Below are 57671 nucleotides of genomic sequence, written 5' to 3'. Positions count from 1 at the left end.
CATAACCAAGGACGCCGGCTGGCACAAGAACGGTGCCACCTTTGTTATCGGTCAGTTCCAGGTTGGCGTTGTCATTAACCGCTGCACGGACCTTTTCAACGACGTCATCTTTGGACATATCGGTCTCAAATGAGATTTCGCGGCTGACGTTCTGAATGCCAATACGGATTTCCACGGTTCTAGTCCTCCTATAAAAAGAATGGGTGCTTTTGTACCGGTAATCAGCTTAGAACAGTTTGGCAGTTGGGTGGGTCACGCAAGCCGTCACTAAGCTGTTGGATTATTGGAAAGATCGAATCCGATCGCCCCGTGAGCGACGAAACGATGCGTGTGGGCGACTGCCGTATCCAACGGAATCGGCTGGTCTGTGGCATGAGTACCGGCGTGTTGTTCGGCCCAGCGGCAGGCCAGTTGAATAGCGGCAAAGGCTATTCCGCTGGTGATAAAGCGTGCACTGGCCGGGTCGAGGATGGAATGATCGAGCAGATATGGTGAGATGAAGTCGACAAGTTCGTTGAGAAAACGTTCTTTCCGAACTTCGAGTTCTGCTGGATTTTCCATCGACGAATCTAAGATGAGCCGGTAGAGGCCACGCGGTTCGGACGTGAATTCAAATAACCCATACACAGCCTGATAGGCGGTTTCTTCATCGGCTGTATCAGATTGCGGGTCGACCGATGCCATGCGCGTGGAAATGCGGTCACGCAACGTATTTAACTGGTCGTCGATCAACGTGAAGTATAAGTCACGCTTATTTTCAAAGTGCTGATACAACACCGGCTTCGAAACGAAGGCTTGACGGGCAATTTCATCCATCGTGGTTTGTGCAAAACCGTGAGCTGCGAAGACATCCTTGGCGACGTCGATGAGCTGGGCGCGACGTTGTTCGCGCGGTAACCGAGTTGATGACGTCTCAAGTTTCGACATGCAGCACTCCGTTCTGAGCAGTTTGGTCACACCATACTACGCTGGGCTTCAAGCGCTGCGGCGTGTGGCCGTGGTGCTGTTGAGCTGCTGTTGTCCGGTCGCTTCAGTCAAGTCGAAACCAAAGACTGTTTCCAGTGCTGCCTCGTACTCGTCGAGCGTGCCATTGGCTGCAGCTTGGCGGGCTCGAACGGTAGGCTCGTGCAGCATCTGCCGTACCATGCGACGCATGGCAAACCGCACTTCTTCTGCAGCAGCGGTGCAACCGTGACGATCTTGTACGCGCGCCATCTCTTCTTCAAGCACTGCCATCGTGTGGCTTCGCAACGTGACGATCGCGTCGGAGGCGCTGCGTTCTCGTGTCACGGTGAGATAATCGTCAACGGCTGTATCAACCAATTGTTGTGCCTGGGTGATGGAGGCTTGTTGTTCGGTCGGGGCCGCCATCTTCACGGACTCTAACGTGATGAGATCCACGGCGGGCAGATCGCCAATTGCTGGATCGAAGTCGTGCGTCAACGCCAAGTCTAAGACTGTCAGGCGACGGGATGTCCCTTCGCGCAGTTGCTGTAACTGCTGCGCGGTCACGCTGCGTTCCCCGCCGGAGACACCAATGAGGACATCGGCTTCTGCAAAAGCGCCTTCCACCTCTGCACCGCCTAGGGCCATGGCCCAATTACCGCGATCTGCTACGAACTGTTGGGCACGACCGGATGAGGAATGTACGGCCACGTTTTTGGCACCGAGAGCCTGCAACTGTGCCAGGGTGGTTCCCGCGTATGCCCCGGTACCAACCAATAAAATATTTGCATCTTCCCAGAATCGTTGAGCGCCAACGATCGAGGTACCAGCGCGTAACTCAGTGGCGAGTTCTAATGCAACGGAGACAATCGAGCGACCGGTTGACCCGAGAGCCGTTTGTGCGCCGATGTCTTTGGCTGTCCGCGTGGCCGTTTCGAAAAGTTTGGTTAGTGAGCCTGTGGTGTGTCCCGCGTCGCGAGCATCAGCGAGCGCCCGACGGACTTGCCCGGCAATTTCACGTTCGCCCACGACTGCGGATTTTAAACCCGAGCCGACTTCGAAAAGGTGTCGTACCGCAGCGTCATGGCGGTAGAGCCGAAATGCGGAGGCGACCTCATCATAGGAGACCTCGGCACGCTCGGCAATAGAACGCAGAATGTCTTCAGCTGCCCGTTCAATATCGTCGGTCCTAGCCTCGGCATAGAGCTCGAGACGGTTACACGTCGATAGGATTACGACACCAGAGACCGTGTCGTTTGAGAGCGTTTCAGAGACCTCTGAGGCGCCGCTTGCAAGTTGCGCCACCGTTTCGAGGTCTAACCAGGTGTGCGCTGCGACTAATGAAAACATCACCACAATGGCTCCCATCGTACGAAATTTGTTAGTCGGGTCAAAATGCATCCTGGGGGTTTCGCTCACGGGGGTGCCGTGCTCGCATTCAGGAAACGTGCAGGAATTCTCGAGCGGATGCTGGAATAATGGGCTGGCATGAACCAAGCGTTTTCTCATACTGCGGCGCTGCCGACGACTCATCCACTCATGCTCCAGGACGCGGAAAAGTCTACTGCCGCCTCCGCTGTCATCAAAGGGTATCGAGGGCAGGTGGGGGATCGTCGACCAGTGTGGTTTATGCGTCAGGCGGGTCGTTCGCTGCCGGAATATCGAAAATTGCGCGAAGGAACGACCATGCTGGAGTCGTGCTTGATTCCAGAAATGGCTTCAGAAATCACACTGCAGCCCGTGCGTCGACATGATGTCGATGCCGCAATCTTTTTCTCAGATATCGTCATTCCGCTGAAATTGGCCGGTATCGGAGTAGAAATCAAGCCGGGTGTCGGACCGGTCTTAGATACTCCTATTCGAAGTGCCGCTGACATCGCCAAACTTCCCGAACTCACTGACGATATGTTCGAGCCCATCTCCGATGCGGTGAAGCTCACAGTCGCTGAACTTGGTTCGCGCCCGTTGATTGGCTTTGCCGGTGCACCATATACGGTTGCCGCGTACATGGTCGAGGGTCGTCCATCGCGTGACCATCTCGGCCCACGCACGATGATGCATCAGGACCCCGAGTCCTGGGACCGACTCATGACCTGGACTGCAGAGGCCTCCGGGCGGTTCTTGCGGGCACAAATCCTGGCGGGGGCCTCGGCCGGACAGCTATTCGACTCGTGGGCGGGTTCGCTGTCGCGGACCAACTATCAGCACAAGGTGATGCCGTATTCTCAACAGGCGCTCGAACACGTGGCTGACTTGACCGGCGAACAGGGCATCCCGCTGGTGCATTTTGGCACCGGCACGGGGGAAATTCTGGATTTGATGCGTGACGCCGGTGCGTCCGTGGTGGGTGTGGACTATCGCATGCGACTGGATGAAGTGAACCGCCGACTGGGCAACACACCCGGGCCAGATGGCCGAACCAATGTGGTGCTGCAAGGCAACATTGACCCAGCACTGTTGGATGCCGATTGGGACGTCTTGGAAGCCCACGTTCGTGACGTCATTGCCCAAGGCGCAGACGCACCCGGCCACATGCTGAATTTGGGGCACGGCGTGCCGCCGACCACGGATCCAACCGTATTGACCAGACTCGTGGAGCTCATCCACTCCATCGACTATTAAATGTCACACGTCGTCGTTGTTGGTGCCGGGATAGGCGGGTTGACCGCGGCCTATTTCGCGATCAAAGCTGGCCACTCGGTGACCGTATTGGAAGCATCCTCCAGAGTCGGTGGTGCTGTGCAATTCCAGGTCGTCGAGACGTCTGAAGGTCCGCTGGGTGCCGACGTAGGGGCCGAGGCCTATGCGTCGCGCTCGAGACTGGTCGAGGAACTCATGAAAGACCTCGGCCTCGCCAACCGGCTCGTGTCTCCGAATCCCGCCGGTTCTTGGCTGTATCTGCCAGAAATCGGTGCGGTACCGGCACCGAAACTGGGCATGTGGGGGATACCGGGTGACCCGCACGCTGCAGAAGTCGTGGCCGCACTGGGGCCGGAGGCTGCCGCACGCGCGGCACAAGAACTCGACTTGCCCATGGATACGTGGGCGAAACGTCGTGCCGCTGGTGAATCCATCACCGTTGGAGAGCTAGTGGCAGATCGGTTCGGCCCTACCGTGCTTGAACGGCTTGTGGCTCCGGTGGTTTCTGGGGTCCATTCTGCTGACCCGTATGGCATCGATATTGATACGATCGCCCCGGGGTTAATTGAGAAATCCATCGAGTACGGCTCGGTCGCCAAGGCCATTGCCGCTCTGCGCGCTGCAGCACCACCGGGTGCCGCGGTCAAATCGCTGCGCGGTGGCATGCAGAAACTTGTGGACGCGTTAACAGCCTATGTACAAACCCACGGTCAACTGCGATTGCGCTCCAACGTCGTGGCACTCGACGCACGGGCACGCACGGTGCACGTGGAATACGGCGATCTCGTCCAGGCAGACCACATCGTTCTCGCCCTCGATGCCCCGACCGCACACGACGTGGTGTCCACCATCACGCCATTCGAACGCCCAGCGCTGCTGGAACGTCCCGACTATGGCGCTGGTGTTGGACTGGTGATGCTCGCACTCGATAGCCCCGCCTTAGACGCGCACCCGCGAGGTACCGGCATGCTGGTCTCGCCGTCCGTTACCGACGTCGTTGCCAAAGCTGCTACGCACGTCACCGCCAAATGGGGCTGGGCACGAGACGTCGTCACGAGATTGTCTCAGCATCGACACATCGTGCGACTCAGCTACGGAAGGATTACCGATCCCTCTGACGGGTCAGCGCCCGGATATGCCACACCTGAAGATGCGCTCAGCGATATAGCCTTCACCGATCTCGCGACGCTCTTTGACCTGCCCGAACAATACGTGCTGGACAACATTGTCGGTGCCGACGTTGCTCGCTGGCGCGACGCCATGCCATTGACCACACCGCAGAACGTGCAACGTATCGACGCGGTGCGTCAGGCCGTTGAACATTTTGATTGGTTGCACGTGACCGGAGCGTGGTTTGCGGGCACCGGTATTGCGGCCATCACCCAACACTCTTCAGCATTAAGTATTAATCGACTACAGTAATTTCTACAGCCTGTAGAAAACACAAGGAGCATCAGTGACTGAATCAACCAACGTGGTCCAAGGCGAAGAATCAGCGACGAGCTGGTTCACCACCTACACCGTTTTTGCCCGCAAAGAAGATGCACCGGAAAAGTCGGCAGACGACACTGCCCGCGATAGTGAGGAGTTCGGCGCACTTGTCGAGCAACTGCAGCAACAGGGCGTGACTGTGCGTGGTCTCTACGACGTCTCAGGAATGCGCGTCGAAGCCGACATCATGGTGTGGATGTGGTCTAAATCCCCAGAGGCGCTGCAGGATGCTATCCGCCAGGTACGTCGTTCGGGCCTGCTATCCGCTACGACGATGGCGTTTTCCGCCATGGGGGCCGATCGTATGGCCGAGTTCAACCCCGAGCACGTCCCCGCATTCACCGAGGGGCGAAAACCGCGCAAATGGTTGTGCTTCTACCCATTCGTGCGCTCTTACGACTGGTATACGCTCGATCCCAAGGAGCGCGCACGGCTGTTGCGCGGCCATGGTCAACTCGGCCAGGAATTCCCAGACGTATGGGCCAACACGGTCTCGGCCTTCGGTCTCAACGATTGGGAATGGCTGCTGGGGTTGGAATCGCCACGCCTGGATCTGCTGGTGGACATGATGCGTTCGCTGCGCAATAACGAGACCCGCCATTACGTTCGCGAAGAAGTGCCGTTCTACACCGGCCGGTACGTGGAAATTGACGAAGTTGCAGAGGTGTTGGCCTAATGGCCTACCGCATTGGAACTCGTGGCTCCGCATTAGCGACCACACAAACGCAGTGGGTGGTCGACGCGATGTCAACCGATCACACCGCGTTTGAACAAGTCATCATCACCACCCAAGGTGACGTGACCACCGGTTCGCTCGCGAATCTGGGGGGCACCGGCGTGTTCGCCACCGCCCTGCGCCAAGCCGTCATTGATGGCCAGGTGGACATGGCCGTGCACTCGCTCAAAGACTTACCCGCCAAGCAACCACCCGAACTGCGGATCGCTGCGATCCCAGAACGCGCCGATGTGCGCGATGCCCTGTGCGCTTCCAACGGTATGACGTTGGATACGCTGCCACCTGGCGCACGTATCGGCACCGGCTCGCCCCGACGCGTGGGCCAACTGTTGGCGCTACGTCCAGATCTTGAGCTGGTCGACATTCGCGGCAACGTGCACACCCGCCTGGCGCGTGTGGCCGGATACGAACACCACCACGACAACGCCCCGTCGGCCAAAGGCTCACCCAAAGGTGACCTCGACGCCGTCGTCTTAGCGTGTGCGGGGCTGGACCGGTTGAAGCTGCAATGGGCTATCACCGAGCGTATTGACCCGGTGCAAATGCTGCCCGCGCCGGGCCAAGGCTCTCTGGCAGTGGAGGTCTCCGCGCTGAAAGCCTTGGATGCGCCTCTGGCCACTGCCCTGGCGGATCATGAAGATCTTGGCGCACGCTTAGAAGCCAGCGCCGAGCGCGGCCTGCTAGAAACCCTGGAGGCAGGTTGTGCAGCACCGCTTGGAGGCCTTGCCAGGTATCACAATGGTCACTTGACGCTCGACGCGATTGTCACCGCCATGGATGGTTCCAGCACGATTCGTCGTGCCTCGAGTACCACCATCGATGTTGAAGCGATCACTGAGGCCACTTTGGAAGCTGCCTCGGCACTTGGTGTCGAAGTGGCCAATATGCTGATCGCTGATGGCGCCGACCTGCTACCTGCTGGACCTGCACGCGGCGCTCGATGAGAATCATTTTGACCCGTCAACCGGCTCAGGCCGGCCATATCGAGGCCGGTCTTGAGCATTCTGGGTATAGCATAGCGTTTTTGCCGCTCACCGATTTTCAGTTACCCGAAGATACCGGCGCGTTGGATGCGATGATCACCGGCCTGCATGCGGGCAGATGGGATCGCCTGCTGCTGACCAGTCCCAACACGATTCGGGCACTGGTGGCGCGTAGCTGGGATCCAGTGGCCACCGAAGCCCATACCGTCATCGGGGTGACTGGCCCCGGGACCGCACGAGTCCTCCACGATAGTGGTGCCACCATGACCCCCTGGATGCCAAACAATGATGCCTCCGCAGCAGGTATCCTCGCCCAATTTCCCACCGGCCCGGGCACAGTTGCTCTACCGCAAGGCGCCGCGGCCGGCGATGCGATGTGCACAGGACTTACTCAACGCGGTTGGGAAGTGACCCATGCGGTGGCCTATCACACCGTGGACTATCCAGCCCAACCAGATCGCGCCCTGCTCCCGGTTGAACAGGGCAGCTTGGAGACAGCGGATGTGCATAGCGACGACGTCATCGTGCTGACTGCTCCGAGCGCGGCACGGCGGTGGGCCGAAGTCGCCGTCCCGGTTCGGGCTGTCATCGCCATTGGCCACCCCACGCAACGTGCCGCCGACGAAAGCAATATTGCTCTTGCTGCGACCGCACCCTCACCGAATGCCACCGGACTTGCCGCCGTGCTCGAGGCACTCGACTAAATCCCCGAAAGGACACCATGTTCGCTCACCGCCCCCGTCGACTGCGCCAATCTGTGCCCATGCGCAAGCTGGTCGCTCAGAACCGACTAGCCCCGGCCGACCTGATTCTGCCGGTCTTTGTCAAAGAAGGTGCCACGCAACCCATCGATATTTCCTCGATGCCCGGGGTGCAACAGCACAGTATGGCCTCGCTGAAAACTGCAGCCCGCGATGCCGCAGAGGCAGGTGTGGGTGGCATCATGCTATTTGGTGTACCAGAAACACTGGATGCCCAAGGCTCTGCGGGGGTCGACCCGAATGGTATTTTGAACCTGGCCATTGCCGAAGTGGTGGCAGAAGTCGGCGACGATATGGTGGTCATGGCCGACACCTGCTTGGACGAATTTACTGACCACGGTCACTGCGGTGTGCTGGATGCGGAAGGCAATGTCGACAACGACGCCACCAATGCGATCTATGCCCAAATGGCCGTTGCCCAGGCAGCAGCCGGGGTGCATGTCGTGTCGCCATCCGGCATGATGGACGGCCAAGTTGCCGTCATCCGTGAAGCACTCGATGCTGCAGGCCACACCAACACCGCAATTCTGGCGTACTCGGCCAAGTACGCCTCGGCTTTTTATGGACCGTTCCGCGAAGCAGTGGACTCAGCACTGACTGGTGACCGCAAGACCTACCAGATGGACTCGGCCAACCGTACCGAAGCCATGTTCGAAACCGAACTCGACATCGAAGAGGGTGCCGACATGGTCATGGTCAAACCAGCCATGTCCTACCTCGATATTCTGCGCGACGTCGCCAATATGTCCACCGTGCCCGTGGCTGCTTACCAGATCTCTGGGGAATACGCGATGATCGAAGCTGCTGCGGCCAACGGGTGGATCGAACGCGAACCGGCCATGCTGGAATCGCTCACCGCCATCCGCCGTGCCGGCGCCCAGAACATTTTGACCTATTATGCTACTGAAGCTGCACGCCTACTCGCTTAGGAGACCTTTTTGACGACGAACCAACAAGCCTATGACGCCGCCCGCGCCATCATTCCCGGCGGGGTAAACTCACCGGTCCGCGGATTCGGTTCCGTTGGTGGCACCCCGGCCGCAATGGTCAAAGCCGCCGGGCCGTATCTGACCGACCTCGAAGACAACACCTACGTCGATCTGGTCGGCTCCTGGGGGCCCATGTTGCTGGGGCACAACCATCCTGCAGTCGTCGACGCTGTGCACAAAGCCGTCGACGCTGGGCTCTCGTTTGGTACCTCGACGCCGGGGGAGTCGCAGCTCGCCGAGCTGATCGCAGACATCATGCCGGTTGAGCGGGTCCGTTTTGTCTCAACCGGCACCGAAGCCACCATGACAGCCATCCGCTTGGCCCGTGGTGCCACCGGACGAAACCTCATCATCAAATTCGCCGGCTGCTACCACGGCCACTCCGATGGGCTGCTGGCCGCTGCAGGGTCTGGACTGGCAACCCACGCGCTGCCCGACTCGGCCGGAGTACCCGAAGCCATCACGAGCCAGACTCTGGTGCTGCCATACAACGATGAAGAGGCTGTCAAACAAGCCTTTGAGGCGTACCCGGACCAGATCGCTGGGATCATTACTGAATCGGCACCGGCCAATATGGGCGTCGTCCCGCCGAAACCCGGTTTCAACAGGTTTCTACGCGAAATCACCACCGCCAACGACGCCGTGTTCATCATGGACGAGGTGCTCACTGGCTTCCGCGCCACCAAGACCGGCGGCTGGGGTCTGGAACACGCCGACTGGGCGCCGGATCTGTTCACCTTCGGCAAGGTCATCGGTGGGGGACTGCCCGTCGCCTCGGTCGCAGGAACCGCTGCGGTCATGGACCAATTGGCACCGCTGGGCCCCGTGTACCAGGCCGGCACGTTGTCGGGGAACCCGATCGCGATGGCCGCAGGCTATGCGACCCTAACCAATGCCACCGATGACGCGTATGCAACCATCGCGCAGCGTTCTACTCAACTCCAGAGCATGGTCGCTGATGCACTGAAGGCAGAAGGCGTCAATCACTCGATCCAGAGTGCCGGTTCACTGTTCTCGATTGCCTTTGGAACCGCCGACCACGGTGTGACCAATTACGAGGATACGCAGGCTCAAGAAGCTTTCCGTTATGGTCTCTTCTTCCACGCAATGCTCGACGGTGGCGTCTACTTGGCTCCATCGGTCTTCGAAGCATGGTTCATTTCAGCGGCCCACGACGATGCCGCGATGAACAAGATTGCTGATGCTTTGCCTGCTGCTGCCAAGGCGGCCGCGGCGGCCACTGCATAAGTCTGATGCTTACATAACCCGCAGTAGGGGTGCACCCGGATGGCCAGGTGCACCCCACCGGCATTTTGCTATGGGCCTTGACACCCCCTTCTTTGTATCAGTACATTAAATGTATTGATACAAAGGAGAGTTCATGAGTATCGCCATCTGGATAGCAATCGCTCTGGCGTGTTTCGTGCTGCCGGCCACCTCGCTCACCAGCGGAGGCAAGCGTCATCCCGAATATCACAACCTTGCCCGACATGCGGAGCACGTCGGCCTGCCTCTGCCGGATCACATTGCTCGGGCCGTGGCGACATGCATTCGTAGAAGGCAACGCGGCATGTCGATTGGCGGTAGCGCAGGGATAGTGCTCGCGACCATCGTCTTTATCATCTTTTTCGACAATGACGACGGGGCAATAGGCGCTTTCGTACTATTCTGCGCCGGTGCCGGGACAGTCTTCGGGGGTGCCTGGGCGATCGCAGCCTACCGTCCGAGTCAAACCATCGATCGACCGGTCGTGGCGAGAATGCGGTCGGTGGGATTGGCGGACTATCTGACGAAAGGGGAGCGGTTTGGCCTGTGGGCAGTACCTGCGGTGTTGATAGTTGGTGTGATCGTAGGAGGACTGTTGCTCGGGCGGCTACCTGAACACGCTGCTGTGGGTAACTACGGCCTCATCGCAGGCAGCCTGAGCGCCGTTGCACTGCTGACTTGGGTGGCGGCGCTCGTGGCATTGCGTCGAGTGCTCATGGCACCTGCCCGAACCGAAACCCAGCTCGAACTCGCATGGGCTGACAGCGAGCGGGCACAGGGGCTCCGGCAAGTCGCCAATCTGAGCGTGATAGTCGCCAGCATGGCATTATTATTTTGGTTGGTAAGTATTGGAGTCGTGCTGACCACCGATGGTTTCTATCGAAATCATCCCGAACTCACCTGGTCGATCACAGGTATCGCCCTGATCGCTTATCTGGCACTGTGTCTCGTCGCAGCAGCCGGCCCCTTATCCTCTTGGCTCAGTGGTCGTCGAAAAGGATATGAGCAGCGTCAATTATGGTCGGACGGGGTGCCGGTATGAATACCTTCGTGATCGATCCGCACGCCGACGTCGCCCCGTATGAGCAACTGCGAAGACAACTCATAGAACAGATCACCGCTGGACAGCTGCCAGCAGAGACGCGACTACCCGCAGTACGCCGTCTGGCTGCGGAGCTCGCTCTTGCTCCGGGGACCGTCGCTCGGGCCTATAAAGAGCTCGAAGCCGAAGGCTATTTGGAAACGCGCGGACGAAACGGCACTGTGGTGGCTTCTCCTGCGGTCAACGACCCTACGGTGCAAGCGCAGCGCATCACCGCAGAATATGTCACCACGATGCTGTCGCTGGGTTATGATGCAAAAGCCATCCAGGAAAGAGTACTGAATGCGCTGACAGGCTCGTGAGCACGGCTGAGTTCATCAAGCGTTGCAGACACAAGAGACCGGGGGCTACTGAGGACTTCAGTAGCCGCCCGGTCTGCGTGTCGTTCGGCTTAGGCGTGTGGATTAGGCAGCGAGTTCAGCCCGTGCCCGAACCGGTATAACCTTCAGGCCATCATCCTCGACGGTCACATGTACGCTATCGCCGTCCTGGACCGACTCGGAGACCAAGAGATCAGCAACCTTATCGTCCAGCTCGCGCTGAATGACACGGCGCATTGGACGAGCACCGTAGGCCGGCTGGTAGCTGGCATTGGCAATCCAGTCTCGTGCGTCGTTATCGACATCGAGCGTAATGCCCTGGGCAACGAGACGCTGTTCAGAATCGCGCAACTGCATGCCGACAATCTCGCGGAGCTGCTCGGAGCTCAACGGGTTGAACAACAAGGTGTCGTCAATACGGTTGAGGAACTCTGGACGCATGAACTCACGCACCCGGCCCATTACTTTTTGCTCGGTATCGCGCTGTGTTGCCGCCGCGTCACCGGACACAAAGCCCAGCGGTGCGCCAGTTGATGACAAGAACTCGGAACCCAAGTTCGAAGTCATGATTAACACGGTATTGCGGAAATCTACGGTACGACCCTGACCATCGGTGAGGCGTCCATCGTCGAGTACCTGCAGCAGCATGTTGAACACATCGGGGTGGGCCTTCTCGATTTCATCGAGCAGAATCACCGAGTATGGACGACGACGAACCTGTTCGGTGAGTTGCCCGGCCTCGTCATAGCCGACGTAGCCCGGAGGGGCACCGACCAGACGTGAGACGGTGTGACGTTCACCGAATTCCGACATATCCAACCGGACCATCGCATCGGCATCGTCAAAGAGTGAATGCGCCAGTGATTTGGCCAGTTCGGTTTTGCCGACACCGGTGGGGCCCAGGAACAGAAAGCTGCCGACCGGGCGGGATGGATCAGCCATCCCGGTGCGTGACCGACGAATCGACTTCGCTATGGCAGAGACCGGATCGTCTTGGCCAACCACCCGCTCGTGGAGTTCGTCCTCGAGACGAGCCAAACGCGATTTCTCGGCTTCGGTCATGCGCGCAGCTGGAATGCCGGTGGCGCGCGAAACCATCTCTGCGATGGCATCCTCGTCCACGACAGACGATCCCGTCGCAGGCTGGGCAGCGGCTGCAGCCAATTGTTCGCTGATCTGGTGAACCTGGTCCCGAAGTTCGGTGGCACGTTCGTAGTTCTCGGCGTTGACCGCAGCATTCTTCTCCGATTCCAGATCGGCAAGCTTTGAGCGCAATGCTTCGGTATCCACTTCGGGCCCGTCATTGAGCGGTCCACGTTTCAGCGACAATCGGGCACCGGCCTGATCGATCAAGTCGATGGCCTTATCCGGTAAAAACCGATCGGTAATGTAGCGGTTGGATAGCTCGACGGCAGCTCGAAGTGCCGCGTCGGTGTAGGTCACGTGGTGGTGGTCCGCATAGCGATCTGCCAGTCCATTCATGATTTGTACGGCATCCTCGATCGAAGGCTCGCCAACGGTGACCGGCTGGAACCGGCGTTCTAGCGCTGAGTCCTTTTCGATGGTGCGGTATTCCTTGAGGGTGGTAGCACCGACCATGTGCAGATCGCCGCGGGCGAGGCGTGGTTTGAGAATATTGCCGGCGTCCATGCCACCAGATTCTCCTGAACCGCCAGCACCGACCACGGTGTGCAGCTCATCGATAAAGACGATGGTGTTACCGTCTTCGGTAATCTCGTCCATTGCATCGGTGAGACGTTCTTCGAAGTCACCGCGGTACCGAGTGCCAGCGATCATCCCGGCAAGATCCAAGGTGATGACGCGACGGCCCTTGAGCTGGGCTGGTACTTCGTCATCAATGATGGCTTGGGCCAAGCCCTCCGCAATAGAGGTTTTGCCGACACCTGCTTCACCGATCAGTACCGGGTTGTTCTTGGTGCGACGAGCCAGCACCTCAATGGTCTGCTCGATCTCATCTCCACGCCCGATGACGGGATCCAGCCGTCCGGCTTGGGCTTCGGCGGTGAGGTCCAAGCCGAATTTTTCCAGCATAGATTCCTCACCGTCGCCTTGACCCTCGTTGTGGGTACCGGGCTGTCCGGTAGGTCCCTGCTGTTGTGCTCCGGCTTGAAGTGACTGCGGGGTCACGCCGGCCTGTGCCAACAGTGCACCGGCGGGGGAATCGTGGTTCAACACGAAAGCAAAAAATACGTGCTCTGGGTCAATGTAGGTTGATCCGAATGCGCGTGCTACTTGGTAGCCGTCAAGCAGAGCCTTTTGAGCCGAGGCGTTGAGCGATGCCGTGGCGTCGCCTTTCTCCTCTAGGGCTGCTGGTAGGCGTTCGTCCACGGCGGTGATGATGGTTTTCGGATCAGCACCGGCCTGGCGTACCCCAGCAGCTGCGGGGTCTTCGGCGAGCATGACGCGCAGGATGTGGAGCGCGTCGACATCAGCCTGGCCACGTTCTACAGCGAATTTCGCGGCTGCTTGAATGATGTCGTGGGTCCGCTTGCTGAGCAGACGGTTAATATCTACGGGACGTCCCTGACGTCCGGCTCGCTGACCCTGAAGGTAGCGAGCAAAGAATTCGTCGAAGGAGTCGCCGTTGGAACCGGCGGAACCAAAGAATGCGGGCATTATGTGTCCTCCTAGTGGTTTGTGCAGAGGGTTCTGCACAGAAGTTGAGTGTTCTTAACTCAAGTAACGCATCGTTGATCGACATTATTCCGAGAAATGTTCGATTGGTCAAGAAACTTGAGTGAACCTAGCTCAACTAACGGGGAGGGTGCCCAAATATTCCGGAGAGCCTCTAAGAGCGTTTCTCCACGGGCCACTCGCGAGATACCGTGGCTTCCGGGTTTTTCCGACGCAAGTACTGCTCGAAGCTTGCGGACTGGTCCGACTTCCAACGAATCTGGTGATCGAACAGTTCTTCGAGTGACACATCAAATTTGCCCGGGAATTTCGCCACCATGGCTTGGCATACTTGGACCGCGGCAATCGAATCGGCTTGCGATGTGTGAGCGTTGTCGAGGAGTACGCCGTAGTGTTGGCATGCCGCTTCGAGTGTGCGCTTGCCCTTACGATACGTGTCTGCGTATTTGTCTAGAACATAGGGATCCACGACCCCAACGACGGGAAACTCGTTGGCATCTCGCCGTGCTAACTCGGCTGTGAGCAGGGTGAAGTCATAGACTCCGTTGTAAGCGATAATTGGCACGCGGTGATGCATGAAATCTGACAGTGTGGCCACGATTTCATTGAGGCCCTGGGCGGCATCCATGCCGTGTTCGCGTGCGTACTCAGTGGAAATACCATGTACTGCGGCTGCCTCGGGCGGGATGTCCACTTCGGGATTGAGTAACCATTCGGCACTGGTACGCATATGCCCGTCAGGATCCATGAGGACGATGGAGGCAGTCACGATACGTGCCTCGTGCGGGTTGCGTCCGGTGGTTTCTAAATCGAACCCCACCATTGAGCCGGTATGCCAGGGGTCATTCGGTCCAGGAATTGTCAACACAGATTCTGCTTTGATCATGGTTCTAAAATACCTTGTCGTGCATTCTGTATGCGAGCACTACGTCACTTGTGGATCATGACTGAGCTTGTGGAGAGTTTGGGCGGTTATATGACAAAAGTGGTTCAATGGAGAGCATGGTTTCAACTCCGCAATTGCTTCGGCCCAAGAACCTCTTTCGTACTGCACCTCAACTTGATGTCCGTCAACAAGATGTTGTCGATCAGGCGCCGGGACACGGGCCGATGCTGGTGCTTGGGGGCCCGGGCAGCGGAAAAACCACGGCGGCGGTCGAGTACGCGGTTGCCAAAATCAAGGCGGGAGTACCCACGAGCCAGGTCCTGTTGCTCACGAACACGCGTACGGCAGCTTCGCAACTGCGCAATCAGCTCACGGCACGCCTGAATTTTGAGGCTATTGACTCTCGGTCGGAAACCCCCGTGCGTTCGTTCGCGTCCTACGCGTTTGATCTGATCACGCGTATTCGTGAAGACCACGTCGCCACGCCAAGGCTGCTGGCCGGTGCCGAGCAAGATCGGGTGATTGCCGAACTTATCGAAGGGTATATGACCGACCCCGAGTTGGCACTCGAATGGCCTGAAAGTCTTGCCCAAGCTGTCGGGCTGCGGGGACTGCGTCATGAATTGCGTGAGCTGATTGACCGCAGTGCAGAATACGGTATCCAACCGGGACAACTTGAAGCGCTGGGTCGCAGCAAGGGACGTGCCGAATGGAGACTTGCGGCGACGATCCTGCAGGACTACCGCGATGTCTTAGACCTTTCAGGTGATGATGCCTACGACGCCTCCGGGCTCATCACGTCCGCGGCTGATCTATGGGAAGCCAACCCAAACTTTGCGGCGGACGAAACACAGCGCATTCAGCACATCATCATCGATGACTTCCAGGACGCCACACCGGCGATCCACCGGCTCGTCAAACTCATCGGCACCCAACGCGATATTGTCATCACCGCAAACCCCGACACCACGGTGCAAGGCTTTCGCGGGGCGAGACCGCAGGCACTGGCGCAGTGGCCACAGATCCTGGCACCGGACGCCACGGTCACGACGATAGACGCCGGATACCGCATGGGCGAACAACTCAACGCCGCATATCAGCGCACCGTGGGTCGCATCCCCGCAGTCGCTGGGTTCCCAGATATTCGGGCACGCCTCACGTCTGCCACACATGATGATAGCGTCGCCGTGCATCGTCTGGCGTCTCCGGTGCAAGAGCACCTCTTTATTCTGCAGCAAGTCTTGGAACTCCATCACCGTGAAGGTGTCGCTTTTGACGACATGGCCGTGCTAGCTCGTACCGCATCCAAGGTTTCCGAAGTCGCGACCGCGCTGGAATCAGAAGCGATCCCCGTGGCCCGGTCCATCTCAGAAGTCATGTTGAATCAGCAGCCGGCTGCCGCACCACTGTTGGTGCTGACCAGTGCAGCAGATGCTGTGGCACGAGGCAGCGGCGAGACCGCTACGGGGTTGGAGCCTGCCGACCTGCACTGGTTGATCACCGGTCGATACGGTGCCTCAACCCCGCTAGAATTACGCAACCTACGCCGCCGTTTATTGTCTGTGGAACGCGACGAGAAGGGTACGCGCGCCTCGGCGGAACTACTCGATGAGCTCGTCGCCAACCCGAATGAAGCGGCCTCACTATTAGCACTAGATGCTGATCGTCCAATGCCTCGATATGCCAGAGGAGCGGTGCGTATTGGCCGCATGTTAGCTGCCATGACAACGGCTACCGTCGAGGAAAAAGCTTCGGCAGAAATGGTGCTGTGGGCCGGGTGGGCGACAGCCCTGCCCGAAGTCGGCAACGTGTGGGAAGAACAAGCTCTGGGCGACGACAAGGATGCCGCAGTTCGGGCGAATCGGGATCTGGACTCAGCAGTCGCCCTGTTTGAAGCAGCCGAACGGTATGTGGTGCAATTTCCCGGTCAAAGTGCCGCGGGCTTTACCGAATACTTAGCGGAGCAAGATTTACCCATGGACTCATTGTCCTCACGATCCGATCAAACAGGCGTTGCGGTGTTGACCCCTACATCCGCTGCGGGTGGTTCGTGGAACACGGTGTTTGTGGTGGGCGTCCAAGAAGGCGTGTGGCCCAACACCCGCTTGCGTGGTCAACTTTTACACACCCAAGAACTCGTGGAAGAAGTCACCGGCACCGCGGGCGACCAACCCATCAATGAGCGCATCGCCCAAGTACGCCACGATGAACTTCAAACCTTCGCAGCCGCCATCTCACGAGCATCGCAGCGACTCATTGCCACGGCAGTCGCCGATGCAGACCATCAACCCTCCATGTTCATTGAACGGCTCGACCCGTGGCCACCCACGGATGACCACCCCGTGCGTCCATACACCACCGTCGCTACACCGCTGACGGTGAGTGGACTGGTCATCGACTTGCGTCGCACACTTGAAGAAGCCCAACGCACTCTGTCGATGACTACTGATCCTCATAAGGTTGAGCTGTTGGAAGCAGGTGCCACGCAAGCGGCAGAAGGTCTCGCCGTGCTGGCAGAAGGCGGGATCTCAACCGCGAGCCCCGACAATTGGTGGGGCCTGCTGGAACTGTCCACCCAGACTCCGATCCACGGGATAGACGAGACGGGTGCAGCCAACCGCATTCGCTTATCCCCATCGACGGTCGAAACAGCCGTGGAATCACCCCTGCGATGGTTTATCTACCAGGTCTCCACATCGGCGTCCTCGCCCGCTGCTGCGACCGGCACATTCGTGCACGCGATCGCAGAGAAATATCCGCAAGCAGATGTCGGCGAGATGTATGCCGAGCTCAAGGCGAAGTTCCCGGTGTTGGCCGCGGAAGCCGGCATTGAACCCGGCTGGGAATATGACGCACTGTATGCCAAAGCGCAACGTGCCCTAGAGTTCTTCTACGAATACGTCTCGGGTATGAGCGCAGGCTATACGACCGGCCGTGGGCAAACCAAAGAAGAATTTGGACCCCGTACACTTGTGGCCGTCGAGCAGCGCGTCAGCGTCGATCTGACGGTCGATGACCTCCCAGTGCAGCTGAACGGCGTCATCGACCGTGTGGAAGTCGACCACACCGGACGCCCCTATGTCGTGGACCTCAAAACCGGCTCGACCAATGTCAGCGGCGAATCGATGCTGCGATTGCCCCAGCTTGGCGTCTATCAAGCCATGGTAAAGGCCGGGGCACTCACCGATATCGTTGAGCGGACTGATCCGGCCGGTGCTGCACTGGTACAACTCGGCAAAAATCGGGCTTCAGTCCAGATCCAGCCTCAAGCACCGCTCGGGGCAGAACGCTCCTGGGCCGAAGATGACATCGCTGATGCCGCTCGATGGGTTCAGGGACCCTATTTTTACAACGTTCACCAGGGTGAAGACTGCAACCTCGCAGCGCTGTGCCCCATCTGTACGGAAGGACAACAGGTAACCGAATGGCTGGTCTAACATGGGGGCACCCACCGCGCTATAGTGCTCACGAGCTGACCGATCTGCTCGAAGACCACAAACCCGTTGCAAAGCGCCTGTATCCAACACAGGAGCAAACGGCCATTATCGAGGCCGGTCCCGATCCGTTACTCGTCGTTGCTGGTGCAGGTTCCGGGAAGACGCACACCATGACCGACCGCGTGATCTGGTTGATAGCCAACGGGTATGTCCGTCCCGAAGAAGTGCTTGGCGTAACCTTTACCCGCAAGGCCGCAGGCGAGCTTGAATCCCGAGTCAATAACGCGATCGAACAGCTCGCTGACCGCGATGACATTGAATTGGCCTTCGATACCGCAGACCTCGGTCAAGCCACCGTCACCACGTATCACTCCTATGCCAACTCCCTGGTGGCAGATCATGGACTGCGCATCGGCGTGGAACCAGATGCTCGGCTCATTGGTGAGGCCGAGTCATACCAGCTGGTCACTGACGTTGTCTACGATCATGACTCAGAAATTGACCTCAGTGATGTGCACTCGCAAGACCTCACAGACATCATCGCCAACGCCGTTCGGGACCGACCGTTATCATCCACCATCAAGGCCGTGAAAAAGCTCGCCGGGGATTGTGCCGAACACCTTGTAGAACCAGCCCAGGTGCGCGATGCGCTCGCAGAAATGTTCACGTTTGGGCAAGGTCTGCCGGTCACCAAAGCGATGTCGCAAAGTACTGCATCGGTGTTCACCATGCTCAAACTTCGCGCCAAGATCTCCGATATGGTCGCTGCTTACCTGGAGAAGAAAAAAGAACACAACGTCATGGACTACGGTGACCTGGTACGTTACGCAGCTGTCATCGCCACACAACTGCCAGAAGTTCGGACCATCGAACGCGAGAAATACAAGATCGTCTTGCTTGACGAATTCCAGGACACTTCGCATGCTCAGCTGCAACTGTTCTCCCACCTCTTTGGTCGCGGGGATGGGACGCAAGCGTCGCACTCGGTTACTGCAGTGGGGGACCCAAACCAGTCCATTTATGGATTTCGTGGGGCCTCGGCAGGCCAGCTGTTTTCCTTTGTCGAGGAGTTTGGTGCCGAGCAACTCGAACTGACGACGGCTTGGCGGAACAGTAGCGACATTTTGGATATGGCAAACCACGTCGCCCAACCGCTGCGCGACTCCGCCGTTCAAGGCCAAGTGATACCCCAACTCCAGGCGAAGCAGCAAGCTGAAGCCGGGGTCGTGGAATTGAACTGGTTCGAATCGGCCGATAATGAAGCCGGCCAATTAGCCGACCGCGTCAAAGAACTTGGCATCGAGGATGGCACCAATACCGCGGCCATCCTGTGCCGAGCCAAGAAGCAATTCCCACCGTTGATCGAAGCACTCGAGGCCCGGGGCATCTCCTATGAGGTCGTCGGCCTTGCCGGACTGTTGGGCATTCCTGAAGTCATTGAAATTGTTGCGATTCTTAAAATCCTTGCTGACCCACAATCCTCTGACGCTTTACTACGTGTGTTGTCCAACGCCCGATGGCGTATAGGGCCCGAGGACCTCTGGGTCTTGAACGCATTTGCGCGTAGTCTTGATCGGCAAGATCGCAATGATCCGTTAGATTCTGATACGTCTCCGCAAGAAGACATTGATCATCCATCAATGATCAATGCGATCCTGCGGTTACCAAGAGACAACTGGACCAGCCCGCGAGGACAGACCTTTAGTGAGCTCGGCTTTCAACGTCTGCAGCGGTTTGGCAACGCATTACAAGAGCTGATGCGCCAGATTCACCTCCCCATCCCGACCTTGATCCGACAGATCGAAAAGTCTACCGGGCTCGGCGTCGAAATAGCGGTGCGGCCAGGTGGCGCAACGATTGATGCGCGCCGGTATCTGGATGAATTCTTGCGCATTGCCGAGAACTTTCAGGCTTCCGCTGACCACACACGCACTTTGGACCTGGTCACGTTTCTCACCTGGTTAGAAACTGCCGCGGTGGAGGAAAATGGGTTGGACATGCCTCCGGAACAACCAAAACCTGGTGCCGTGCAGATTATGACCATGCATGCTTCGAAAGGTTTGGAATGGGATGCTGTCTTTGTGCCGGGACTGAATCAAAATACGTTTCCGGGCGAGCAGCACGATTTGTGGACTAGCGCATCTCGTGGGGATTTGCCGTGGCCACTTCGTGGCGACCGTGACACCTTACCCAAGTGGGAACAGCACGCCGCATCGGATGTTCGTGAATGGGCAGGATTATCTGGCGTCGACGGGTGGTCGGCCAAAATGGCCGAAACCATGGCAGAGACGCAAGGTCGTGAAGTGCTCACGCTCAAAGAGCAAGTGAAACTGCACGAACTCTCCGAAGCTCGCAGACTCGCCTACGTTGCATTTACCCGCGCGAAAGATTTGTTGTGGGTCTCGGGTGCCCACTGGCAAGGCACCCTCAAAAAGCCGGCTCCAATGTCGGTGTTTTTGGAAGAGATGGTGCAATACCAGGACGACCACGGTCTCGACCAAAAAGCGTATTGGGCTACTGAATTCCCCGAGGAGAATCCAAGAAGCTCTCGTGCGGTCGTGGCCAAGTGGCCATATGACCCACTCGATGGCCCGGACCATTACCGGGTTGAGGCCCGCGACGACGGCCGGCTACCAGAGCCTGATGAGCACGCCGTGCTGGTGCGCCGAAGTCATCCTCGTCGCGAAGTTTTGGAGCAGAGCGCAGCCCGCGTCCGTGCTGCGGTAGCTTCCAAGGAGCAGCTCGACGACGATCTGGCGCAACGCATCGATTGGGTATTAGACCGCGCCCAGGTTCCGATTACCAATGATGTGCACATGCCTGAACATATTTCAACCAGCCGTTTTGTAGAGCTAGCGAAAGACCCCGCCGCCGTGGCGCGCCAGATTCGGCGGCCTATGCCACAGCGGCCAACGTCTGCAGCACGCGAGGGGACACTGGTGCATGAATGGATTGAGCATTTCTATGCGCAGAATATGCCAGGGCTCACGCCGTCATTGGACATTGAAGAGACAGAGCAGCTCGTGGACGCTGAGTGGGACGAGGCGACCGGTTTGGCCGACCTACGTGAGAAGTTTGAGGGTTCAGACTGGGCACAGCGCATCCCGTCGATGATCGAGGCGGCCGTCGAAACGTCGGTATCGGGTCTGACACTGCGTGGTCGTATTGATGCTGTATTTCGGACCGGGGGAGATCCCGACGTGGAGTTCGACCCTGAAGCACAGTGGGAGCTGGTGGACTGGAAGACCGGTCGAGTGCCATCGGATGCCGAAATGCCCCAACGGAGTCTTCAGCTAGCGATATATCGGTTGGCCTGGTCTCGGCTCCACAACATCCCGTTAGATCGGATTACGGGCAAGTTCGTCTACCTGGCACACGGCGCAGAAAAAACGCCGCATGATTTCGCGTCCGCCGATGAGCTGGAACACATCCTGGCCCGTGCCTTTGGCGATAGCTAGTTGTTATCGAGGTTCTCTCGAACCGTCTTCCACGAGATCGGCTGCGTGTCATCGTCTTCGGGTGGTGCTTCGGCTTCATCGTGAGGCACGAGATCGCCATCATCGGAAAGTGTGTGCACTCTTAGCTCAGTGCTGTCTTCAGTCTCGGCTGCCATAGACGCGTGGTCGTCAGGGTCATTGGTGATAGCCTCGTTGCTTCCCGATGACTCGTCGGACAATTCATCACTAGCGTCCTCTGTGGTTGTTTCCTCAGCATCTCCAGCATCGGGGCCAGCCGCTACGGGGTCGTCGAATGCCGGGTCGACAGGATCAGCCTGGTCATCGACGTCAGTTTCTGGTTCGGTTTCTTCCGTGTCCACCTCTAGTTCGGGTGCCGGCTCCGGTACTGACTCAGGCGTTGGTTCTGGTTCCCAGAATCGTTGACCAATATCCTGACCGCCCGTGGCGTCGATGTCGGAAGCAAGGTCGTCCAACATGGACTGGGCTTCTGCAACGACTTCATTATTGGAAGCGTTGATTCCAGAGATGAGGTACTTTGCCAAGGAGAACTCTGCTGCTAAGGCTGCTCGACGCATGATGTGCAGATCGACATAGTCAGCCGGTAAATCCATGTGCCGGTGGTACGCCGAGATCAAGGCGTCACGAAACTCGATGGAATCCGTCGATGCCAGCCAAGTGAAGTCCTGGGCCGGATCACCGATGTGCAAATCCGTCCATGCGGTTACGCCGACAGCCCGGTTCCGGTCGATCAACAGTGAGGTTTCATCAAAGTCACCGTGTACCACGCGCGGAGTGAACGTCCACATTTGCCGTTCTTCGAAGGCATTTTCCCAACGGCGTAACAGCACCGACGGGACCTTACCGGTCAATGCAATCTGATCGAGTTCGGACAGCAATCGCGAACGCAACTGCTCGGATCCATAGGACGGTAAATCCGCTGTTTCGACGACTGCCCGGGGCAGAGTGTGAATGGCGGCAATAATGCGACCGAGGTCATCGATGGTTTGCGGCTCTGCCTCGGTGATGGCGTCCAACTCGACCGGCATACCGGGCATTTGGTGATAAACGAACGTGCGCAGGGAATCTATTTGCACTGCACCGGCGACCGAAGGTACGCGAAACGGTAAGTGTGCCCGAATAGCCGGAGTGAAACCAGATAGGACTTGGATTTCGGTTTCTAATCGGAAAGCCGCCTGAGAGTTATGAGGAGACCGCACCCGCCAGTGATTATTGTCGGTGTCAGTCACAATGGCAGAGTCAAAAGCGCGCGGATCATCAGGGGAGGTTGCGGCTTGGACAATATCAAGCCCGGGCATGGCAGCCGAGGCTAATGCTGCAAGTTCCATGGCGGTTCGTTTCATCACGTCTACCTTACGCCTGATGTACCCCGGTTCGGCAGCAGCCACGTTGGTGAGTCGAAATTCTGTTGAGCAACGCTAAGGTGGAGAGCATGGATATGTTGCCCGACCTTGGACGGTTGCCCCTTGCTCGCGACGATGTAGACCGTGGCACCGAGCTACGTGATGACCCACATTGGCTTGCAAAACTTTGGGACGAACCCGGTACGCGAGTACTGTGGCTCCACGGTCGCACCGCACCGGTCTGGGCTGGCGAATTAGTGCTGACGGCACCGTCGGGACAGTTGCCGCACGACGCCATCTATTTGGGTCGTTCAGCGCATCACACACCAGAACACAGCCAGTTCGTTGACCCGGCGGAAGAACACGTCGAGATCATCCTGCTGATCGCCGACCCGACGATGGAGGCCCCGCGGCTCGAAGACCCCCAAGTCGGTGGGGTAGTCGTTGAGGATCCTGCGGGGATCGATTGGCTTGGGGTTTCTGATATCGCCCCTGGACTCAATGACCGCGACGTGGGCATCTTTGTTTCGGGTGTCGCGATCGCGAACTGGCACAACGTCAACAAGTACTGTCCACGCTGTGGGACCAAAACTCAGATGCAAACCTCTGGCTGGGTCCAGGTGTGTCCAAACGACGGTTCAGAGCATTTCCCACGCACCGACCCGGCCGTGATCATGTTGATCACCGACCCAGATGATCGTGCATTGCTGGGCAATAATAAGGCATGGGGAGACAAACGATATTCGACCCTGGCAGGCTTCGTGGAACCCGGCGAATCGCTTGAAGCCGCGGTCAAACGTGAAGTCTATGAAGAATCCCGCGTCGTCGTTGACGGGGTCAAGTACATGGGATCGCAACCCTGGCCCTTCCCACAATCGCTTATGCTGGGTTACCTGGGCCAAACTGCACACCCTGAAGAGGCTGATGCGGATCAAGAAGAGATTGCCGAGGTCCGGTGGTTCACCCGCCAGGAACTTCGTGAAGAAGTTGAACAAGGCAGGATGTTCATTCCCGGAGCGTCCTCAATTGCTCACCACCTCATCCGCCACTGGTACGGTGGGCCCCTCCCGCAACCAAGAACCTTAGAGAATTAGATTGCAAAATCCCGAAGACATCCTGGCCGGCCTGGATACCGAACAACGCCAAGCGGCCACAGCACTCCACGGACCAGTTCGGATTTTGGCTGGTGCCGGCACCGGAAAAACTCGAGCGATTACACACCGCATTGCCTATGGTGTGGCGACCGGAGTCTACAACCCGTATAACGTGTTGGCCGTGACCTTCACGGCTCGAGCGGCCGCTGAAATGCGCTCACGACTGCGCGATCTGGGCGCACACGGTGTCCAAGCTAAGACCTTCCACGCTGCGGCACTGAGTCAACTGCAATACTTTTGGCAGCAGGCCGTCGGTGGAGATATGCCACGACTGGTCGACTATAAAACCCATCTGATCGTAGAGGCAGCTCAACGGTTGCGTATGAGCACCGACAAGGCCACGATCCGAGATCTCGCCGGGGAAATCGAGTGGGCAAAATTCAATATGCTCACTCCACAGACCTACCAACAACAAGCCACACATCGGTCCATGCCAGCGAGCTGGGACCTCATCGCCGTCACTCGGTTATTCCAGGCCTACGAGGATCTCAAATCGGATCGCGGGCTTATTGATTTCGAAGATGTCTTACTCATCATGGTTGGCATCCTCGAATCCGAACCCCGCATCGCTGCCACGGTACGGAATCAGTACCGTGTCTTTTTGGTCGATGAATTTCAGGATGTTTCCCCGCTGCAGTACCGTCTGTTGAGCGGATGGTTGGGCGATCGTGACGACTTGTGCGTGGTCGGTGACACCTCCCAGACAATTTACGCATTTACCGGGGCGACAGCCGACTATCTATTGGATTTTGGCCAAAAGTTCCCCGATGCAACACAAATCGACCTCATTCGCGACTATCGTTCGACGCCACAAATCGTGGGCCTAGCCAACCGTTTGTTGCAAGAACGCACCAAAGTTGACCGGCCAGGTTTGCCTCGCTGGCCCCAACCTCTTGAACTCGTGTCGCAGCGTGAGGCCGGACCCGACCCGATATTTGCCGAATGTAGCCACGAGCAGGCAGAAGCCGAGTGGGTGACCGGTCAAATCAAACAGCTCTTAGCAGCTGGTCACAAAGGTGCCGATATGGCCATCCTGTTTCGCACCAATGCCCAGTCGGCGGCATTCGAACAGACACTGAGCGATGCCGGAGTGTCATACCAGGTGCGGGGTGCAGAACGCTTTTTTAATCGTCGTGAAGTTCGTGACGGCATTTTGCAATTGCGGGCCGCTGCCAAGTCGGCTGACGCTGTGGTCGGCGCAGAAGTGATCAGCCGCGTTAAAGATGTCCTGGCGTCGCTTGGCTATACACCGCAAGCGCCGCAGCAATCTGGTGCGGTCCGGGAACGGTGGGAATCTCTGAACGCCATCGTCAACTTGGCCGAAGATTTGGTTGCCTCCAGAGGTCAACAGGTCACACTGGATGTTGTGGTGGCAGAACTTGATGAACGGGCTTCTCATCAACACGCCCCCGTGATGGAAGGCGTCACGCTGGCATCTATTCACTCCGCGAAGGGGCTGGAATGGGACAGCGTATTTTTGGTTGGTCTGACCGAAGGGCTGATGCCTATCAGTTTTGCCACCGAAGATAAGAACGTGGATGAAGAACGTCGACTGTTTTACGTGGGTATCACCCGTGCTAAAACCCGCGTGTTTTTATCCTGGTCGCTAGCGCGGTCAGCAGGCGGCAGAGCGAACCGGAAACCGTCTCGATTTTTGCAGGCCATCCGGAGCACCACCACACACGCCGCCTCGGAATCCACACCACGAACCAAGCGGACCCTCAAAGCCAAAGTCTCCAAATGTCGAACCTGTGGTGCAGTGTTGACCACCGGTGCCGAACGGAAAATTGGACGCTGTGAAGACTGCCCGCCAACCTACGACCCCGAACTCTTCGACAGACTTGTCTCCTGGCGCAAAGAGATCTCTACGGCCGATAAGGTTCCAGCGTTCGTAGTGTTCACGGATGCCACACTGGTTGCGATTGCTGAAAAAATGCCCGCGGATTTCAAACAATTGCGCCAGTTACCCGGTGTTGGACCGAAAAAACTTGAACGCTATGGTGAAGACGTACTGGCCATCTTGAGCTCTTGAACGACCCCGCAACAGCCCGGTCGTGGATCCACCTCAAACGTTTGGACCCACCCATTGGCTAGATTGACTCGGGTGATCGTGTCCAAATTCATGCCGGGAACCGTACCGTGTTTGGTAATGGGCACTTGGTGACGCAGCTGCTGGGAATCGACCATCGTCAACACATCGGTGGCAATGAGTCCCGCAACCAAATGCGCGCCCGCAACCGTTTCGATGCCACCGGTGTTGTCTCGTAGGGCAGCCACCCGTTGTGCCCGATACCCATCGGACTCGGTTACGGCTGTTTCTAAGCACATGGGACAGGCGTGTGCTTGATGTACGACCCACGGGCCGATGTCGATTTCATCATCACGAATCACGACCGGTAAGTACGGTTGTTTTTCGTTCTGGGCTTCCTTGATGGTCGTGGCGTCCAGCCCGCCCAAGGTGATGTGGACAGTAGCTAAGGTGCTCAGGGCAGGCTGTTTGAGCCAACCGGCAGGAAAAATATGTGGCCGACGATTGGACGGGTTCAGCGCCGCAGCGACCGCCAGCGACCGCACTTCGCCGATATCCTCGGAGCGCAGCCCCGTGCCTGTATCTACGGTGGTGACCCTTGAGGAGTCCCAAACATTCACATGACCGATGCCGGACTCCACCAGGATTTTCGTCAGTGCCGCGCCGGTCCGACCAAGACCAAAAATCTGTAGGGCAGCCCTGTGACGTTGTATTTCAAATTGTTCTTGATCATGAGGTGTCAGGCCGTGGAGTCTGCCACGGTCGAAAGTTGGGGTGACACAGCGTAGTCGTGCCAAGCTTCCGCGGTGTTCCTGATCTGTACTCACCACGAAATGATCTTGCGCAGGCGTCGAAACCAAGAGCGGTGAAAGTTTGGCCATGATCAGTTCAAAGTCGATCTCGGAGACTTTCGACTCCTGCGCAATGTGACGTTCGTGGCCATCAGCGATGCCGTCACGCAGATGTTGCAAGAATTTTCTCACGTGCGTACTGACGCCGCTCAGCTCAAGCGCCCGGTAGCCAGACCCTATTTGAACATGGGTGGGGGAGAGACGTGTATACGATAGTCCCGGATTGATTTGCATGGCGACTCCTCTTCGGTTCAAGGTGTTACCATGATGGTCTACCGTGGCATGGCACGTCACGTGTTTTCCACAACGGGGATACGGTAGACGTGTTCTCCACAGTTCTGCGGGGCGCTCGTGTACGCGAGTTGCTTGTGGGTCAGTATGAAGGACATGCACAACATTTCAACTCTTGAACGTGAACACATTGAACAACTCTCGGGCGGCAGAATCGCCTCGGTTGTGGAGATTGACGGCGAACCCGTCAGACTGATCGCCTCGGCGCGCAGAAAGAAAACGATTTCGGCTGCGTTTCGTGAAGGCATGGTCGAACTGTCGGTGCCCCTATTGATGCGGGATGAAGACATCGTGGTCTCAGCACGCAGTTTGATTGCCAAGGTCAAATCACGGCGCCAAGCGGCCGAACGGCTTCCATCGAATCCTGAACTGTATGCTCGCGCGCTGCACCTTGCCCGCGTCTGGCTCGACAATGAGGTTCAACCTACATCGGTGGTGTGGACAGACCGTCAGAGAAAAACGTGGGGGACGTGTAAGCCAACGACCGGAGAGATCCGTATTTCCACCATGTTGCAGGGAATGCCCCAGTGGGTGGTCGATAGCGTCGTCATCCATGAACTCGCACATTTGAAATATGCTGACCACGGTCAGGAGTTCCAGGACTTTACACGGCGCTATCCACGCACCGCAGAAGCAGATGCCTTCCTATTGGGTGTGGTATTCGCTCAGCAACGTGACCAGGACGAACCCTTCCCGGAAGCAGTCGACTAATTGTCTTCTTCGAATCCACCTTCGAGTAGCTTCTTGAGATCATCATCAAGACTGGCGGACTGCTCGTCAGCGGTCTCACGGCGCTTGACGTAGCCTTCTGGATCGTCCAAGTCTTCGGCGGTGGGTAAACGAAGCTGCGACTCCCAGATCGCATCTCGGTATTCCATACCTTCGGACTCATGAATGGTGGCCCACAGCTGCGTTGCATCGTGTAGCCGACGTGGCCGCAAATCGAGACCGACAAGAGAGCCAAAAGCATGCTCGGCTGGTCCGCCAGAGGCCCGACGACGGTTGATCATTTCGCGCAGTGCAGTTGCAGACTCTAACGGTTTGGACGCTTCGGTGACTACAACGTCAACCCATCCCTCAATGAGTGCCAAGAGGGTTTCGAGTTGCTCGATAGCCGCTTTTTGGGCGCCTTCAGGCTCCGGAATAAACATGGAACCTGAGAACATTTGATTCATCGACTCTGGGTCGGTTGGGTCCAAGTTTTGAACCGCGTCTTCGATGGCAGAGACGTCAATATTGATACCGGCGGCATACTGCTGGACCATGGCGGTCAGGTCGCGCGCCAACCACGGTGAATTGGCGAACAGCCGCATACGGGCCGCTTCACGAAGCGCCAGGTAAATACGAACCTGCTCGGGGGCCACCGAGAGTCCGTCCCCGAACTCTTCGATATTGACTGGCAGCAGGGCCATCCGTTGCCCGGCAATTGGAAAACCGGTATCAGTGCCCGATAAGACTTCTTGCGCCAGCTCACCGATGGCTTGCCCTAACTGGAGCCCAAACATGGAGCCACCAAGATTTTTCATCATCGGTTGCATATTGCCGAACGCGCCCTGAAGTTCTTCTGGCATTTGGCCCGGCAACTGTTCGGTGATCGCGCGAGTCAGCGCTTCGGATAATGAGGTGGCGACAGGGTCTGTCATCTCACGCCAATTGTTCATGGTCGCTTCTACCCATTCAGCACGGGACCATGCCACAACGGGTACGTTGGCGGCTTCGAGCGTGGTGGCCTGATCAAGCCAGGAGTCTGCCAGGCGTACGGCGTCATCAACTTCCGTGGAAGCAAAGGAACCGACTGAAGGATCCTGACCGGCAACCGACTGACGCGCAGTCTGTTTGGCAAGGTCCCACTTCACCGGTTCATCATCATCCGAGCCCTGCATCATCGATTGGAACTGTCCCATAATGTTCTGAATCATTTGAGGATCCATCATTGAAGGGTCAAATGGCATTCCGGACGCACCGAACTGGTTCATTGCGCGCTGTATTTCTTCCGGATCCGGGGCATCGCCACCGAACATTCTCCGGAACATTTCTGACATTGGATCGTGGTCGTCGCCGTTTGTTGGACCTTGGTTACTCATAATGCTCCACGTTACTGTAGGGGACGGGTGAACAATAGCCTTTATTAGCTTTGCGCTGAGTGAATCTACCGGGCTGCTTCTTCACGTTTTCCTTGACGTTCATTGATGGTTTCTGCGGTGCTTTCAGTCATCCGATAAAGCACCGGAACAATGACCAATGTGATGAGTGTGGAGGCGATCAAACCACCGATGACAGCTATCGACATGGGTGCCGAAACGAAACTGGACTGACCCGCCAGGCCAAGCGCTGGCGGGATCATCGCACCGATGGTAGCTGCCGCCGTCATGATGATCGGACGTACACGGTTTTGAGCGCCTGCGATGATCGCCTGGTCCAAGCTCGCGTCACGTCGTCGGTATTGGTTGATGAGATCCATGAGCACAATGGAGTTCGTGACCACGATACCGATTAGCATCAACATGCCCACAAGCGTGGTCGCACCTAACGGTGTCCCGGTCAGCAGCAGCGCCCAGATCATTCCGGTGGCGCCGAAGGGAATAGCCACCAGCAAGATTAGCGGTTGGATCAATGACTTCAACAACCAGACGAGGATGACATAGATCAACAGGATGGCCGCCACCATCGCCAGTGCTAACTGTTCAAAGGTCGTATCGATCTCCTCGGCGACACCGGCCATTTCGGTTTGGACCCCTTCTGGAAGGCTCGTGTCGTTGATGGCCTGTGTCAGGGCCGTCGTGGTCGCGCCGACGTTATCTGTATTTTGTGGTGTCACCGCGATGGTCACGGTACGAATCGAATCAATGGTCGTCACCGAGGGGGCAATATTGACCCGGTTGACCTCGGCGATATCCGTCAGCGGGATACCAAAGAGCTCAAGCTGTTCAATATCTTCGACCGTTTCGACCGCTGATGCCGAGTCCATGTGCACATTGAGTTCGGTGTCATCAATGGTCACCTCAGCAATCGGGAAGTCGGTGGTGTGGGATGCGATCATGCCCATCGCTTCAGAAACGGTCATACCGTACTGTGCTATCTCCTCTTCCAGCGGCACGATTTCTAGTGAGGGTTGTTCGGCTTCGAAATCTGACTCGACGCGTGCTACCTCGTCAAGGTCTGCAAACGCCTCCGTGAGTGTATCGTTCGCCTCGCCCAGATTGTTTCCATCGAGCGCGTCCAGCTGGACATCGATCGTTTCAGAACCCATCATGCCGCCACCTGCTTCGAGTCGGAACTCTCCGATATCGGGGTGTTCTTCGAAATAGGCATCGAGTGTGGACTGAATGTTGGCCTCAGCTTCGGGTTGGTCTGCACCCGGATCTGTGATGAGCGTGAACGAGGCTTGCTCGGGCCCACCACCCATCATCGCTTGGCCACCAATATCGGCTTGCACTGTATCGACCTGCTCGACTTCGGCTAATTCCTCTTCAATGCCGCGCGATAGCTCCGAAGTGCGTTGTAATGACGATCCCTGGGGTGCCGTGTACGTCACCATGTGCATGTTCATGCCGGTGTCACCCAGCAGGTTGACTTTTAACGCCGGCACGAGCGCCAACGAACCAGCAAAAACAGCCAGTGCGAGGACCGCGGTGGTCCATCGCGTGCCACGAGACTTGATAGTCCACGCGATAATCGGGCGATAGAGCTTGGCCATCCAGTTGGTCGTGACCCGAATATCGGTGTCGGGCATGGTGGCAGACCGATCACCACGGATGCGCTGATTTCGCATGAACCAGTACGCCAACACCGGTACCACGGTTAAAGCCACGAGCGTCGATCCGACCATGGCTAGCACGACGGTCAGCGCAAACGGACGGAAGAGCTCCCCGGCCATTCCTTCGACTAGAAGGATCGGAACAAACACCATCACGGTCACGATGGTTGACGAAATAACGGCCGATGATACCTCACCCGTGGCGCGGGTAATCGTCTTGACCTTCTTCTCACCCGGCGGAGCCTGCCTGAGGTGTCGCATGATGTTCTCGATGACCACGATGGAGTCATCCACCATGCGTCCGATGGTGATCATCAAACCGGCAAGCGACATCATGTTGACCGTGGTACCGGTCGCTAACATCCCGACGAAGGCGAATAACACCGCCAACGGGATGGTAATACCGGTGATAATGGTGGGGCGAATCGACAGGAGGAACACGAAAATCACCAGCACCGCGAGTAGAAGACCCCATAAGCCTTCATTTGCTAACCCCGCGATGGCGTCTTCAATAAATTCAGCCTGGTCAAAGACGACTGTGAATTCAGTACCGCCTCCCATTTGTTCTGCTGCGTCGTTCATTTCGGCAAGCGCCTGTTCAGACAACTCAACGAAATTCGCATCATTGGACGGCATGATCATCAAGGTGATGGCGTCATTGCCATTGGTGCGCGAGACCGTTTCGGCGTCGGCTTCTGTTCGTTCAACCTCGGCCACATCCGACAGCGGGATCGGGGTACCATCTTCGACGGGGATCAGTGTCGAGCCGAGATCATCGACTTCATCAAATGCTTGGCCTATAGAAATGTCGAGGGCTTCGCCATCATCGGTCACACTGCCACCCGGAGATACCACTCCCGCATCCTCTAAGGCATCGACGATGGCGGAACGGTCTAATCCGTTTTCGGAGAGGGCATCGTCATCGGGGTTCAACCGGACGATCTCATCTTGTGCACCAAACAGCTGTACTTGAGAAATCCCCGAGATCTTTTCGATATCGGAGCGGGCTGACTGGTCAAAGCGCTGGTTGAGGTCCCCCGGTGACAATTCGGAACTCATCGTCACGACGATCGCGGGAATGTCTGCTGCACCGCCCGAGAGGGTCGTGGTGGTCGTGCCCTCGGGAAGTTGTTCGTCAAGCGAATTCAGCAGTGTATCGGTCTGTGAAGCGGCACGAAAAACATCCGAACCGTATTCCATCTCCAACATAATCATCGAGAAATTGGAACCCGAATTCGACGACGTGGAGGTGACATTGTCGACCGCGGTGAGTTGCCGTTCGATCGGCTCGGCTACCTGGTCGGCCATCTGTTCGGACGAGGCCCCGGGGTTCGTAGCTGTGACTGCAACTGTCGGTAACTCAACGGGAGGGATCAACTCACGCCGTAGCATGTTAAGGGAAATAAGCCCCAGTACCATGATGACGATGGTGACCAAGGCGATGAAAGCACGATTCTTCATGCTGAGTTTAACGAGCCAGTCCACTGCGGTCCTTTGAGATGAAAGAGGATGCCAGAATTCTTGACTCAACTTACCCTAATTAGGGTGTGAAAACTCAATCAGAACGCAGCAAACGAAAGCGATATATGAACATACAGACAAAACTTCGGCCACGGGCCAAACGAGCAGGCGTATCCCTGCTCATTCTGCTGTTCATCACGCTTTTTCTCCCCAGCCCGTATACCATCCAGTCGCCGGGCCCGACGTTTGACACCTTGGAGCAAGTCGACATCGAGGGGGTCACTCACGACATGGTGGAGATTGATGGTGCCCAGACCTACCCCACCGAAGGACGGTTGGACCTCACGACGATTTCTGTCTCTGGTCCACCCACTTCATCATCATTACCCCTCGAAGTGCTGTATCACGCGATCCAGCCATACCCGGCGATTACACCGGCGGAATTGCTCTATCCGCCCGAAACCACCGGCGATGAAGTGCGCAGCCAAAACGCAGAAGCCATGGTTGATTCTCAGTCCTGGGCAGTGGCAGCCGCACTGGAACATCTCGATATCGACTACATGCAACGGTTATTCGCGCTGGATTTCACAGACGGATCGACTGCTGCTGGGACCCTGGAACCCGATGACGAAATCCTCAGCGTCAACGGCACCGAAATTACCGGGCATGGCCAATTGGTCAACACCATCCAAGAGGCAGGCGGCGAACCGGTGGATATGACGATTCGCAGGGACGGCTCCGAGGAGACCTACACGATTCCTGTGGCGCAGGCTGAGGACGGAAGCTATCAGCTCGGAGTGCTGTTAGATTCTGAATTTGAGTTTCCCATTGACGTCGAGATTTATCTTCAGGACGTGGGTGGCCCATCAGCAGGTCTCATTTTCACACTCGCGATGATTGACCGTATGACGGAGGAATCGATTACGGATGGCCGCCACATTGCAGGTACCGGAACGATTGATCCCGATGGAACCGTCGGACCAATTGGGGGCATCCAGCAAAAAGTTTCGGCCGCCGCGCAAGAAGGCGCTGACATCTTCTTGGCCCCTGAAATGAACTGCCAGGAAATCACGCATGTGCCAGATGACATGACTGTTTATAGTGTCGATACACTGGACTCGGCATTAGATATTTTGGCTGCGCCCGCAGGTGAAAATAATTTTCCCACCTGTTCATGAGCTGTCAGTTCGCTAGAATTTCACTGATTGTACATAAAAATGAGTCGGGCACAGCCCGCAGATAGGGAACTACTGTGAGTTTCGGACAAGGATTCGGCGGCGTTTTTGGTCGCCCGGATGACTCCTCCGGTGGCTCTGACGACTCCGGCGGGTCTTCCCGCGGGTTTGGTTTTTCGTCAGGCAGCGGAGGCTCAGGGGACGATGATAGAGGCAACACGGGCGGCACGGGTATGCGCCGTCCGGGGGCACTACTGCTCACACTGATTATTCTCGGTGTGCTGGTTGCCCTCTTCGTGTTGTTCGCTATGGTCTACACCGAGGTGTTGTGGTTCAACCAATTGGGGTATGAACAAGTGTTCTGGACCGAACACATCACCAGGGCAATATTATTTGTTGTCGCCGGTGTCGTCATGGCCGCAATCAGCTGGTTGGCGCTGCATCTGGCCTATAAGTATCGACCCAAGAACCTCGCGGGTCAGTTGCGCCGCAACGTCGAACAATACCAAAAACAACTTGAACCAATCCGCCGCCTGGTCTTTATTGGTGCGCCAATTCTGATCGGGTTCTTTGCCGGTACCGCTGCGATGAATGGTTGGGAACAGGTTCTGCTGTTCTTTAACCAAGTGCCATACGGTCAACAAGATCCAGAGTTTGGTTTGGACTTGACCTTCTACATGGCGACCCTGCCATTCTTGAACACCATTGCGTCCTTCTTGGTCTCGGTCGTGCTCGTAGCAGGTATCGCCGGCCTCGTCGTGCACTACCTCTATGGTGGTATTCGGATTGAAGAAGGCTCGGGCATCACCGTCGAACGGGCAGCGCGTTTCCACATTCTGGTGTTTGCTGGCGTGTATATGCTGCTTCAGGCGGGACGATACTGGCTCAACCGGTACGAAACATTGCAAGATCAGTCCGGCAACTGGGCCGGGGCCATGTACACCGACGTCAACGCCGTCATCCCGACTTCGACGATCCTGGCCATTGCCGCCATCATCGTCATCGGACTGTTCATTGCGACCATGGTCACTGGACGCTGGCGCTTGTCGATCATCGGTGTGGCGGGCTTTCTGGTTGCCGCACTGATTGCCGGTGCGATCTACCCGTTTTTGATCCAGGAATACCGCGTATCGCCTTCTGAAGAGACCATGGAAGCGCCATATATTGAGCGCAACATTGCGTACACTCGCGACGGCTACGATATCGCGGATGTGGACTACACCGATTACGCGGGTGAAACTGAAGCACAAGAAGGTGCGCTTGCCGGCGATGCCGAGACCACGGCAAATGTCCGGTTGATGGATCCGAATCTGCTCAGCGAGACTTTCGGTCAGCTGCAGCAGTTCCGCCCGTACTACTCGTTCCCGGACATCTTGCACATTGACCGCTATAACATCGACGGGGAAGTACACGACACCGTGCTTGCAGCACGTGAGGTCTCGCCTCCCGGTGATGACTCATGGGTCAACCAGCACACCATTTACACGCACGGTTATGGCGTTGTTGCCGCAGACGCCGCCGAGGTTGGTGCCGGTGGACGTCCATCGTTTTTGCTGTCGGGTATCCCAACCTCGGGTGAACTCGCCACCGAAGAAGAATACGAACCCCGCATTTACTTCGGTCTGAACTCGCCTGAGTACTCCATCGTAGGTAAAGAAGAAGGTCAACCGGATCGTGAACGGGACCGTCCAGCGGAACAAGGTTCCGAGGAGGAAGACACCGCCTACACCTTCACCGGCGATGGCGGCCCGAGCATCGGAAACTTCTTCAACCAGCTGGCCTATGCCATCAAGTTTGGTTCGACAGAAATCTTATTATCGCAGAACGTGGACTCAAATTCGCAGATCATGTTTGACCGTACGCCGGTTGAGCGCGTGCAAAAAGTGGCACCATACCTAGAAGTTGATCCCAATACGTACCCGGCCATCGTGGATGGTCGAGTCGAGTGGATCGTGGAAGGCTATACCACTTCGGATGCGTTCCCGTACTCGGATCAGAGCCAATTGGAATCTGCGACCGCAGGTACGACTGACGTTGATCAAAGCCTGACGCTGACTGGGCAGATCAACTACATTCGCAACTCGGTCAAAGCCACGGTTGATGCCTATGACGGTTCCGTCAACCTTTACGCTTGGGACCCAGAGGACCCGCTGCTACAGGCTTGGTCGGGCGTCTACGGTGATACCATCCAGCCGTACTCTGAAATGTCAGCTGAGCTCATGGAACACGTCCGGTACCCAGAAGACATGTTCAATGTACAACGTGAAAAGTTGACCCGTTACCATGTCAGTGACCCAGGGGACTTCTACCAGGCCAACGACGAGTGGTCCGTTCCGGATGATCCAACTGCGGCAGCGGAATCGAATACGCCTATCCCACCGTTTTACATGACGATGCAGATGCCGGGGCAGGATCCAGCATTCCAGCTAACCACTCCGTTTATTCCGCAAACACGTGAAGGTGAGACCACGCGTAACGTGCTCTACGGATTCTTGGGAGCCAACGGTAATGCTGGAACGGGCGAAGACGGCGTGAAGGCCGACACATACGGTCACCTTCAGATGCTGGAACTGCCACGCCAGACCACAACACCTGGTCCTGGACAAGCGCAGAACAACTTCAACTCTGATGACACTGTTTCGCAAGAACTGAACCTGCTGCGTCAGGGCGCTTCGGATGTGATCAACGGCAACATGATCACCTTGCCCGTGGCCGAGGGCGTCATGTATGTCCAGCCGGTCTATGTTCGTTCGACCGGTGAAACCTCATACCCAGTCCTGCAGAAGGTACTGGTCGCATTCGGTAATGAAGTCGGATTCGCTGACACCTTTGCTGAGGCCCTTGATCAGGTCTTTGAAGGTGATGCCGGCGCTGAAACACCAGTTGAAATGCAAGATGAGGGTGAAGCCCCAACCGAAAGCGACGATCCGCAGACCGAAGATCCAGCCGAAGGCGACGAGCAGCAGGCAGAGCCACCAATGGCCGATGCTCCATCTGACCAGCTGGATCAGGCTCTCCAAGACGCACGTGATGCTATGAGCCGCTCTGAGGAAGCCATGGCTGACGGTGACTGGGCAGCTTACGGTGAGGCACAAGCTGATCTGCAAGCAGCCTTGGAAGAAGCCATCGAACTCGACGATGGTGAGGCCCCAGCGTCGGATAATGGTGACACTGATAACACAGACGCCGAAAACGGCTCTGACTAAGGGATATAGGGAATCCTTCGGTTTGCATTCCATTTCCGCGGTGTGTAGAGTGTAACTACACGCCGCGGGGTGGAGCAGTTCGGTAGCTCGTCGGGCTCATAACCCGAAGGCCGCAGGTTCAAATCCTGCCCCCGCAACGAATACGAGAAGGCCCCCGACAATGTCGGGGGTCTTTTCGTCTCTGGAACAGTGTGGATTATCCTGCACCCAGTTGCTTCGACATGCGACCATTGGTAGGTCCAGATATTTTTAGGGAAACACTCAGTTACCATTCGGAATTCATCCCGGAGACGCCCAGATAGCTGTACCAAAATAGTCCTGACACGAAAGGACGGATACGGATAATGAACGACAACTGGTCAGAACAACCCGAGCGTGAGCCTTCGGGCGATGCGCACGAGCAGCCAACGCAACACCTCATGGATGCCCCGCCTCCACCACCTCCGTCACAGGCATCCTATGGCCAGCAGTCCGTTCCTGTGCAGGAAAAGAAGCCCAAACGTATCAACTGGCCGGTTTTAGGGTCCTCGGTCGTGCTTGCAGCCCTCCTCGGTGGCGGAGCTGGTGGCCTGGCAGTCAACTACTTTGGCAACAATGGGGCATCTGCGGGCGCGGAAATAGAGCAGTCCCCACAATTGAATCGCACTGACGACGTCACCCCAACCACCGAGGCTGCCGCTGTAGCCTCACCGTCAGTTGTCACATTGTCAGTGGGTGGAGATCAAGCCCAAGGCTCCGGGTCCGGTGTGGTCCTGGACGAACAGGGGCACATTCTCACCAATAACCACGTGGTGACCCTTGGTGGTCAGTCCGCGGCAGCCAACGTGATGGTTCAAACTTCCGACGGCCAGGTACATGAGGCAGAAGTTGTTGGCCTGGATCCCATGTCTGATTTGGCAGTCATCAAAATTGAAGCAGAGAATCTCACCCCCATTGAAATGGGGTCGACGGAAGATCTGAACGTTGGCGACCAAGCGGTAGCCATTGGCGCACCCATGGGGTTGTCCGGAACGGTAACGCAGGGCATCGTCTCTACCCTCGATCGAACAATTTCCGTGGCTTCCTCAGCGGTCCCAGAAGAACCTGAAACACCAGAAGAGGAGAGCCCCTTCGAATTTGGTCTGCCAGAGGACACCGAACCTCCTACCGGCCAAGGCCAAATTCATCTGAACGTTCTCCAGTCGGATGCCGCGATTAACCCGGGCAACTCAGGTGGCCCGCTCGTGGATCATGAGGGTCGGCTGATCGGGATCAATGTGGCTATTGCTACGCGAACCGAAGGCAATGTCGGCCTCGGCTTTGCTATCCCGGTCGACTATGCTCAGCGCGTTGCGCAAGAGTTGATTGAAAACGGTGAAGCAACCCACGGCATGCTGGGCGTGAGTATCGTGCCAGCAGGCGATCAGAATGTTTCCTCTGGTGCTCGAGTCCTTGAAGTTGTCGAAGATGGCCCCGCAGCAGGCGCCAATTTGGAGACAGACGATGTCATCGTCGGTATCGATGACAAGAGTGTGACTGATCCGGGCTCGTTGTCGGCCACGGTCAGTGAATATCCTGCAGATTCCGAAGTCGAGATGACCGTTGTTCGTGACGGCGAAGAATTTACTGAAACGCTGCAGTTAGGGAGCATGGAGTAGGACTAGACTTGGGCACGAAGGAGAGTGCATGCAACCTGTTTTTGCCCAAGACCTCGTCACGAGGTCGAATATTTCGCGTGCGTTAGTTATCGCCGCGCATCCTGATGATATTGACTTCGGGGCTGCAGCCACCGTCTCCGCACTCACGGCGGCCGGGGTAGACGTCAGTTACTGTTTGGTGACGTCGGGAGACGCCGGGGGTTTCGAACTGGATCATTCGCGCGAAGCGATGGTAGCCCGACGAGAACAGGAACAGCGTGATGCCGCTGGCGTTGTTGGTGTCAGCGAAGTACGGTATCTGAAATATCTTGACGGTTATGTTGAGCCCTCACACGATTTGATCAGCGAACTCGTGGCGGTAATGCGGCAGGTCCAACCCGATGTGGTGATTACCCAGCATCCGCAACGCAACTGGGACAGGCTCCAGGCGTCTCACCCGGATCACATTGCGGTTGGTGAAGCGACGGTGCGTGCAGTGTATCCGGCCGTGGAAAACCCGTTTGCTTATCCGAGCCTGGAACACTTGCCGGCCTTTCGAATTGGCCAATTGTGGATGATGGGCGCCCCCGCTGATCTGGTGAATCTGAGGGTTGATGTGACCGAGCACGTCGAACGAAAATTAGACGCCCTGCACAAACATAATTCGCAGCACCCGGACCCCCAGGCCATGGACGATAGGGTACGTTCCGCTGTCGAAGCGAACCACCCGGATGCCGAGCGTGCAGCAGAGGTTTTTCATTTGGTAGCAGTGAATGATGAGACCACGTTCGCCGGGTTTTAGTCCTCTAACGGCATCTCGACTACGGCACTACCGGATGGATTCTCGGAGCCCGTATCGGGTTCCACGGTGATCCAGAGGAGCTCGTAGGCGGTAACGCCACGGAACTGTACCTCATCGTTTTCGAGCTGCTCCTGGGTGTAGGTGTCGACAGAAACGACTGACCCGCCTGGCTCTTCGAATAACCAAACCTGGTAGATCTGATCGTCGTCGATCTCTGGGACATCCTCAAAGGTCAGGTACGCGACATCTTCCTGGTTTGAATAATGCCCGGTGACCGAGCCTTCGTCCATCTCGAGGGGTTCCGTCGTGACGGTATCGTCAGCGCCATCCACCGTGCTACGAATTCGCTGATCACCGGTGTTCAAGAAGATGAATGCAACGATCACCGCAACGATCAGTACAGCACCGACGACAATAAACATCGTCCGGCTGCGACGTTGTTGGACAGGGTCCTCTGCAACCTCGTATTCTTCAACACCCTCTATGAAGCCGATGCCGACGTTTTGCTCAGGGAGCTGATCCAGCACTGAGTCCAAGAGTTTTGCTGGTGGGTGTGCTGACACCCGCCGGTACGCCCAGGTCAGCATGCGCTGGAACAGAGCGTGCCGTGCGCGCAAATGTGTGGCTGTTGCGCGATCCTGGCGGTTCACCCACGCTTCCACAGCCACTGACTCGGCGTCATCAAGAGCCTGCAGTGCATTCAGGGTCGCGAGTTCAGTGCCCAGCCCGACGTGCAGATCGGACTCGACGTCATCCGAGAAGGCGGCAGTTTGCCCACCCGAAGATGAGAGGGATCCGGTGATGCGGGTCGTCAACAGTGGATCAGACTCCGGATTGGTGCGACCAGTAATTTCAGATAGGTAATGGCGAGTCAGCCGGATGGTGGCGTCTCGCAGGCGCGACTTCAACGTTGGTAGGGCGACATTGAGTTCCGCAGCGGCCTCGTCAATGGTGCGGCCTCCCAACCAGATGGTTGTCAGGGCTAATGCCTGGGCATCCGTGAGGGGCTGCAGTTCGGTCAGTCGACTGGCAATGGCTTGCATGCGCGGCACACCGCCGACGTCTTGGGCATCAGGACGATGGTAGCGGCCGGTTTGTTGTGCGATGGAATTGATCCATGCGACGACGGTACGATCCCGAGCTTGTTCATCGGCGTGGTCCACGTTGAAGTCGAATGTGAAATGCGGAGCCTGCCGCCACAGTGATGTGTAGGCATCGGTGGTGGCCTGAAGGGCATCGTCTTCAGTAGGAAAGAGCGCGGTGAGCATGCCGTAGACCTGCGGTGAGGTGACATCGTACAGCGCTGCGAATGCGGCGGTGTCATCTTCGCCGGCTAACTGCAAAAGCTGGGCTGGGCCCGGAGTTTGTGTTTCCATCACACCTAGCTTAGAAGCAGTTTGACCTCAGGAGCCTTTCGGCGCGCCCTAAGCGCCGCTAACTCCCCGAAAATTCATGTTGCCGCCACGCTTCATACAGCACAATTGACGCAGAATTTGCCAGATTCAGTGAACGACGACCGCTTTGCATCGGTAGGTAGACGGCCTCAGTGACCATCTCACCTTCTAACACATCGTCGGGTAAACCAGTAGATTCTTGGCCGAACAGTAGAACATCACCGGGCTGATAGGCGATCGTGTCATAGCGTTTGGTCCCGGAGCCGCTGAAGGCAAAAACCCGCACGGGCTGCAGCGCTTGCCACGCTGCGGCGAGACTCGCATGCACGGTCACCAACGCGAGATCATGATAATCCAGGCCGGCGCGGCGTAGGTGGGCATTGTTGAAATTGAAACCCAGTGGTTCTACCAGGTGCAATTCGGCACCGGTGATGGCTGCAAGGCGAATCGCGTTTCCGGTGTTGCCCGGGATTTCGGGGGCGTGGAACACGATGCGAAATGTCGGGTTCGTGGTGTGTGGGGCGCGGGGTGCGGTGTCGTGTGGGTTCATAATTTTGCGATCAGTTGGCCCATGCTGGTTCGATCGACGACGTTGTGGTCGCCTGTGCCAATGAACAGTTTGACCTGGCGTACCGCATCCATGATCGAAGCAGGCGCTTCGGAAAGCCCAAGAGTGTTGAGTGTCGTAGACGCTTGGATCGTCGGGGCATGGGGGTTCGTGGAAAAAATGACCGAGAACGCGCCGACTTCAAGGTTCGGGAAGAGTTGCTGCAACCCCGCTACGGCGTCGGATAAATCATCGAGCACAACGCGCTTCCGGCCCATAAGTTCGGTGCCATTAAACTGGTAGACGTCCGGTGGGGCGTGCTGTGCAGAGAACACTGCGAGCTTGCTGCCCCCGAGCAGCACGGTGTCTAAGACATGCCGACGTGAAAGTTTGACACCGTGAAAAATTCGCACTGCAGGCAGCGCCGAGTGCACGCGCTGTTGCAACATGTCAGAGAGCCGAGTGTGTAGCGTGCGGTTTTGACGGCCAAAGAAGCCACCCGGGATCTTTCCGTGAACAACTCGTTGAGCCAAGGGCGAATCCACCGTCACCGGCGGTTTGCCGGGAACCTGGACAGGCCCCTCCGCCAGGGGTGGAATGAACCGGAACGGTTCAGCCTCGGTCGGTGGGGCGGTATTCGTCCGGGGTGCGGGATTGGGGCCCTGTGGTTCGGACGCCGGTTCGGGTTCAACCTCAGAAAGTTGTTTCCAGGCTTTGGTGATTTGATCAAAGCGAGCTGCATCACCGCCGCGATCCGGGTGGTGTTGTTTTGCCAACGCCAAGTATGCCCGGCGAACTTGCTTCTCGCTCGCCGAGGGGCTGACCCCGAGCACTGCATATGGGTCTAAACGGTTACCTGGATTGTCTGACACGGGCCATATTCTACCTGTGCTGTTCTAAACTAGAGGACATGTCCCGTATTTATCTTGATCATGCAGCCACGACTCCAGTGCGTGATGTCGCACTGGACGCCTTCGTGACGCAGGCCAAACGCAACGGTAATGCTTCTGCCTTGCACTCTGCAGGCCGCTCGGTGAAATTCCAGGTCGCCGAGGCACGCGACCGACTCGCGGCGACGCTGACTGCTGATCCCAGCGAGATCCTGTTTACCGCCGGCGGGACTGAGTCTGACAACCTGGCGATTAAAGGTTTGTTCTGGGCCAATGCTCCACGCGATGTCATCATTGCCACCCGTGTTGAGCATCCCGCGGTCATTGAAACGCTTGAGTGGTTGGAGGCCCACGAGGATGCCACCGTGGTGTTTGTGGACGTGACCGAGGAGGGCTTTGTCGATGTGGAGTCCTGGAAGGCCGCGTTACAAGAACATGAGGGCCGTATCGCCTTGGCGACACTAATGTGGGCCAATAATGAAATCGGCACCATTCAACCCATCGAAACCATTGCTACATTGTGCCAGGATGCCGGGGTGGATTTGCACGTGGACGCGGTGCAGGCTTTCGGTGCCATTCCGGTCACATTTGTCCCCGGAATTACGACCATGGCGCTGTCGGGGCACAAAATCGGGGCCCCCGTAGGCATTGGAGCGCTGCTGGTGCGCCGCGACGCAAAACCGGTGCCCGTCTTACACGGCGGGGGACAAGAGCGTGAAATCCGGTCGGGAACGACCGCCGACGCGTTGATCCTGGCATTTGCTGCGGCTGCTGAGGAAGCCACGGCCAATCTTGCTGAAGAATCTGCGCGCTTGGCGGGTCTGCGAGATCAGCTCATCGACGCGGTCCAAGAGCGCATCCCGGACGCCAAACTACAAGGCCCCAAAGATGCCAATTATCGGCTTCCAACGAACGTGCACTTTTCCTTTGCGGGGGCAGAGGGTGACTCGTTACTATTTGGGTTAGACATGGCAGGAATCGAATCATCGACGGGATCAGCCTGTAATGCTGGGGTATCACGTCCCTCGCACGTCATCTTGGCAACTGGCCAGGACGAAGCAGCAGCCCGATCCACCCAACGTTTTTCGCTGGGACATACGACGACGCAAGAAGACATTGACGCGGTGTTAGAGTCGCTGCCAGGAATCTACCGGGCGGCAGCAGATGCCGGTATGGCAGCGGAAATGTCATCGATCCGGACAGCGAATTCGCACCGATAACGGGAGAGCACTATGAAAAAATTGAAGGTTTTGGCAGCAATGTCGGGCGGTGTTGATTCGGCAGTAGCCGCCGCCCGTGCAGTAGAAGCAGGCCATGATGTCGTCGGCGTGCACTTGGCGCTGTCGCGTATGCCTGGCACCCTGCGCACTGGCTCTCGTGGGTGTTGCACGATTGAGGATGCTTCGGACGCCTGGCGTGCTTGTGAAAAACTCGGCATCCCGTATTACACCTGGGACTTCTCGGAGCGTTTCCAAGAAGAAGTCGTCGACGATTTCATTGAAGAATATGCCGCAGGTCGCACACCGAACCCGTGCATGCGCTGTAATGAACGCATCAAATTCGCAGCCTTGCTGGAACGTGCTATTGCCCTGGGCTTTGATGCCGTGGTCACCGGGCACTATGCGAAGGTGATCGAAGGTGAGGCCGGGGAACTGGAATTGCACCGCGCCGCAGATGACGCTAAAGACCAGTCCTACGTGCTTGGTGTGCTCACGGCCGAGCAGCTGAAGCATTCGATGTTTCCGTTGGGCGACACGCCATCCAAAGAGATGGTGCGCGCCGAAGCAGCCGAACGTGGCATCTCTGTTGCGCAGAAGCCAGATTCCCACGATATTTGCTTCATTCCCGATGGCGATACTCGCGGTTGGCTTGAAGAAAAAATCGACATGGAAGACGGACCCATCGTGGATACCGAGGGTGAGGAAGTCGGTACCCATCCCGGGTCGCAGGCCTTTACCATCGGTCAGCGTCGCGGACTCGGCATTGGCAAACCCGCTGAAGACGGCAAACCGCGCTTTGTGCTTGAACTGCGTCCAAAGGAAAACACAGTGGTCGTTGGTTCACGCGAGATGCTCTCGGTGGATCGGATCACCGGTATCCGTCCGTCCTGGGCAGGCCTCCCCATCGCCGAAGACTCCACGGGCGAATGGTTCGATTGCCACGTGCAAGTACGGGCCCACGCCGAACCGGTGCCGGGCCGTACTCGGGTGACGACCGGTGACGTCGACGGGGCCGAAGCCGTCGTATGGGAAATTGAACTGGACGAGACGATTCAAGGTGTTGCGCCCGGTCAGACTGCGGTCGTCTACCAGGGCACCCGCGTGCTCGGTCAGGTGACCATCCACAAGTCAATCAACGCCGAGCGCCTCGCACACGTCTAAACTAAGAGCTATGAACTACGATTCCACGGCATCCTCGTTGACGGATACCACCGATCCGGCGATCCTTGAAGAACTGTTATCCATCCGGTCCAGCATCGACAATATTGACGCGACGCTCGTGTATTTGCTGGCCGAACGGTTCAAATGTACTCAGAAGGTCGGTCGGCTCAAAGCCAAACATGAACTACCACCGTCTGACCCAGAACGCGAAAAGGCACAGATCAAACGGTTACATTCGTTAGCTCGCGACGCGGAACTGGATCCAGCGTTTGCCGAGAAGTTCTTGAACTTCATCATCGAAGAAGTCATCCGTCACCACAAGGCCATCTCTCAGGAGCACCAGTGACGCAACCGGTGGGTTTGGTCGATGGAACCTTCGCCGGGACCGATCTCCACGCCGTCTATGCACTGCAGCACAACGAAATTGGGACGCCGCACATCCCTGTGCTGGCAGAACTGCCAGACGTCGGCCCACATGCGACAGGCGTTGGCAAGGTTGCTGCCAACCTGAGTCTGCCATTTCAGCTGCGCTCCTATGGCTGGCAGCTGCAACATGGCGAGCGAATTTCTGCCATTGACCAACTGCGCGCGATCTCGCATCGCGATAGCACCATCCAGGCGATGTCCGATATCGCCGCCGACGATGTTGTACCGGAGGTCTCGGTGCGCTTGCTGGGTCCCGTGGCGTTAATGATGGCCGGGTGGTTACCCTCCGGGCAGCGTATCCTTCGCGACGCCGGTGCGCGTCGCGATATTACCGGTGCTTGGGCCGAAGGTGCAGCGACTCTCATCGCCCGGATCCGTGGCGTCCTCGGCGCTGCACCGACCATCATTGTTGACGAAGCGCAGGCGTATAAAGCTGTCAACGGGCAGGTTCGCACTGCTTCAGGTGCCGGTTTCGAATGGTCCATCGATGTGTCCGAAGTACGTTCCATGTGGGAGACCGCGGCAGCCCAGGACGCCACGGTGCTTATCGAAACGTCCTCCGAGCTTATCGGGACGGCAGCTGCAGTCTGCGGTGTTGTGCTGGACTGGCCGACAGGCCGTAACCGAATGACCGAGCAGACCTGGGAGCTGGTTGACCGTCTGGTGCAGAAAGAGACGCCCGTTGCCTTGCAAATAGAACGTCGGGATCATCCTGAACGTTACGCCGAAGAACTTGTGCAACAGTACCTCGATTGGGGTGCCAGTTACGAGGGGTTGGACCACGTACGTTTCCTACGACGTTTTCACAATGCATCCGCCACAGATGCCGGCCCCGGACTGCAAGACCTCCACATTCTGGCCGATCACGCTGCAGGGTATGCAGCATCCTTGTAGCACCGTCGTCGTACGCGAGCATTGTGTCTGTGAAAGACCGTTCTCGGAAGGTCTCAGTGACGGACGATGAGCTTTGGTATTTAGACCCGGAAGCCCCTGCAACTGCGGTGCGGGAGAGTATTAGGCTGGCGCCGTTGGTGCCGCCGTGAGTACCGGATGTCAGACTTCCCATAATTTGGACCAGTGAACGAGCTGCGACTCAAGACTTTCTGTGAGCATCGTGACGACGCCACTAACGTATATCACAGACGACCGGCTGCTTTGAGTCGCAGATATCTATCACCAACGACCATCGGAAGTTCATCGGGTTGTGCCTCAACGACCTCAGCACCGTAACGATTCAGCAACTGCACCATCTTACGGTTCCGAAGTTTTTGGGCTTCAGCACTCGCGGCGATGAACGCATCGTCAGAACTTTCGCGAGCTTGCGCCATGGCATCGAGTTCAGGGTCTGCTACCGCAGCGATCAGGACGACGTTGCGCTTGGTCAGCACCGGCAAGATCGGGATGAGCCCTTCTTCGATCGCCGCAGAATCAAGCGGGGTGACCAATACGATGAACGCGCGCTGGCGGGTGATATTGGAGATCTCTGGTGGCAACACGGTCCAGTCTGCTGCCAGCAAACGCGGAAAGACTTTGGAAAGGGCCGTGGAAATACGGTGGAGCAGTTGTCCTTTTTCTTCGGATGACGAACGGGACCGAATCGTCTGATCTAGGGTGACCAAATCAACGCGGTCTCCGCCGGCATTGGCCAGTGCTGAGATAAAGAGCGCGGCTTCAATTCCGGCATCGAAGCGTGTCTCGTCGCCGACTCGAACGGCCGATGCACGCGAAGAGTCGAGTACTACAACCACGCGCCGGTCGCGCTCGGGTCGGTAGGCCCGGACGATGAGCTCGTGGGATCGTGCCGAGGCTCGCCAGTCGATGGTTCGCACATCATCACCGCGAACATACTCACGCAGCGAATCAAACTCATGACCCGCGCCGGGCATGTGCACCGCCGAGCGACCCTCAATTTCGCGCAATTGGTGAATTCGTGAGGGAAGATGACGGCGCGAGCGAAACGGCGGAACCACGGTCACTTCGCCCACCGAGGTGTGGGTGTACTGGCGGCCACCAAGTCGCAGTGGACCTTGGGTTCTCACGGTCAGTTTTCGTGTGCGCACGGTGCCGCGTCGCGTTGGGGTCAGAGTCGTCGTGAAGCGCTGCGTGTCCTGGGAAGTGACATCGAGACGATGCACGGGCTGAGCGTCGTGTGCGGCCGGCTGCCAACCGTCACGGATCTGGCCGCGCATTCTACGGCTGGAACTGTTGGTGACGTCGACCCAAACTTTGAGTGGTTCTTCTAGCCGAATGTTCTTATTGTCGCTGCGGGTGAGAGTCACGGCCCGGGGCGAGGGCGTCAGTGCAAGCTCGACCACTAGCAGCACGACCAGGATGCCCAGCAGCGCAAAAACCGTACCCCAGCTCGGCCAGAAGACCATCGGGATGAACCCGGCGACTGCCACCAGCACGAAGCGATACGAAATGTACATTAGCGAGGCACCGCTACGGTCGCGATGAGGCCCTGGAGTACTTGGTCAATGTTGACGCCGTCCATTTCTGCCTCGGGACGCAGCGACACGCGGTGGCGTAAACAGGGTAAGACGAGGGCTTGGACGTCATCGGGGGTGATGAATTCACGGCCCAACAACCAGGCCCAGGCTTTGGCGGTTTTCATCAGCGCCGTGGAACCACGCGGTGAGACGCCGGCCTGGAATGACGGGGAGGTTCGTGTGGCTTGGACCAGATCCACAATGTAGGCGAGGACTTCTGGGGACGTTTTCACCCTAGCGGTTTCAGCACGCGCGGCGGTGATGGTGGCCTGATCGGCGACGGCATTGAGCCCTGCTTGTACCAGGTCTGTGGGTTTGAACCCGGCGGCGTGGCGGTTCAGGATCTCAATTTCCTCGTTGCGTGCTGGCAGATCGAGTTTGACCTTGAGCATGAACCGGTCCAACTGGGCTTCTGGCAGGGGATAGGTGCCCTCATATTCGATGGGGTTTTGTGTGGCGATCACCATGAACGGTTCGGGAAGGCGATGCGTGGTGCCGTCCACCGAGACCTGGTGTTCTTCCATCGCCTCGAGTAATGCCGCCTGAGTTTTTGGCGGGGTGCGGTTGATCTCATCGGCGAGCATCAGATTGGTGAACACTGGGCCCTGGCGGAACGTAAATTGTGCGGTGGACGCATCGTAAATGAGCGAGCCGGTTACGTCGCCCGGCATGAGGTCGGGGGTGAACTGCACGCGGGTGTCGTCTAGGTCCATTGCTTCGGACAGGCTGCGTACCAGCAGGGTTTTAGCAACACCGGGTACGCCCTCGAGCAAGACGTGGCCTTCAGCCAGCAACCCGATCAACAGGGAGGTGACGGCGTGGTCCTGGCCGACCACGGCTTTGGCAACCTCGGCCCGGACATCGTTGAGTTGGGGACGGGCGGTTTGCTGATTCACTGTGACTCCTTTGGTGGTGCGGCGAAGCGATCACGCACTTGATGTTCAAGATCTTGTAGGTGTTGTGCCCAGGTGACAAACGTTCGTGAGGTAATTTCATCGCTCGGTGGACTATAGAGGCCGTGGAGTTCTGCCACGGGGCGGCCCAGTTGGGTTGCGGTTTGTGCCAGAATTTCGTCCGGTGGTGTTTGCGCGCTGAGCTGCAGCAGCCGCGCGAGCCGGGCCAGGCTGGCTTGCTGCAGCATGGTTAGTGCGTGGCCGTGATGCTTGGCTTGGGCATACATGCGTCCGCGGCCCACGGTCGTTTCAGCGGTCGAAACTTCCGCCGGAAGCGGCTCGGTGATGACGGGACCGGTGCGTCGTCCGATGAAGAACAGTCCTATACCGGTGACGATAATGGCCCACACGATGCCCATACGGGCCCAATCGGGTAATTGTACCGGCGAGAGGTCGCCGTCTCCATCGGCATCCAAGGTGAAGTCCGGTTGGAACCAGATCACCGTGTCGGATTGTCCCAACGCCCAGGTGGCCAAGGTGGCGGTCCCGTTTTCGTACAGGCCGTAGTTGGACAGCATCTGGGCATCCGCGAAGACAATCGAGCCCTGTGCTGTCTGCGCATAGGCGTACGCCTGGTGTTCCCCAGCCATTGCCTCGTCCCCAACGGCGAAACACCCGTCGGCATTGTCACCGACGACCACGCCGCTTGACACGTCGCTGATCGTACCGGCTTCGCGTGCGGCATCTACCGCACACGAGTTGTCCAATTGTACCTCTTCGACGCCGCCCGGGATGCCTTGTATGCCATCGATGCCGTTGAGCATGTGGCTCATTTGTGGCTCGGATACCCCGGCGAAGACTCGCTGGTCAGCGGGTACGAGCTCTGTCAGCTCTTGTAAGCGTTCATAGGAGGCCGTTTGCATGGCAGAGTTTTTGTCGTGAAACAGCACGGTGGCATTGGGCGTCTGCTCCATTTCGTTGCGCAACTGGGACATCGTTTGAGCAGGACGAACCGCAATGCCCTGGTCCTCGAGCACGCTGGTAATGCCTGCGGCCCCGGGGCCGGTTTCCTCATCAATGCCCAGACTGCCTCCGGCGCGTTGTGGCTGCACTGCAATCCAGATCATGATCACAAGCCACACGACTACCACGAGTGCGACGACCGAAATCAACCCGAATTTGCGACGTGGACGGGTATTCATCGCGGTATCAACCTCGCCGGATCATCGTGCGGGTGTGCGGCTTGTGGTCGTGCTGTTTGAACGCTCCGGGCCAGTTGCATCATCGATTCAACGTCTTGGCGGTTCGGTGTAGTCCCACCGTAGATGACGCGGTTGAACTCACTGGAGGCATGATTGATGGCATCGCGGTGGGAGGCGAGGACGGCGCTCAGCGCCCAACCGAATGTAGTGGCCGTGGTGGAGGGCGTCACCTCGACGAGTTGGCGTTGTTGTGCGTGTCGCACCATTGCGCGGTAGGCGTGGATAAAAGCCTGATGCAGCTCTCCCGAGGCCAAGTAGCGTTCGGCGTTGGCAAAATACTGCTCTGCGGGGATAGCCGGATCGATCAATTGGGATTCATCTGTTGATGCGTCCGGGCTCACCGAGGGACGGAAGAACTTGATGAATAAGAATATTAAAACGCCCACGGCCACGATCAACAGGACTTGCAACACAATGGTGCCAGGGCCGGACGGATCCACATCGAGGGAGAGTAACTCATTGAGCCACCGAATGAAGGCTTGCCAAAGACCAGAAGGGTCGGGAGTCAGGTCGTAGGTCTCAATCCGCTCATCGAGTAGGTGCCGAGCCTCATCGTCGTTGGGGGTCCAGGGCGTGGCGGTCATCAGTACAATCCTGGAGGATTCGGTGGTCCGTGTGGTCCGTGGCCGTATGGCCCGGAACCGTATGGGCCAGGGGCCTGAGGTGGTTGTTGGAAGCCGGGGGAGGGAGCCTGCTGCAGACCTGCGCTGTAGCGTCCGGGAATGATGTCATTCGATTCATCGTTGGAGCCTGTCTGCTCCTCCAACGACGTATCGAACCGATCGGCGGTGTTTCCCGAGGCATGTTGTGCGGCCAACTGCTGAAATTCGAGGCTGAGTCCTTCTTTGCGGAAGCGATAGTCAAAATAGAAAAAGATCCCGACCAGTAACGACATGCTGCTGACGATGAAACCCACAATCTGTGCGAGAGCCGAGACCACGAAGTTAACGATCAGCATCGTCGTATTGAGTTCTGTTTCTGTGCCCGCCGACATAATCACAAAGAATGAAACAAACAATAACGGGCTCATGATGACGTAGGACACGAACCAAAAAATCAGCATGAACAACACTGAGATCAGCAGCGTGCGCCAGAAGTGGCCGCGGGTCAGGCGCCATGAGCGACGTAGTGCAGCAAAAATGCCGATATCTTCGATCACCATGGCTGGCACTATCAACAGCCACCGCGTTACGAAATATGCGGCTCCCAACAGCGGGAGACAGGCCATCAGGAACGATGTGATGAAACCTAAGAAAATTGCACCGAAGTCCCCCGGCTCTACCCCGGCAAAAATCAGCGTGAATGTTAAAACACCGACCAGGATCATGACGATATATAAAACAAACAGGGCGGCCAGCATGAGCGCGAGCACGCCGATGAGTCGCCCCCACCGGCCACGTAAGAACCGGAAGCCTTGGCTAAGCGATGTCTTCACGCCGATAGCACTTCGGGCAATCATGACGGAGTAGATTGCCCAGTTGAAGACATGTCCCAAAACCAGCGTCACCACAGACAGTAATGTCGTGGCGAGGAAACCAACTCCTGAGCCGGACACGAAGTTGTCGATAGGGACAGTCGGGTCCATCAAGCTTGTGCCAAAAGCGCGCAGCATGAGGAACTCCCCGGTAGCGCTTAACATGGCAGCGATGGCCCCGAAAATTAGGGCCGCTCCAAAAAACACTCCGGGCGAGAAGCGTATAGCGGCAAACAACGCGGTGAAATAATCACCGAGAGTCAGGGCTCGCAAGGGCAATGAACCCGGCTGCGCGATGGGCATAAAACCCTGCTGCGGATAGGGTGCAGGTCCAGGCTGACTACCTTGGGGATGCCAGCCATATGAGCCGCCTTGATAAGGCCCCGGTTGTCCAGGGGGTGGGCTCGATGGGCCGTTAAATGACACCTGGCTCCTCCAAAGGTTGTTCGTTTCGGATCTTCACACTGTGTAAGTCAACCGGTTGCTAAACCAGATTCTAACCACCAGAAGCACCATAGAGACGGCAATTTTAGCGCGATTACCTTAAACCACAATATGAAACTGATGAGGAGTAGTTGTCCGGTATGCTTTATCCAGGTAATTACTATGCCAATCGCGCGGGAAGGAACAGGGTTGAAGACCAAAATTTTAGTGGTTGACGACGACGAAGCGTTAGCCGAGATGATCGGTATTGTCCTGAATAACGACGGTTTCGAAACCTATTTTTGTTATGACGGCACACACGCCAACGATATGTATCGCAGCGTCCATCCCGATCTTGTGCTCCTGGACCTGATGCTCCCGGGCAAAGATGGCATTGAAATTCTGCGCGAACTTCGCAGAGACTCTGACACTCCGGTGGTCATGTTGACCGCAAAATCCGAAACCGCTGACATCGTGCGTGGTCTTGAAGCAGGCGCCGATGACTACGTGCCCAAACCATTCAAACCCGCTGAACTCGTAGCACGCGTTCGCGCCCGTCTGCGTGAGACGGATACCCGGGACCCTGAAACCCTTGAAATCGCTGATCTGACAATCGATGTGGCAGGCCATGAAGTGACTCGCGATGGTGAGAGCCTGAGCCTCACACCGCTTGAATTTGACCTGCTTGTAGAGTTGGCGCGTCGTCCCGGTCAGGTGTTGACCCGTGAAGAGCTCCTCGAAGAAATCTGGGGCTACCGTCATCAGGGTGACGCGCGCTTGGTTAACGTCCATGTGCAGCGTCTACGTGCCAAAGTAGAAAAAGACCCCGACAATCCCGAAGTGATTCTCACCGTACGGGGAGTCGGGTATAAAGCCGGCTAATATCATGTCCACCGACGTCGCCCTTCCGACCGAAGAACCACCTCAGCAGCCGAAAAAACCTTGGTTCAAACGGATCTTCGGTGTGTTTCACCGTACCCGCAGACGGTTTATTCGCGAATGGGATTCGTCGATGTCGCTGCGCACCGCAGTGATCGCTGCTGCGGCGACCATTATCGGATCGCTGTTTTTGGCGTTCTTTTTGACGCAACAGATCACCAGCGGGCTCTTCCAATCGCGCTTTAATCAGGTGCAAGCCGAAGCAAATCATGCGTTGCAGCAAACACGACAGGTATTTGAGAACGCCGCTACGGCCGACGAAGATTCAACGACCTCGCTCGTTGCAGACACCCTTCGTCAGCTGACGACCGATGAGACCGCGTTCGCTCGAGAGTTCCTGCTGGTACCGCTGGAAGAAGAGGACAACCTCTACGTCGGGTCGATGAGTTCAGGCGGCGCCACCGATCAGCTGATCACGGATGATCTTGCGGAACAAGTTTCGTCCGGTAGCGGTATCTATTATCAGTCCATTTCGTTGCCGAATGCCGGCTCCACGGAACCAGGCCTCGCATTTGGTACCCAAGTCGTGCTGCCACCGGGAAACTACTACGCGCTGTACTTCATCTACGATCTGTCTGATGTGCAAGCTACCATCGACTATCTCATGAACGTGCTGCTGGTGGCCGGCGTCGTTTTAGTCATTATGAATATCGGTATTGCACTCTGGGTGACCCGCTCGGTGGGCAAGCCCATTCAACAGGCAGCACAGACTGCGGAGTGGCTCTCCTCTGGCGATCTGTCGGTACGGATGGATGTTAAACGCACCGACGAAGTCGGTTCACTGTCTGGATCGTTCAATAAGATGGCCGATAATATTCAGGACCAAATCACACAGCTGGCGGATCTATCGCAAATACAGCAACGCTTTGTGTCCGACGTTTCGCACGAATTGCGCACCCCATTGACGACTGTGCGGATGGCTTCTGAAGTACTCTACGACTCTCGCGATGCACTCGACCCGGTACTGCGTCGATCGACAGAGTTAATGCAACACCAGGTCGAACGGTTCCAAGCGCTGTTGGCTGACCTGCTGGAAATTTCGCGGTTTGATGCCGGCGCAGCAGAAGTATCGCTCGAGAAAACAGATCTACTCCACCTGGCCGCAGATGTGGCGTTAACTGCTCAACCTTTGGCAGATGAAACTGACACACAATTATCCATCGTAGCCAAGGGCGAGTCCTTCACTGCGGAAGTCGACTCCCGCCGTATCGAACGTATCCTGCGAAACCTGGTCAATAACGCGATTGAACACGGAGAATCCAAGCCGGTAGACGTCGTCCTGCAGGGCGATGACACCGCCGTATCCATCGTGGTTCGTGACCACGGAATGGGCATGACCCAAGAGCATCTCGAACATGTATTCGACCGGTTCTGGCGTGCTGATCCCGCCCGCACGCGAACGACTGGCGGCTCTGGGCTTGGATTGGCTATCGCTGTGGAAGATACCCGCCTCCACAATGGAACGATCGATGCGTGGGGCAAAGCTGCCCAAGGTGCGGCTTTTCGTGTCACCCTGCCGCGGATCTCTGGCACGGTCGTTTCGGGTGAGCCGCCCTTGGACTTACCACCAGAATATGACCGGGGGATGCGCCTTGCTCCACGAGACGTTGACACCGTCGATCCCGATGAGCAGGCGAACCAATCCTCGGTATTCAACCGAGTGACCGAGCAGCATTTATACCAGCCCAAGGACGAGCTCCCATGAGGTTGCAACACCTCATCCGGCTGATTCTGGCCGGACTACTCTCTAGCGTTTTGGTGGCTGGTTGCGCGAGTCTGCCGCAATCGGGCCAGGTGGGGGAATCAGATCAACAGGCCGATATCGACCGACATACCGCGTATACGTTTAACCCCGCTGGTCCGGCAACCGATGCGACTCCTACGTCGATAATTAGCGGCTTCATTTTGGCTTCCACAGGAATCCAAGGTGATTTTTCGACTGCTCGGGAGTTTCTGACTGAATCCGCAGCCGAAGAGTGGGATCCACAGGCACAAACCACGATCTATACGGGGCGTCCAATCGTGGATTCCACTGATGACCATCAGTACAGTGTCGAACTCACCTCGGTGGGGTCCCTTGATGATGCCGGAGTGCTCGAAGTTGCTGACGAGGGTACGACACAAAGTTTTGATTTTAGTCTGGTGCAAGTCGATGGGCAGTGGCGCATTGGTGAGCTGCCCGATGGAATTAGCTTAGATTCTGCCCAGTTCCGAGCGCTCTTCAATACCCAAACTCTGTACTTCTACGACCCCACCTATAACTACGCGGTGCCCGATGTACGGTGGATGCTCAATAGCCCTAATCAGACCGCTACGATTGTTAGAGCCCTGCTGAACGGTCCAGCCGATTATCTGGAAGGGGCTGTGGTCTCAGCATTCCCGTCCGATGCGGAACTATTTCGCGACACTGTGCCAGTATCGAGCGCGACAGCTCAAGTAGACCTGACCGACGAAACCTTTCAGGACACGTCTGACCTCACCAGACACCGGATGCAGCAGCAACTGGATTTAACGTTGGAACGCTACCCGGGCGTTTCTGAAGTTGATATGACGAGGGAACGTGCCAGTATAAACTTAGGCGAACCGCCAGATGGCTTTGTCCCCGCAGATAACTCCGTGACCACCGGCAATACTCAAATCGGTGTTCACCCTGAAACCAATCAACTCGTGGCGTACGAGGCCAACTCGACCAATACGCTCGACGGGTTCCCCAACGTAGCGAACCTCGAGCCTATCGAACCGACCATGAACCGAGAGCGCGACACGGCTGCATTCCTCAATACGGATCGTGACACGCTCTATGTCGCCAATGAGTCAACGCAATCGTATGAAATTGCCACTGGCACAGATCTCATTGCCCCTTCAATGGATGTGCACGATTGGGTATTTACCGCAACCGATGACAACACCATTATTGCTGCAAAGACGAATCGCACTGGCCAAGTGCTGGAAATCACGCATCCATGGACGGAACAAGACGCCGAAATTAGTGCACTGAGTATCTCCCCGGAGGGCACGCGTGCCGCCGTCGTCGTCACGCCGTCGGATGGCCCAGCCAAACTCTATATGGCTGGACTCATCCGTGATGAAGACGGCCAGCCACAAGCACTGGGAAATATTTTCCAGTTACAAACCGATGAATCGCCAAATAGGGTCTCGTGGTATTCCACCTCCGAAGTCCTGGCCGGCCGCGTGTCAGATAGAGAACGCGTCGAACTGGAACTCGTTGGATTGACAGGGCCATCCGTGAACTTCAAACCAATGTTAGGTATGGTCAATTTCTCCACCGGAGCTGGCAATGTCTACGCCGAAACCGAGGACAACGTCTACCTTCGGGTGGGCAACAACTGGCGTGTCGAACCCGGCGCACCCACACAACTGTCGTATCCCGGCTAGAGAATCCACAACCTAGGCGACACACCGGCGCTCATTGACTGCATTGGGCCATACTCAGATCATGAATACAGTCCTGCATATATTGGATGACCTCGTGACGTCGCCAGCAGCCAAGACAATAACAGCAGCGTGGCGAGGCATGGCCAATCTGTTAGTCCCGAACCCTTGTGTCTTGTGTGTCTGGGCCGATGCAGTTACCCACCAGCTGTGCCTAGACTGCATGGATCTTTTGAAACAGCAAAACGATCAGATCATGCAAGTTCAGGAATTTGCTGACGGGTTGCCGCTGGACATGGTCACCGGTCAACCGCTGCCGGTCTTCGCGTCCTCGTTTTATACGACGGAAATGTCGCGGGTGCTCTTGAACTATAAAGACCACCAACGCATCAACGTCGCAGGTTTCCTCCGTCCCATCGCTTTTCGTACATTGCAGTATGTGGCTGACTATTTTGGATACCCCTATTATCGGTTGATCCCCATGCCCTCCTCCGGCGCGAGTATGAGAAAGCGCGGGTATAACCCCGTGAGTACCATGTTGCCTAAACCCGCGCCTCCTACGTTGGTTTACGACGTGAAAACGCTCAAAACGCGGTGGCAACTCCTTGCCAGGGCCTCACACTGGGGCAGTGGTGTGCAGAGCCGACGAGATGGCTCTCGTCATAAGTTCAGTATTGCAACTCGGCATAAGCCACCTGCGGAACCCGTCATTCTGGTCGACGATGTGGTGACCACCGGCGCAACGATCGCTGCGGCAACAAGGACGCTGGAAGCAGCCGGATTCGATGTTGTGGCAGCCGTCGTGGTGGCTGCTGTTATGCCACGTAGCTAAGGGCTGACGAGGCAAAAGATGTCAGTTTTTAGGAACTCTGCCAAATCGTTGCAGCAAAACTTATCGTGGAGGTCCCGAGCGGGTACCATTGGGATGACCAGCGTAGGCGGCGAAGCAACGCAATCAGTTTGAGTTGTTTCGTCGCTGACCTAATTGTTCTTAGTACACGAGGAGGATTTGATGGCTATCGACATCAATTACCTGGCCCGCGATACGGATCTTTCGGACGACTTTCGTTCGTACGTCGAGGAAAAATTCGACAAGATCTCATCATTGACCGAACAAGCGCAGCGTCTGGAGGTCAAACTCGTTTCTCGTGAATCACATACCGGCGCATCCGGCTTGGTGACTGCAGAGCTTACCTTGCACTCACCTCGCGACGTGGTTCGTTCAGAAGCTAACGACAACGATAAGCAAATCGCTTTTGATCACGCTTTCGCACGGTTGCAAGAGCGCTTACGGCGTTTGCGTGACCGTGCCAAAGGCGGGCGGCGTCGTGCATCGGTACAGGAAATTACCCAAAATTTTTCGCCGGTTCCTTCCGACGTCTCGCTAGTAGAAGAAGTTCTAGAGCAACAGGCCGCAGAAGCCCAAGAGCAGGCAGAACAGGAGCGTCTGGAACAAAACGGTGATGTGCCCGTCACCATTCGCCGGAAGGTCTTCCCAACCGAGAAGATGACGCTGGACGATGCCATCGACAACATGGAACTTGTCGGACATGATTTCTATCTCTTTATTGATGAAGAAACGGACTTGCCATCGGTCGCCTACCGTCGCCGTGGCTGGTCTTACGGTGTGATCTCTTTGGGCGATGAGGAGTCAGAAGTCACCCGCGATTATCGCGAAGCTAAAGCTTAAACCCTGATCCACCGATGAGTGATCGGTTGAGGCGTTGAATCCATGATCGGGCGGGACGGGATTTTCGGGGAGGTTGGTGTCTCCCGGCCTTGTTCCGG

The 57671-nt window shown here is 57.1% G+C and carries 44 protein-coding genes and 1 tRNA gene (1 of these 45 running past the window's edge); 28 read left to right on the top strand and 17 right to left on the bottom strand.

The genetic code is table 11. The annotated features are described in order from the left end of the window. The 3 genes from ACYVJT_RS05405 to ACYVJT_RS05395 all read right to left on the bottom strand — a co-directional run. Positions 1 to 175, bottom strand: partial view of a DUF3107 domain-containing protein gene (locus ACYVJT_RS05405; protein ID WP_343955792.1) — the 5' portion only. 50 nt of this gene lie to the left of the window's left edge; only the first 175 of its 225 coding nucleotides appear in the window; the start codon lies at positions 173 to 175; its stop codon lies beyond the left edge, outside the window. A gap of 92 nt (positions 176 to 267) precedes the next feature. Next, positions 268 to 927: a TetR/AcrR family transcriptional regulator gene (locus ACYVJT_RS05400; protein ID WP_343955793.1), complete on the bottom strand. Its 660-nt coding sequence runs from the start codon at positions 925 to 927 to the stop codon at positions 268 to 270. 48 nt (positions 928 to 975) lie between these two features. Further along, positions 976 to 2301: a glutamyl-tRNA reductase gene (locus ACYVJT_RS05395; protein WP_425579839.1), complete on the bottom strand. Its 1326-nt coding sequence runs from the start codon at positions 2299 to 2301 to the stop codon at positions 976 to 978. Between the two features lie 132 nt (positions 2302 to 2433). Here ACYVJT_RS05395 and hemE point away from each other — a divergent pair, with 132 nt between their 5' ends. The 9 genes from hemE to ACYVJT_RS05350 all read left to right on the top strand — a co-directional run bounded on the left by hemE (position 2434) and on the right by ACYVJT_RS05350 (position 11215). Continuing rightward, the gene (gene hemE, locus ACYVJT_RS05390; RefSeq protein WP_343955794.1) at positions 2434 to 3567 is read left to right on the top strand and encodes a uroporphyrinogen decarboxylase; all 1134 of its coding nucleotides are present in this window, start codon (positions 2434 to 2436) and stop codon (positions 3565 to 3567) included. Beyond that, positions 3568 to 5007 (top strand): protoporphyrinogen oxidase, encoded by a 1440-nt coding sequence (gene hemG / locus ACYVJT_RS05385; protein WP_343955795.1) that lies wholly within the window; start codon positions 3568 to 3570, stop codon positions 5005 to 5007. Between the two features lie 34 nt (positions 5008 to 5041). Beyond that, entirely contained in the window at positions 5042 to 5752 is a 711-nt protein-coding gene (gene hemQ, locus ACYVJT_RS05380; RefSeq protein ID WP_343955796.1) for a hydrogen peroxide-dependent heme synthase, read from the top strand. Beyond that, a complete protein-coding gene (gene hemC, locus ACYVJT_RS05375) occupies positions 5752 to 6756 on the top strand; it encodes a hydroxymethylbilane synthase (RefSeq protein WP_343955797.1) in 1005 nt (334 codons plus the stop codon). The genes hemQ and hemC overlap by 1 nt, the downstream gene beginning before the upstream one ends. Before the next feature lie 8 nt (positions 6757 to 6764). After that, entirely contained in the window at positions 6765 to 7499 is a 735-nt protein-coding gene (locus ACYVJT_RS05370; RefSeq protein ID WP_343955798.1) for a uroporphyrinogen-III synthase, read from the top strand. A gap of 17 nt (positions 7500 to 7516) precedes the next feature. Then, a complete protein-coding gene (gene hemB, locus ACYVJT_RS05365; protein WP_343955799.1) occupies positions 7517 to 8485 on the top strand; it encodes a porphobilinogen synthase in 969 nt (322 codons plus the stop codon). Between the two features lie 9 nt (positions 8486 to 8494). Further along, the gene (gene hemL, locus ACYVJT_RS05360) at positions 8495 to 9793 is read left to right on the top strand and encodes a glutamate-1-semialdehyde 2,1-aminomutase (RefSeq protein WP_343955800.1); all 1299 of its coding nucleotides are present in this window, start codon (positions 8495 to 8497) and stop codon (positions 9791 to 9793) included. A 133-nt stretch (positions 9794 to 9926) separates the two neighbouring features. Beyond that, positions 9927 to 10853 (top strand): hypothetical protein, encoded by a 927-nt coding sequence (locus ACYVJT_RS05355; RefSeq protein ID WP_343955801.1) that lies wholly within the window; start codon positions 9927 to 9929, stop codon positions 10851 to 10853. After that, positions 10850 to 11215 carry a GntR family transcriptional regulator gene (locus tag ACYVJT_RS05350; RefSeq protein WP_343955802.1) on the top strand — a complete coding sequence of 122 codons (366 nt, stop codon included), beginning with the start codon at positions 10850 to 10852 and terminating at the stop codon, positions 11213 to 11215. Before ACYVJT_RS05355 ends, ACYVJT_RS05350 begins: the two co-directional genes overlap by 4 nt. A gap of 102 nt (positions 11216 to 11317) precedes the next feature. Here the strand turns inward: ACYVJT_RS05350 and ACYVJT_RS05345 are convergent, their stop codons facing one another. Then, positions 11318 to 13870, bottom strand: coding sequence for an ATP-dependent Clp protease ATP-binding subunit (locus ACYVJT_RS05345; protein ID WP_343955803.1), 2553 nt, complete (start codon positions 13868 to 13870; stop codon positions 11318 to 11320). A gap of 172 nt (positions 13871 to 14042) precedes the next feature. Next, positions 14043 to 14774: a 3'-5' exonuclease gene (locus ACYVJT_RS05340; protein ID WP_343955804.1), complete on the bottom strand. Its 732-nt coding sequence runs from the start codon at positions 14772 to 14774 to the stop codon at positions 14043 to 14045. Positions 14775 to 14890: 116 nt separating this feature from the next. On the opposite strand from ACYVJT_RS05340, the gene ACYVJT_RS05335 reads away from it, so the two are divergent. Both ACYVJT_RS05335 and ACYVJT_RS05330 read left to right on the top strand, forming a co-directional pair. After that, positions 14891 to 18211, top strand: a complete 3321-nt coding sequence (locus ACYVJT_RS05335; RefSeq protein ID WP_343955805.1) for a UvrD-helicase domain-containing protein — start codon at positions 14891 to 14893, stop codon at positions 18209 to 18211. Then, on the top strand, positions 18199 to 21669 hold the full coding sequence (locus tag ACYVJT_RS05330; RefSeq protein ID WP_343955806.1) for an ATP-dependent helicase: 3471 nt from the start codon (positions 18199 to 18201) through the stop codon (positions 21667 to 21669). Before ACYVJT_RS05335 ends, ACYVJT_RS05330 begins: the two co-directional genes overlap by 13 nt. On the opposite strand, the gene ACYVJT_RS05325 is transcribed toward ACYVJT_RS05330, so the two are convergent. Next, the gene (locus ACYVJT_RS05325) at positions 21666 to 23030 is read right to left on the bottom strand and encodes a phosphotransferase (RefSeq protein ID WP_343955807.1); all 1365 of its coding nucleotides are present in this window, start codon (positions 23028 to 23030) and stop codon (positions 21666 to 21668) included. The two genes, ACYVJT_RS05330 and ACYVJT_RS05325, sit on opposite strands and share 4 nt — an antisense overlap. A gap of 89 nt (positions 23031 to 23119) precedes the next feature. Here ACYVJT_RS05325 and nudC point away from each other — a divergent pair, with 89 nt between their 5' ends. Beyond that, on the top strand, positions 23120 to 24124 hold the full coding sequence (gene nudC, locus ACYVJT_RS05320; protein ID WP_343955808.1) for an NAD(+) diphosphatase: 1005 nt from the start codon (positions 23120 to 23122) through the stop codon (positions 24122 to 24124). Between the two features lies 1 nt (position 24125). After that, positions 24126 to 26216, top strand: a complete 2091-nt coding sequence (locus tag ACYVJT_RS05315) for an ATP-dependent DNA helicase UvrD2 (RefSeq protein WP_343955809.1) — start codon at positions 24126 to 24128, stop codon at positions 26214 to 26216. Here the strand turns inward: ACYVJT_RS05315 and ACYVJT_RS05310 are convergent. Continuing rightward, positions 26180 to 27298: a hypothetical protein gene (locus ACYVJT_RS05310; RefSeq protein WP_343955810.1), complete on the bottom strand. Its 1119-nt coding sequence runs from the start codon at positions 27296 to 27298 to the stop codon at positions 26180 to 26182. The genes ACYVJT_RS05315 and ACYVJT_RS05310 overlap by 37 nt on opposite strands. A gap of 153 nt (positions 27299 to 27451) precedes the next feature. On the opposite strand from ACYVJT_RS05310, the gene ACYVJT_RS05305 reads away from it, so the two are divergent. After that, complete coding sequence (locus ACYVJT_RS05305) at positions 27452 to 28066, top strand: M48 metallopeptidase family protein (RefSeq protein WP_343955811.1); 615 nt, start codon at positions 27452 to 27454, stop codon at positions 28064 to 28066. Here the strand turns inward: ACYVJT_RS05305 and ACYVJT_RS05300 are convergent. After that, the gene (locus ACYVJT_RS05300) at positions 28063 to 29439 is read right to left on the bottom strand and encodes a zinc-dependent metalloprotease (RefSeq protein ID WP_343955812.1); all 1377 of its coding nucleotides are present in this window, start codon (positions 29437 to 29439) and stop codon (positions 28063 to 28065) included. The genes ACYVJT_RS05305 and ACYVJT_RS05300 overlap by 4 nt on opposite strands. Before the next feature lie 65 nt (positions 29440 to 29504). Further along, positions 29505 to 32573 carry an efflux RND transporter permease subunit gene (locus ACYVJT_RS05295; RefSeq protein ID WP_343955813.1) on the bottom strand — a complete coding sequence of 1023 codons (3069 nt, stop codon included), beginning with the start codon at positions 32571 to 32573 and terminating at the stop codon, positions 29505 to 29507. A 125-nt stretch (positions 32574 to 32698) separates the two neighbouring features. On the opposite strand from ACYVJT_RS05295, the gene ACYVJT_RS05290 reads away from it, so the two are divergent. From ACYVJT_RS05290 to ACYVJT_RS05270, 5 genes are all read left to right on the top strand, one after another. Further along, entirely contained in the window at positions 32699 to 33751 is a 1053-nt protein-coding gene (locus ACYVJT_RS05290; RefSeq protein WP_343955814.1) for a YlbL family protein, read from the top strand. Between the two features lie 74 nt (positions 33752 to 33825). After that, on the top strand, positions 33826 to 36954 hold the full coding sequence (locus tag ACYVJT_RS05285) for a UPF0182 family membrane protein (protein ID WP_343955815.1): 3129 nt from the start codon (positions 33826 to 33828) through the stop codon (positions 36952 to 36954). 63 nt (positions 36955 to 37017) lie between these two features. Then, positions 37018 to 37091 (top strand) — tRNA-Met (locus ACYVJT_RS05280). A gap of 207 nt (positions 37092 to 37298) precedes the next feature. Further along, entirely contained in the window at positions 37299 to 38591 is a 1293-nt protein-coding gene (locus ACYVJT_RS05275; protein ID WP_343955816.1) for a S1C family serine protease, read from the top strand. Between the two features lie 28 nt (positions 38592 to 38619). Further along, positions 38620 to 39372, top strand: a complete 753-nt coding sequence (locus tag ACYVJT_RS05270) for a PIG-L deacetylase family protein (protein ID WP_343955817.1) — start codon at positions 38620 to 38622, stop codon at positions 39370 to 39372. On the opposite strand, the gene ACYVJT_RS05265 is transcribed toward ACYVJT_RS05270, so the two are convergent. From ACYVJT_RS05265 to ACYVJT_RS05255, 3 genes are read right to left on the bottom strand one after another with little or no spacing between them, the layout of a single operon-like run. Continuing rightward, positions 39369 to 40748: an anti-sigma factor domain-containing protein gene (locus ACYVJT_RS05265; RefSeq protein WP_343955818.1), complete on the bottom strand. Its 1380-nt coding sequence runs from the start codon at positions 40746 to 40748 to the stop codon at positions 39369 to 39371. The genes ACYVJT_RS05270 and ACYVJT_RS05265 overlap by 4 nt on opposite strands. Before the next feature lie 58 nt (positions 40749 to 40806). Continuing rightward, positions 40807 to 41316: a tRNA (cytidine(34)-2'-O)-methyltransferase gene (locus tag ACYVJT_RS05260; RefSeq protein ID WP_343955819.1), complete on the bottom strand. Its 510-nt coding sequence runs from the start codon at positions 41314 to 41316 to the stop codon at positions 40807 to 40809. Beyond that, positions 41313 to 42185, bottom strand: coding sequence for a J domain-containing protein (locus tag ACYVJT_RS05255; RefSeq protein WP_343955820.1), 873 nt, complete (start codon positions 42183 to 42185; stop codon positions 41313 to 41315). Before ACYVJT_RS05255 ends, ACYVJT_RS05260 begins: the two co-directional genes overlap by 4 nt. Positions 42186 to 42223: 38 nt before the next feature. Between ACYVJT_RS05255 and ACYVJT_RS05250 the strand changes: the two genes are divergently transcribed. The 4 genes from ACYVJT_RS05250 to ACYVJT_RS05235 are packed head-to-tail and all read left to right on the top strand — an operon-like array spanning position 42224 to position 45904. Beyond that, complete coding sequence (locus tag ACYVJT_RS05250; protein WP_343955821.1) at positions 42224 to 43423, top strand: cysteine desulfurase family protein; 1200 nt, start codon at positions 42224 to 42226, stop codon at positions 43421 to 43423. A 21-nt stretch (positions 43424 to 43444) separates the two neighbouring features. Further along, a complete protein-coding gene (gene mnmA / locus ACYVJT_RS05245) occupies positions 43445 to 44584 on the top strand; it encodes a tRNA 2-thiouridine(34) synthase MnmA (protein WP_343955837.1) in 1140 nt (379 codons plus the stop codon). A gap of 10 nt (positions 44585 to 44594) precedes the next feature. Continuing rightward, on the top strand, positions 44595 to 44930 hold the full coding sequence (locus tag ACYVJT_RS05240; protein WP_343955822.1) for a chorismate mutase: 336 nt from the start codon (positions 44595 to 44597) through the stop codon (positions 44928 to 44930). Beyond that, positions 44927 to 45904 (top strand): hypothetical protein, encoded by a 978-nt coding sequence (locus ACYVJT_RS05235; protein WP_343955823.1) that lies wholly within the window; start codon positions 44927 to 44929, stop codon positions 45902 to 45904. The genes ACYVJT_RS05240 and ACYVJT_RS05235 overlap by 4 nt, the downstream gene beginning before the upstream one ends. A 242-nt stretch (positions 45905 to 46146) precedes the next feature. On the opposite strand, the gene ACYVJT_RS05230 is transcribed toward ACYVJT_RS05235, so the two are convergent. Genes ACYVJT_RS05230 through ACYVJT_RS05210 form a run of 5 tightly spaced genes read right to left on the bottom strand, consistent with a single transcriptional unit; the run spans position 46147 to position 51554 of the window. After that, complete coding sequence (locus ACYVJT_RS05230; RefSeq protein ID WP_343955824.1) at positions 46147 to 47439, bottom strand: DUF58 domain-containing protein; 1293 nt, start codon at positions 47437 to 47439, stop codon at positions 46147 to 46149. Then, on the bottom strand, positions 47439 to 48395 hold the full coding sequence (locus ACYVJT_RS05225; RefSeq protein ID WP_343955825.1) for an AAA family ATPase: 957 nt from the start codon (positions 48393 to 48395) through the stop codon (positions 47439 to 47441). Before ACYVJT_RS05225 ends, ACYVJT_RS05230 begins: the two co-directional genes overlap by 1 nt. Further along, a complete protein-coding gene (locus tag ACYVJT_RS05220) occupies positions 48392 to 49594 on the bottom strand; it encodes a hypothetical protein (RefSeq protein WP_343955826.1) in 1203 nt (400 codons plus the stop codon). The genes ACYVJT_RS05225 and ACYVJT_RS05220 overlap by 4 nt, the downstream gene beginning before the upstream one ends. Then, the gene (locus ACYVJT_RS05215; protein WP_343955827.1) at positions 49591 to 50238 is read right to left on the bottom strand and encodes a DUF4129 domain-containing protein; all 648 of its coding nucleotides are present in this window, start codon (positions 50236 to 50238) and stop codon (positions 49591 to 49593) included. Before ACYVJT_RS05215 ends, ACYVJT_RS05220 begins: the two co-directional genes overlap by 4 nt. After that, positions 50238 to 51554 (bottom strand): glycerophosphoryl diester phosphodiesterase membrane domain-containing protein, encoded by a 1317-nt coding sequence (locus ACYVJT_RS05210; protein ID WP_343955828.1) that lies wholly within the window; start codon positions 51552 to 51554, stop codon positions 50238 to 50240. The genes ACYVJT_RS05215 and ACYVJT_RS05210 overlap by 1 nt, the downstream gene beginning before the upstream one ends. 207 nt (positions 51555 to 51761) lie before the next feature. Between ACYVJT_RS05210 and mtrA the strand changes: the two genes are divergently transcribed. The 5 genes from mtrA to hpf all read left to right on the top strand — a co-directional run bounded on the left by mtrA (position 51762) and on the right by hpf (position 57573). Continuing rightward, positions 51762 to 52433, top strand: coding sequence for an MtrAB system response regulator MtrA (gene mtrA / locus ACYVJT_RS05205; RefSeq protein ID WP_343955829.1), 672 nt, complete (start codon positions 51762 to 51764; stop codon positions 52431 to 52433). Between the two features lie 4 nt (positions 52434 to 52437). Further along, a complete protein-coding gene (gene mtrB / locus ACYVJT_RS05200) occupies positions 52438 to 54195 on the top strand; it encodes an MtrAB system histidine kinase MtrB (protein WP_343955830.1) in 1758 nt (585 codons plus the stop codon). After that, positions 54192 to 55886 (top strand): LpqB family beta-propeller domain-containing protein, encoded by a 1695-nt coding sequence (locus tag ACYVJT_RS05195; protein ID WP_343955831.1) that lies wholly within the window; start codon positions 54192 to 54194, stop codon positions 55884 to 55886. Before mtrB ends, ACYVJT_RS05195 begins: the two co-directional genes overlap by 4 nt. 220 nt (positions 55887 to 56106) lie before the next feature. Further along, positions 56107 to 56715: a ComF family protein gene (locus ACYVJT_RS05190; protein ID WP_343955832.1), complete on the top strand. Its 609-nt coding sequence runs from the start codon at positions 56107 to 56109 to the stop codon at positions 56713 to 56715. Between the two features lie 180 nt (positions 56716 to 56895). Beyond that, positions 56896 to 57573 (top strand): ribosome hibernation-promoting factor, HPF/YfiA family, encoded by a 678-nt coding sequence (gene hpf / locus ACYVJT_RS05185; RefSeq protein WP_343955833.1) that lies wholly within the window; start codon positions 56896 to 56898, stop codon positions 57571 to 57573. The last annotated feature ends 98 nt before the right edge of the window (positions 57574 to 57671 follow it).

The sequence above is a fragment of the Yaniella soli genome (genome assembly GCF_054782375.1).
The sequence above is the reverse complement of the archived record's forward strand: the minus strand, read 5'-3'. Positions and strand labels throughout refer to the sequence as shown.

Coding starts and splice junctions, on each gene's coding strand:
- ACYVJT_RS05400 (WP_343955793.1), bottom strand. CDS start 927: ATGTCGAAACTTGAGACGTCATCAACTCGGTTACCGCGCGAACAACGT.
- hemE (WP_343955794.1), top strand. CDS start 2,434: ATGAACCAAGCGTTTTCTCATACTGCGGCGCTGCCGACGACTCATCCA.
- hemG (WP_343955795.1), top strand. CDS start 3,568: ATGTCACACGTCGTCGTTGTTGGTGCCGGGATAGGCGGGTTGACCGCG.
- hemC (WP_343955797.1), top strand. CDS start 5,752: ATGGCCTACCGCATTGGAACTCGTGGCTCCGCATTAGCGACCACACAA.
- hemB (WP_343955799.1), top strand. CDS start 7,517: ATGTTCGCTCACCGCCCCCGTCGACTGCGCCAATCTGTGCCCATGCGC.
- ACYVJT_RS05355 (WP_343955801.1), top strand. CDS start 9,927: ATGAGTATCGCCATCTGGATAGCAATCGCTCTGGCGTGTTTCGTGCTG.
- ACYVJT_RS05350 (WP_343955802.1), top strand. CDS start 10,850: ATGAATACCTTCGTGATCGATCCGCACGCCGACGTCGCCCCGTATGAG.
- ACYVJT_RS05345 (WP_343955803.1), bottom strand. CDS start 13,870: ATGCCCGCATTCTTTGGTTCCGCCGGTTCCAACGGCGACTCCTTCGAC.
- ACYVJT_RS05340 (WP_343955804.1), bottom strand. CDS start 14,774: ATGATCAAAGCAGAATCTGTGTTGACAATTCCTGGACCGAATGACCCC.
- ACYVJT_RS05335 (WP_343955805.1), top strand. CDS start 14,891: ATGGTTTCAACTCCGCAATTGCTTCGGCCCAAGAACCTCTTTCGTACT.
- ACYVJT_RS05330 (WP_343955806.1), top strand. CDS start 18,199: ATGGCTGGTCTAACATGGGGGCACCCACCGCGCTATAGTGCTCACGAG.
- ACYVJT_RS05325 (WP_343955807.1), bottom strand. CDS start 23,030: ATGAAACGAACCGCCATGGAACTTGCAGCATTAGCCTCGGCTGCCATG.
- nudC (WP_343955808.1), top strand. CDS start 23,120: ATGGATATGTTGCCCGACCTTGGACGGTTGCCCCTTGCTCGCGACGAT.
- ACYVJT_RS05310 (WP_343955810.1), bottom strand. CDS start 27,298: ATGCAAATCAATCCGGGACTATCGTATACACGTCTCTCCCCCACCCAT.
- ACYVJT_RS05305 (WP_343955811.1), top strand. CDS start 27,452: ATGCACAACATTTCAACTCTTGAACGTGAACACATTGAACAACTCTCG.
- ACYVJT_RS05300 (WP_343955812.1), bottom strand. CDS start 29,439: ATGAGTAACCAAGGTCCAACAAACGGCGACGACCACGATCCAATGTCA.
- ACYVJT_RS05295 (WP_343955813.1), bottom strand. CDS start 32,573: ATGAAGAATCGTGCTTTCATCGCCTTGGTCACCATCGTCATCATGGTA.
- ACYVJT_RS05290 (WP_343955814.1), top strand. CDS start 32,699: ATGAACATACAGACAAAACTTCGGCCACGGGCCAAACGAGCAGGCGTA.
- ACYVJT_RS05275 (WP_343955816.1), top strand. CDS start 37,299: ATGAACGACAACTGGTCAGAACAACCCGAGCGTGAGCCTTCGGGCGAT.
- ACYVJT_RS05270 (WP_343955817.1), top strand. CDS start 38,620: ATGCAACCTGTTTTTGCCCAAGACCTCGTCACGAGGTCGAATATTTCG.
- ACYVJT_RS05265 (WP_343955818.1), bottom strand. CDS start 40,748: ATGGAAACACAAACTCCGGGCCCAGCCCAGCTTTTGCAGTTAGCCGGC.
- ACYVJT_RS05260 (WP_343955819.1), bottom strand. CDS start 41,316: ATGAACCCACACGACACCGCACCCCGCGCCCCACACACCACGAACCCG.
- ACYVJT_RS05250 (WP_343955821.1), top strand. CDS start 42,224: ATGTCCCGTATTTATCTTGATCATGCAGCCACGACTCCAGTGCGTGAT.
- ACYVJT_RS05240 (WP_343955822.1), top strand. CDS start 44,595: ATGAACTACGATTCCACGGCATCCTCGTTGACGGATACCACCGATCCG.
- ACYVJT_RS05230 (WP_343955824.1), bottom strand. CDS start 47,439: ATGTACATTTCGTATCGCTTCGTGCTGGTGGCAGTCGCCGGGTTCATC.
- ACYVJT_RS05220 (WP_343955826.1), bottom strand. CDS start 49,594: ATGAATACCCGTCCACGTCGCAAATTCGGGTTGATTTCGGTCGTCGCA.
- ACYVJT_RS05215 (WP_343955827.1), bottom strand. CDS start 50,238: ATGACCGCCACGCCCTGGACCCCCAACGACGATGAGGCTCGGCACCTA.
- mtrB (WP_343955830.1), top strand. CDS start 52,438: ATGTCCACCGACGTCGCCCTTCCGACCGAAGAACCACCTCAGCAGCCG.
- ACYVJT_RS05195 (WP_343955831.1), top strand. CDS start 54,192: ATGAGGTTGCAACACCTCATCCGGCTGATTCTGGCCGGACTACTCTCT.
- ACYVJT_RS05190 (WP_343955832.1), top strand. CDS start 56,107: ATGGATCTTTTGAAACAGCAAAACGATCAGATCATGCAAGTTCAGGAA.
- hpf (WP_343955833.1), top strand. CDS start 56,896: ATGGCTATCGACATCAATTACCTGGCCCGCGATACGGATCTTTCGGAC.